We start from the raw sequence: 49,479 nt of genomic DNA, 5'->3' as shown, positions 1-49,479 counted from the left end.
TTTTCGTTTAACAGAAACAAAGGAGCTCGAGTTTAGTTTCAAACTAAATCCAGTCAATTCTACGTATCAATCTAATTATTTGCCATTGTTGACTATCAATTCAAACTCCCAGTCGGTGGTTGTCAATGATGAACAGATTTTGCATTTAATCAGTCAATGGCATGCGGAGAATATTTTCTCGGTCAATCAGCTTTCGCTCTTTAATTATGATGTCAACTTGGTATTGGCGCATTTAAAAGAATTAGGCTTTACGGTTTCACCAAGCTTGATCGACAATACCCAAACATTGGCTGTCGATATGGAGACGGACTTTGCTGTTGCAGCAGAAGTTCTCGATCAAATTTTCATTATTACAATGGAGAATCAGCAATATGATTTTATCACAGAAAACAAAGGCGAAATTCTTGTTTTACTTGATAAAAATCAACGATTGACGATTCATTTGTATACAGAGTCCACTTTACTAACGATTGATTCAGATCAATGGAAGCGATCCTTATTAGATTTCTTCACAAGCTATCCATTTTTGGTTCCGCTTGTCGTGGAAGGTGAGGAATAAATGTTCTAAATTCATTAAAAGTGCTAGAATGGTTTTTATAACTATTCAGCACTTTTTTTTTGGAAGGAGCAGTATGATGAAAAACAAAGCACTAGGTTTTTATGAAGGACGATCTTTAGATGAGTCAAATGTATTTATTGAAAAGGAAATTCCGATACCCAATTGCCAAGCAAATGATTTATTGGTGGAAGTACAGGCAGTTTCGGTCAATCCAATCGATACAAAAAGACGGCAAATGACTGCTTTAAGTGAAGCGTTCCAGATCCAAGGGTATGACGCCGTTGGGATCGTTAAAGAAATCGGCTCAGCAGTTAATGGCTTTGCCGTTGGTGATCGGGTGTTTTATGCTGGAACCACACAACGACCTGGTGCGAATCAAAGGTTCCAAACAGTTGATTCTCGGATCGCAGCAAAGGCACCAGCCGGCTTTTCTGATGGCGATCTTGCAGCTATGCCATTAACGAGTATTACAGCGTGGGAATTGCTTTTTGAAAAATTTGGGTACGTGCCTGAAGAAAACGCGAATGAAGGATCGATTTTATTGGTCAATGCCAGCGGTGGTGTTGGCTCAATTGCGGCGCAACTAGCAAAATGGGCAGGATTGACAGTCTATGGCACTGCGAGTCCTAAGAACAATCAGTGGCTTAAAAACAATCAAGTGGATCAAGTACTTAATCATCGCTTGCCGTTGGCTGAACAAATCACTGAGCCTTTTTCAGCCGTTGCAATTTTTTATGACGCCTCGGCCTATTTGCCACAATTAACGAAAGCAATCTTGCCGTTTGGCAAAGTCGGAATGATCGTGAATACGAAAGAAGCGCTAGATTTAAATCCATTTAAAAACCTCGGCATCGATTTTTATTGGGAGTATATGTTCGCAAAAACAGATGCTCAGTTGATGATTGAAACACAAGGGAGCATTTTGCAACGGGTCGCCTCGTTACTCGCTGACAAAAAGATCCATACGACTGCGGTCCAAACGTTTGATGGAGGAATTACCATCGAGACCTTAAAGCTCGCTACAAAAGCGGTTGAGCAAGGAACGAAAGGAAAGACAGTGATCACTGGAGGCGTCCGCTAGATGGAAGAAGAGGAAGCGATGCTGTTTTGGGATGAATTTGCCCAAGAATATGCACAGATTCAAAGAGAATCCCAATTGAAAATTGTCGAAGAGGTAGCAGCTTTTTTGGTGGAGCAGAAAGTGTTCCCGATATCGGCCTTCGTTGACTTTGCTGCGGGGACTGGCCGCTACATTTCAGCATTTTATCCTTATGTAGATGAGTATTACGCAATTGATTTTTCAAAAGAAATGTTAAAAATCATTGAAAAAACGACGGAAGATCCGATGAACAAGCTCCATCTGGTTCAGCAGAGCCAAAAAGACTTTTTATCTGCAGACCAGCACTGGCCCTGTATTTTTATGGCAATGAATCCAGCAGTCAGAGACAAAGAAGCATTGCTTCAGTTTCAAAAAAAGGCCCATCAATTGATTATTCTAAGAATGATCGCAGAAGAAGAAAACGTGTTTCAGCCTTATGAAAAAAATCTTTCAGCGAAGAATGACCTGAACTTAAACACTTGGTACAAGAAGTGGTTTTCAGAAGAAGCGATCGATTGGCAGAGTCGGCAATTCGAGTATATTTTGAAGGAAGAGATCGATCAAGAAATATTTCATCTTTATTTTGAGGAGGAGTATTCATTGGAACAACGGCAACAAATGGTTCAACATGTCTTTGGTGAGGCATTGACTGTCGAAAGCCAAACGAAAATCACTTTTGAGCTTCTCTTAGCCTAAGTAAAATCACACAATGGGTATCAAAAAAACGAGATTCTGACATAAGATCAAGAAACAGGTACAAAAGCTAGGCTTCTTTTGGCTGCTGACTGGAAACATCTTATGCTGGAATCTCGTTTTACAGTGAATTTGCTACAATAGAAGGTATACGATGCTGCCTAATAACAGTAAAAAAATGATGTTGACGATAAAAAACAGCTTTTGAAACGTTCTCGCTTCTTTTGGTCTGGCTTGTTTCAATAATTTGTACCCAATCAAATTCGCCAAAGAAGCAATCAATGTACCCAAACCACCAACATTGACGCCCAAAAGAACGGCTGTTTCTAAATCGGTGAAAGGAGCAATCAAAATTGCTGCTGGAACGTTAGATATTCCTTGGGAGAGTAAAATACTACCTAAAAAAGCGCGATGCGTTTCTTGAAAATATGGTCGAATGTGATCGGTGACCAGAGATAGGTCTTGAATATTCCCGACGATCAAGAAGAAACAGAGAAAGGTAAGTAGTAACCGATAATCAACTTTTGCAAATAATCGTTTATTGCTAAACCAAACCACGGCTGCGACGACAAGCACGGCAATTGAAATAGGGAGAACACTAAAAATACCAAGAATCATAAGAATAAATAATCCTGAATTAAGCAGCGCTGGCTTTTTTTCAAAGGGTTCTTCTTGCAGGGCGATTTCCAATGGAGTCTTTGGGATGAGCTGGATCGAAACAAGGAGTAATAGTAATGAAAGTCCCACAAAGGTGCCAGTAGTCCACATGAATTGTGGCAGCGAAATCTGATAGTAAGAAAATAAAAATAGATTTTGCGGATTTCCAAATGGAAACAGGCTGCTTCCTAAATTGGCTGCTACGATCAAATAGACAGCGCCTAATAAGACACTGGTGTGCTGTTGTTCTTTCCTCGTTAAGAGTAAATAGATGGGCAATAAAGTTAAGATAGCCACGTCATTTGTTAAAAACATCGAACTGAAGAAGCTTAGCAAGACGATTGCGCGGATCAAGTCACGCAGATTGCGACTTTTTTCCACTAATTTTTGTCCAAATGCTCGTAAAAGACCAGCTTCTTCTAACCCATTGATTACTAACATTAATCCAAACAGTGATAAAATCACTTTAAAGTCAATAAACGACCAACGGAAGGTGCCGAAAAAACATGCAATAAGTGCTAGTAGCAGGGAAATCGAAAATAATCGATCCGTTCGAAAAAATGCTAACATTCGTTTTCCCATAGTTCACCACCTTTCTTCTCAAGAATTTTACCATTCCTATGCTTTAGGAACAATAAATAACGCTTTTTCCATCGAACTCAAAGTCATTCAGGCAATTTTTATAGTTGACAAACGACTCATTAATTGGGAAATTAGTATGTGAAAGGTGAAGGAGGTTCAAGAATGAATGTGATGCAGCTGCTTGAAAAAAATCAGCAGGTACATTTTCAAATTTTGGCTGTTTTTTTTCAGAATGGCTCAGAAGTCTCTTATAAAAAACTTGCAAAAACGTTATCCATTTCCGCGCCCACTTTGCAAAAAGAACTTCAAAATCTTCATCAAAATTTAGCTGCTTTCCATGAAGACGCAGCTTTGATCTATTCAGAAAATGATCAAGTGCAATTGGTATTGCCTCTTGATTTTTCCCTGAAGCAATTTTTTTATGCGTATCTTTCAGAAGCAATCGATTTTCAGATATTGTCGTATTTGTTTTTTCATCGAGATGAGTCAACGACGAAAATGATGTTAGAACTGATGTTGAGTGAAGCTTCATTGTTTCGTCGATTCAAAGCGATCAATCAGTTATTGAAAGAATTCGACATCCAATTAAAAAATAAAAAATTGATTGGGGATGAAAAACAGATTCGCTTTTTCTATTATCAGTTTTTTTCACAAAGTTATCCCAATGAAGAATTGATCGCTCGCTTGAATGCACCAGCCATCAACAATTTGATTCGAGTCATTGAAAAACAGTTGCAGACAACGTTTAGTCAAGCAGAGCGTTGGAAAGTCGGGCTTTGGTTAGGCATTATGGAAGCCCGTTTTGATTATCGCGGCTCGCAACAGCATGAAGCCTCGTATCCATTGTTGAAGTCATTGGAAAATGAAGCGATGTTCCAGCTTTTGCGGAATATATTAGGGCGCTATCTCAGTCGTTTTGCCGTATCCTGGAGCGATTATGAAACGGTATATTTCTATTTATTTTTATTAGCTGAAGGCTTGATTCGCCCTTCACTGGATGACTCCTTGCAAAAATCACTTTTCTTCCAAGAGATCGATGCGTTAAATGGGGAGCTGCTGCAGGCCATTGGTGATAGTGAAAGAAAGACTACAGAAACTTCTACGGAATTACGCGTCTTCTTGACGAGTGTGACGATCCAAGCGTTGTATATTCATGGCGGCATTATTGCCTTTGCTGAATTTCAGCCGCAAAGTGTTGCGAATGAGAGCTTGATCGAAGTGGCACAGCAAGCAATCGAACAGTTGGAGAAAAACGTAAACCAGTCCTTTTCTCTTGAGAAAAAGCAGCATTTGACCAATGAATTGCTTTTGATCCGTCAATGGATTCAAGTAAAACAGGAAAAAGCATTTACGGTAGGGATTTTACTGACTCAATCACGATTACGCAGTGGCTTTTTACGGCGCTTTTTGATCAAAGAATTGGCTGGCTATCCGAATATTCACTTCGATGGGACGAAGGAGAAGGACTATGATCTATTGATCGTTGATCATTCTGAGATCTCGGAAGGCTATCGTTATAAAAAACGATTGATTTTAACAGGTGGTGCAACCCCATTTGAAGAAGAGCGGCTTCATCAAATCGTGGATGAAATACGAAATGAGAACCTTGAAAGCGAGTTGGAAAAGATATGAGAATAGTGATTATTGGAGGCTCTCATGCAGGAATTGCTGCTGCCCGTCATTTAAAAAAAGTTGACCCAAAAGTCGATGTGATAATTATAGAAAAATCAAGCGTTCTTGGTTATGTTGCCAGCAGTTTGAATTTAGTACTGGAAGGTTACATTCAGCGTTTGGAAGATTCCAAAACGGCAACAGCCAGTGAACTTCTTTCAGAAGGAATCAATGTGATGCTAAACAGTGAAGTCACAAAAATCTTTCCGCAAGAACAAACGGTTCATTTTGTCACATCAACGGAATCTTATCAGCAAGAAGATGAAGTGAGTTATGATGGCTTGATTTTGGCGATGGGATCGAGTACTTTCCGTTCGGAGTTTGCCTCAGATGTCGAAGCACATATAACGACCTACAAAACCATTGGTCAATCAAAGCAAGCATTAGAAAAAATCGAGAATGCCCAAACCGTTGCGATCGTCGGTGCTGGTCTGATCGGGTTTGAATTAGCGGAATCTTTAAGCGGACAACAAAAAGCCGTTCATTTGATCGATCGCATGGATACGCTGTTGTTCCGTTATTTTGATCATGAAATTGCCAAAATTTTGATGGAACGTTTTCCCAAAAATTTGCAGATCTATCTTAACAGCAATGTCGCTCATACGATCAAAAATGAGAAAGGCGATTATCAAGGAATTGAGCTGTCAAATGGAACGAAAATTCAAGCTGACGTGGTCGTTTATGCTGTTAATCCACGTCCAAATGTTGCGCTAGTAGAAGATTTTCTGAAACTAAATCTGGATGGCACGGTATCGACAAATGAGTATTTGCAAACGTCTGACCCAGCGATTTATGCAATTGGGGATCTTGTTTCGATCCCATTTAATCATTCGGATAGCTCCTTGTATATTCCTTTAGTAACAAATGCTTACCGCACCGGGATTGTTGCTGCCACCAATTTATTGGCAAATGAACGGGGAACAACGAAAATTCCTTTTCCAAAAATGCAACGGACCGTCGTCAGTAAATTGTTTGGCTATTTCGTCAGCAGTTCAGGTATTAATGAGACCGAGGCACCGTATTACGGCTTTGAAGTAGATTCAGTGACGCAAACATTTCATTCTCGGACATTTTTCGCGACAGATGAGGATTTTGAAGTAACGTTAAAACTGATTTTTGATCAGCAAACGAAAGTGATCATGGGGGGACAAATCATTACGAGTGATCGTGGAAGTTTGGAGATCATCAATACGATCTCAACCTTGATCAATAGCAAGACGACCTTGCACCAATTAGCAACAATGGATTACTTTTTCAATCCAACCATCTCATTTCCACTGCACTTTTTGAATCAATTGGCCCTTGATGGCTTGTTAAAGTAAAATAGTAAGTCTTGATAAACCTGCGATGATCGTAGGTTTATTTTTGTGAATTGACGTTAATCGGGAGAAAATAGCGATTGCGCCCATGAAAGGTATCGCGTATTAAAACCAGGTGGGGTTCTGCTGAGCTTTGATGCCGACTGGTATCGCTATCTTTTTGATGAAGAAACCAGTAAAAAATATGACGACGCTCGTTTTATGACTGAACGATTTTTGGTAATTGATTGTTATCGGTAGACGAATGTTCCTTGTATGGACACGTTAGCTCATCAGTACCCTTTATCTGAAAAGTTACCCCCAGCTTGGGCTGAGCATGTGTTAACTACACAGGGGTTTCAACAGATTGAAACGATTGAACGTGTAAATGATTTGTTATTGAATGAAACTCAGAAGTTGAATCTAGCCTTCTCAAGTATTTATTTGATTAAAGCGATTAAACAGACTTCATTGATAAAAAAGACGTGCTCGCAGTCTTTTATAAGAGAAAAATATCACATAATCCCTTGCCTTCGCAGATTCGTTTTCACTGAAATTGTGTTGGTAAAGGGATTTTTTTTAAAAAAATCTTGTGATTTTAAGTGAAATACGGTACCCTATTAAAGAGAGTGAGAATCATTCTCAATAAGGAAGGGGCGGGGCATGTTGAAAAAAATCGGATTACTGCTGATCTTGATTTTTCTTGTGGGCTGTTCCTTACTCGTAGGAACTCATGAATTATCATTAAGTGGTTTACAGCAGGGTGATCCGAATCATTGGCTTGTTTTGGTAAAAGTTAGGCTCCCGCGGACGATCAGTTTGATCATTGCAGGTGGAATCATTAGTTTATGTGGGAAAATCATGCAACATATGATGCAAAATAAATTTGTGGCATCAGAGTCGATCGGGTTATCTGATAGTGCTCGCTTAGGAATTTTGCTAGTCATGCTTTTTCTGCCAAATGCTTCAAACTTGATTCGGACAACCGCAGCATTTGTGTTTGCTTATGCAGGTGTTTTGTTCTTTTTATTTTTAAGCCAATTTCTACCAAAGAAAGATCCAATGATGCTCCCTTTGACCGGGGTGATGTTCGGTAATATCATCGGTGCCATTAGCAGCTTCTTGGCCTATCGCTTACAATTGGTTCAAAATGTCTCTTCTTGGCTTCAAGGAAACTTCGCTACTATTATGGCTGGCCAGTATGAACTTTTGTATTTGACGATTCCAGTATTCGGTCTGTTGTATTTCCTAGCTTATGAGATCACGATTGCTGGTTTAGGAGAAAGTGCCGCCAAGAGTCTGGGGATCAATTATCTGTATTTACGCTTTGCTGTGTTCGCTCTGGTGGCGTTTGCCAGTAGTGTCGTTTTATTGACCGTTGGACAAATTCCTTTTCTGGGGATCGTTATCCCAAATATGATCGGCATGGTCTTTGGGGATCATTTGAAGAATAATCTACTGTTGATCAGCTTTGCTGGAAGTGCATTTTTACTTTTATGTGATGTATTGGCACGCATCGTGATTGCTCCGTATGAGATGCCCGTAAGTGTGGTTGCCGGTGTACTAGGTGGTTGCTGCTTCTTGATTTTGCTGCTGGGGAGGAAGTTTCAATGAAGAAAAAACTCTTTCTTTTGTTCTTTCTGATCCTTTGTGCCGCTACTGCCTATCTGACCTATAACACCTATGGTAATTGGTCATTTGCTTTTGCATTGCGGGGCCGTCGGATCTTCGCCTTTGCTCTGGTGGCGATCGCAATTTCCTTTAGTACGATCACCTTACAGACTGTTACGAGCAATCGCTATTTAACACCAGGAATCTTAGGCTTGGATCAACTATATGTCCTGGTTCAGACCCTGTGTTTCTTTTTTATCGGCGGGATCCAGATGCTAAGCCAAGAAACAGCAGCGATGTTTTTATTCTCTGTCAGTCTGACTGCCATTCTAGGAAGTTTATTGATCGGTTTTTTCTATCAAAAAGCCGTCAACGGATTGTTTTTGTTGTTGATGGCTGGAATGGTATGCGGCACGATGTTCAGTAGTCTGAGCACGTTTTTGCAAGTCTTGATGGACCCGAATGAATATGATTTACTGCAAGGACGCTTATTCGCTAGCTTTGGCAATATCAATACGCAACATCTCTTAATTGCTGCTGTGATCATTTTGATCGGTAGTAGCTGCCTGATTCTGTTGATTCCAGAATTGAATCTATTACATTTAGGAAGCGGGCAAGCCAAAAGTCTAGGCGTTCCTGTTCAATGGCTTCATAGAGGTATTTTATTTTTGATTGCGCTTCTGACAGGTACCGCTACGGCACTCGTAGGTCCAGCTGTTTTTCTCGGCTTTGTAGTGGCAACGATCACCTATCAGCTTTTTCCCACCTATCGCCATGGGTGGTTGTTTGCTGGTGGCAGCCTGATTGGTTTTCTCCTGTTAGTAGGAGGGCAGTTCTTAGTGGAACAAGTGTTTCAATGGCAAACGACCATTGGTACGGTGATTCAATTATTGGGTGGCGTCTTCTTTATAAGCAAATTGCTGCTGGAAAGGAAAAAATCATGATCGAAACAAAAAACGTATCCAAAAATTATGCGAAAACACAGGTGTTGACCGAGTGTTCTTTAGCATTACCTGAGCAGAAAATGATTGCCTTTATCGGGCCAAATGGTGCGGGAAAAAGCACCTTACTCTCCTTGGTCAGTCGGATGCTGGACCAGAGAACTGGTGATATTTATTTAGATGGAACTGAGATTCGCCAGTGGAAATCCAAAGAGCTAGCCAAAAAAATGGCTTTTTTGCAACAAAGCAATCGCTATGCAGTCAATCTGACTGTAAGAGAACTGGTGGCATTTGGTCGCTATCCGTATAACCGCGGGCGACAATCGGCAGCGGATGATAGGATCATTGATGATTCTTTAGCTAAGCTATCCCTTACCGAATACGCCGATCAATCGATTCATGAGCTTTCTGGTGGTCAGCTACAACGAGTTTACTTGGCGATGATCTTGGCTCAAGATACAGATTATCTGCTGTTGGACGAACCGTTAAACAATCTAGATTTGAAGCACGCCAACCAGCTGATGAAGCTATTGACCACCTTGGTGGAAGACTATCAGAAAACCGTTGTGATCGTTTTGCACGACATTAATTTTGCCGCTCGCTACGCCGATCACATCGTTGCCATGAAAGACGGTCAGATTTTTAAAGCGGCCGACACTGAGGCTGTGATCCAGGAGCAAGTGTTGGCATCATTATATGAGATTCCAATCAAACTGGTACAAGTGGATGGTCGGCAATTTTGCTATACCTTCCAATAAAATGTATTTCTAAGGAGGAAAAAAATGAAAAAAATTGTAGTAAGCTTTATGAGTATTTTCGTATTAGCGGGGTTGACCGCATGCGGATCAAATAATACTGGTACAATCGAATCGACAGGGACACAGCAAAGCCAAACTGCTCAGAGTGAACAGACACCGACAGAGGTTGAAATCACTGATAGCAATGGAACCGTTACTGTTCCTTATGCACCAGAAAAAGTGGTGGTTTTTGACAATAGTGCCTTAGACACGATGGATGCGCTTGGTGTCGGAGACCGAATCGTTGCTGCTGCGACCAGCAATTTACCAGATTATTTATCAGCGTATGCAGATGTTGAATCAGCAGGGGGAATCAAAGAGCCTGATTTAGAAAAAATCAATCAACTGCAGCCAGACCTAATCATTATTTCTGGTCGACAACGTGATTTCCAAGAGGAATTGTCTGCAATCGCGCCAACCGTTTTCTTAAGTGTTGACAATAGTGATACTTGGGCATCGATCGAAGCCAACATTAGGACCATTGGTCAAATTTTTGGTAAGGAAGAGGAAGCGCAAGAACAACTAGCATCGTTACAAGGTCAGATTGATACCTTGAAGGAGCAAGCGCAAAATGCTGACGAGAAAGCCTTGGTTGTTATGGTAAATGAAGGCAATCTTTCTGCTTTTGGTCCAGGTTCTCGTTACAGTATCTTGTATGACACGTTTGGTTTCCCAGCAGTAGATGAGGAATTAGAGGCGTCGACACATGGACAAAGTATTTCTTATGAGTACTTGCTTGAAAAAAATCCTGATGTCATTTTCGTGATCGATCGGACAAAAGCGATCGGTGGCAATGAAAGCGAAAGTGAATTTGTTGCAAATGAAATTGTTCAAGAAACAAATGCAGGGCAAAACGATCAAGTGATTGAATTGGATGCTGCGGTTTGGTATTTAGCTGGTTCCGGATTGGAGTCGATCCAATTGATGATGGATGATGTCAAGCCAGCCGTTGAATAAATAGGTGAAAAAAATTAAGTAATAAGGGACACGCTTATCAGTTTACTGAGAAAGCGTGTCTTTTTATTCGAACTGTTTCTAGGACCTGCGACTGATTTTTGACAAGTTATCCAGCTTTACTTTACCTGTCGTAGTAATTGATTTATAATTAGTACGACAGATGAAGTAATTTAGGAGGCGATTGCGTGATCTCGAGTGACGGAATTCGCGGCTATAACGACGCAATCATTTTATCCATTCTTTCGAAAGAAGACTCTTATGGATATGAAATATCCAAGCGTATTCGTGAAGGAACAGATGCTTTATATGTGATCAAAGAAACGACGTTGTATTCCGCTTTTACTCGGTTAGAAAAACAAGGATTGATCCGTTCGTATCCCGGAGAAGTGACACATGGCAAAAAGCGGACCTATTACCAGATAACTGCAGACGGAAAAGCAAGCCTTTCGGAGAAACTATTGGAGTGGCAGCAGACAAAGATCGTCGTTGACCAGTTCTTACAAGGAGGAGACAAATGAAAACCATTCATGACTATCTAGACAGCTTATTTTTATCAGTACCCATCACACCGGAAACCAAAAAGGCGAAAGAAGACCTCTTAGCGATTATGGAAGACCACTACTTAGAACTGATTCACCAAGGGAAAAGCGAGCATGAAGCCATCGGTGCAGTAATCAGTGAGTTTGGTTCCGTAGATGAGCTGTTGCAAGAGTTAAATGTTTCAAAAGAAGAAGCGCCAATTGATGATTGGTCCGATGCCATCACAGAAGACGATGCGTTTGATTATTGGGGAACTGTGCGACACTTTGCTTTCTCGTTATCTATAGGAATCGGTTTTTGTATCGCATCCCTAGCAGCCTTGATGCTCTTTGTTAGTATATATGCTGAGACCTTTGGAATAATGGTGATGTTTCTTTTTATCGCCATCGGGGTCGGTTTTATTATCTCTAGCAGTTTGCACTTTTCCGGTGCTCGTAAACAGTTAGATGATCGACCAATCAAAAGAGATGCCAAACGAGAAGCCGCTCAGCAACTCGCAAATTATGAAAAAAGTTTTCGTATTGGTCTTGTTTTAGGAATTGGTTCCTGTATTTTATCAATTGCGCCTGTACTTTTAAGTGAAGTGTTTTATTATTCTGTTGAGTTTGGGATTTCCTTGTTTTTCTTGACGGTTGCAGCAGGTGTGTTCTTTATTATTTATGTAAGTATTATCCGTACAGGCTTTGCGAAGCTGGCAACTGAGACGTATTTTATTCGCGACGAAGACCATCCTGGGGATCGAGCAACACGTCATAAATATGGCGAATCCGCTGGTAGAGTTACCTTTTTTCGAACAGTCTACTGGCCAGTGATTTTGGTCGTTTACATGCTTTGGTCCTTCATGTTTCATGCATGGGCTTACTCTTGGGTCATTTTTGTTATTGGTGGTGTCTTAGAGGACTACTTTATCGGACATACGAAAGCTAAAAAATAGAAGACACTTCAATCGAGAGTGCTTTCTTTACTTTTAAAAAAAGGAAGATTATAATACGCCTTGTAACTGAACCAATCAAAAAAGAACAGCGAGAAATATGGTTCTCTCAATGCTTTTTTAAAGTTCAGAATACAAGAAAAGAGGCAATGAATATGTTAGAAATTCATTATCTGAAAAATGGCAGCAAAGAAATAGCAACAGTCGAATCTCCGGAGCGCTTTCTCGCAAGTCAATACTTGGAAGTTCCACCTTTTCAAGACCATTACCCAGTCGAAGAAGTTTTTTTAGACGGTAAGCGGATTACATTGAGGGATCGAACGATCAGTGGATTGTTCAACTATTTAAATACTAAATAAAAAATTGCCTTTTTCTATGGCTCACTTTACTTGGTGAGGAATCATAGGAAGAGGCAATCTTTTTTATTTAATTGAGAATGAGAGGTGTAATTGAGAATCTAACAAGTAGGGAATTGAAATGGAAACGATTAGTCAAACTTACAACTATACTCTATTTGTATTGGATAGGAAATAAATATGCTCATTTCTGAGGAGGATAACATTTTTTTTGACTATTTCTGAATAAACTATTGCTTTTTATAGTTAGATATACTAATAATTAATAGAGATTATTCTCAAATAATTATTCTAATTGGAGGAAATGATATGTCATTAATTGGAAAAGAGATTGGTTCATTCGAAGCGAAAGCTTACCACAATGGAAAATTTATCGATGTTTCATCAGAAGATTTTAAAGGAAAATGGAACGTTGTTTGTTTTTACCCTGCAGATTTCTCATTTGTTTGTCCGACAGAGCTTGAAGATTTGCAAGATCAATATGCATCATTAAAAGAATTAGGCGCAGAAGTTTATTCTGTATCAACAGATACTCATTACACTCATAAAGCATGGCATGATCATTCTGATGCCATCAATAAAATCGAATATATCATGATTGCAGATCCTTCTCATGTGATCTCAGAGATCTTTGATGTACTAGATGAAGCTTCTGGGTTGTCTCAACGTGGAACATTCATCATCGATCCAGATGGCGTAGTCCAAACAGTTGAGATCAATGCGGACGGTATCGGTCGTGATGCTAGTGGCTTGATCGATAAAATCCGTGCTGCACAATATGTCCGTACTCATCCAGGTGAAGTATGTCCTGCAAAATGGAAAGAAGGCGAAGAAACTTTAACGCCAAGCTTAGACCTTGTAGGCAAGATTTAGGAGGCTCTCATGGCATTAGATAAGGCAATCAAAGACCAACTGACGCAGTATCTCGCGATGCTAGAATCAGAGGTTGTTTTTGCGGCAACTTTAGGTGAGGATGATTCTTCCACAAAAGTACGTGAATTCTTAGAAGAAATCGCAGAAATGTCGCCAAAAATCACTATCCAAGCTGTAGCAAGTGAACGGACACCAAGCTTTTCGATCAATCGTCCCGGTGAAGAAAGCGGCATCGCTTTTGCTGGTTTACCGTTAGGACATGAGTTCACTTCGTTTATTTTAGCGTTGCTTCAAGTAAGCGGTCGTCCGCCGAAAATTGACGAAGCACTTCAAAAGCGCATCAAAGCGATCGATAAACCATTACATTTTGAAACCTATGTCAGTTTGACCTGCCATAACTGTCCTGATGTTGTTCAAGCGTTAAATATCATGGCAGTGCTAAATCCTTCCATCAGTCACACCATGATCGAAGGTGGGATGTTCAAAGAAGAAATTGACAAGAAAAAAATTATGGCTGTGCCAACCGTCTTTTTAGACGGTGAAGAATTTGCAAGCGGCCGTCAAACGATCGAACAGTTGTTGGAAAAAGCAGCTGGTCCGACGAGTAAAGATGACTTTGCTGAAAAAGAGCTTTTCGATGTGTTAGTTGTCGGTGGCGGACCTGCAGGCGGAAGCGCAGCGATTTATGCGGCGCGTAAAGGCATCAATACTGGGATGGTCGTCGAAACAATGGGTGGACAAGTAATGGAAACCCTGGGGATCGAAAACATGATCGGTACTCCTTATACCGAAGGACCAAAATTAATGCGTCAGGTAGAAGAGCACATCAACGAATACAATGTAGACGTGATGAAAGGGCAGCGTGCGAAAGATATTCGTCGCAATGATGTCATCGAAGTTGAATTAGAAAATGGTGCAGTATTAAAAACCAAAACGGCCATTTTAGCAACTGGCGCTCGCTGGCGTAACATCAATGTTCCAGGAGAAAAAGAATTCAAAAATAAAGGTGTTGCCTATTGTCCCCATTGTGACGGCCCGTTATTTGCTGGGAAAGAGGTTGCTGTCATTGGCGGCGGAAACTCTGGGATCGAAGCAGCGATCGATTTAGCTGGCATGGCAAAACACGTCTATGTTCTTGAATTTTTACCGGAACTAAAAGCGGACCTTGTGCTACAAAACCGTTTGAACACGTTAGAAAATGTGACTGTTATTACGAATGCGGCAACGAAGGAAATTGCTGGATCCGATCATGTCGAACAATTGACCTACGTTGATCGCGAAACGAATGGTGAATTCACATTAGCTGTTGAGGGTGTCTTCATCTTGATTGGCTTGATGCCGAATACCGAATGGTTAAAAGATCGCATCGTTTTAAACGAACGCAATGAGATCGTCGTAGACAAACACGGCGCAACCAATATTGAAGGGGTCTTTGCAGCAGGGGATTGTACCGATAGTGTATACAAACAGATCATCACTTCAATGGGTTCAGGTGCGACTGCAGCATTAGGTGCCTTTGATCACCTGATTCGCTCGTAAGCGCCTTGCATCATTTAAAATCAAAAAACGTCTCAGGGGCTTCTAGGAGCTGCTGAGCGTTTTTTCTTTTTGTAAGGGCAGTTTGGGTGCAGTTGACAGAAGGACAGCTTCTATATTACAATGAAAAAAACTCGTTCAAAAAAGAAAGAGGTATATTGATGAGTGTCGTAGGTATCTAATCAGCCAATTAAAACAAATAAGCAAAAACAGACTGTTTATTTGTTGTGCCTGTAGATACCGATAAAGATCGTTATTGATGAATCAGGTGATGGGAGACTATCGCTTTTTTTGTACACTTTTTTGGACGGGGATCTGATCGGAATCCTCAGGCACAAGAAAGGATAACTCATGAAGATACCTCAAGCAACTGAATTTGAACAAATTAAAGAACAAGTAAGTAAAAAAATAATCAGCGATTACGGCAAAGCGCGTTTTGCGAATGAAAAACCAGCAGCTACGATCCACTCTGCACAAAAACGAGTGACAGAGACCACTGAAGCGATGGCGCTATTAGCCGCTGGTCGTCAAGTGCCTTTTATGGGGCTGCAGCATGTCTTACACCATACGGAGAAAATTGAAAAAGGATTTGTTTTAGAACCACAGGAGCTTATCGAATATGGAGACTTTTTACGGTCTTTTCGAATCATCCGTCAATTGTTCGAAAAGAATCAATCGATTGCCCCAAGATTACATCAATATGCACAAGGGTTAGAAGACTTTTCTGAAATCGCCGAAATGATTTTCCAAAAGATTCGCAATGGTCAGGTTGATAGTAATGCCAGCCGAGAATTGCGGAAAATTCGCGGTACGATCGAAAAATATGAAGCTGATCTGAAAAAAGTTTTTGCAAAGTTTTTTAAGGAAAGTCGCTATTTACAAGAAAATCGTGTCATCAAAAAGAACGACCGATATACGTTACCTGTGCGTGCTGAATTTCAACAGCAATTTAACGGAACGATCATCGAACGTTCCAATAAACGAGCGACTGTCTTTATTGAACCGGAGGCAGCTGCCCGTTTAAATGATCGATTGATCTTGGCACAAGCAGAAGAAACAGCCGCTCAATACCAAGTGTTGTCAGAGTTGACAGGGGCGATCGCCGAACAAATGAACGCCGTGTTTGCCTGTCTTGACATTTTAGTTGTGCTGGATATTATTTTTGCTCGGGGAAAATATTGTCGAGAAATCAATGGGCAGCCGATAACTATGACTGAGAAAGAAGTTTTGCTTCTTGATCAAGTCCGCCATCCTTTGCTGGGGCGTGATGCGGTTCCTCTTTCTTTAAAACTTGGCGAAGAAAACCGCTGCATGGTCATCACTGGACCCAATGCTGGAGGCAAGACCGTCGTCTTAAAAACCGTTGGACTTGTTTGCGCCATGGCTCATTATGGCTTATTTCCAGCACACAATGGCAAAAGCACTGTTCCGTTTTTAAAAAGTCTTTGGATGGATATTGGCGATCAACAAAGTCTGGAAAATTCTTTAAGTACCTTCTCTGGACACATGTCGAACATTGCTCAGATTATGAAGAATGCTACCCGACACAGTATTGTTTTATTGGACGAAATCGGCAGCGGCACTGAGCCCAATGAAGGGGCTGCTTTGGCGATCGCCATCATGGAATCCATCTATCGCTCAGGAGCCTTAATGATCGCAACAACGCATTATGGTGAAATCAAGCAGTTTGCCGTCGATCATCAAGATTTCGAAACAGCGGCAATGGCTTTTGATGCCAAAACCTTGACACCAAAATATCGCTTGCTGACGAATGCAGTCGGTGATAGTAATGCGTTTTGGATTGCCGAGAAGATGGCGATCCCCGCTGACGTAGTCCAGACGGCCAAGGAATATTTAAAGCATAAAACCTATTCTTTTGAGAAGCAGCCTTTTGAAAAGGGGAAGAAACAACCCCCTCAACAAGAAGCCAAGATAGATCTTATTTTTCAAAAAGGAGACTTGGTCTTTTCAACAGAACATAACCAGCGCGGACTTTTTTATGAGTATTTGGAACAAGGACAAGCGAAAATTTCAATAGAGAAACAATTTTTTGTTGTTGCCGCACGTCGCTTGCAACTCCTCACAAAGCGAGAGGTGCTCTATCCCGCAGGTTATGATCTTGATCAGCTATTCGTTGAGTTTGCGCAGCGCAAGTTTACTCGAGATATTGAACGGGGATCTAAAAAAGCGCAGAAGCAGTTACGAAAAGCAGCGCAAGAACGGCAAACCAATCGACCAGTGGATTGATAAATCAAGAAAACTTTCAATCGATAGACCAAAATCAAGCAAGCAGTCCTTTTTCAGCACCTAGAAAAAGGACTGCTTTTTTTAAAATGATCGTTTTTTTAATAACGTCCTTTATCGATGCCGTTCCTTTGTTTGGATGATTATTTTGGTTGTTTTTTCTTTATAGAGCAGAAAATATTCGAAATATCTAAATTCTTTAAGAAAAGTTAAAGAAAAATAAAAATAACAGAGAATTGGTTGTATCTTTATTCGAGGAAGGGTACCATTCATATTGGATTGAAAAATAACATATAACCTTGTTAGGTGAGGCTCCTATACAAACACAAGCTATTGCGCAGAAACGTCGAAAGACGCCAATGTGTAAAACAGGAATTGTCGGATTAAGGCTTTTCATAAAATAGCTAAGAGAGCAAATGACTTTCTTTACGTTGTATAGTGCTAAAACTCGGACGATGAGATTGCTGCTAAAGTCTGACGTCCTAAGAGAAGTGAGACTTTTTTGCTTTTCTTTCTGATGGATGACGAAGCTCATAGAGCAAAATAACTGGTACCGTCTGAACACCTACTCCAAGGCAAGAGGAGTGGAAGCAATGATAGAAAAAAAGAAGATCGATTGGCTGCTGATCATAGCTTATTTGCTATTGAGCCTTATCGGTCTTTTAATGATTTATAGTGCAAGTTCATACCGTTTATTAACGAGAGATCAACCACCAGCATCGCTATTTATCCGTCAATTGGTCTTTTTGTTACTTAGCTGGGTTCTTTTATTCATTATTCAGCGGACGCGAAGAGAGATTTTGCTTAGCAAATACTTAGCGATCGGTCTGCTAGCATTTGGGATCTTTACCTTGCTCTTAGCTCGTTTGCCCTTTTTCGGTGTCTCTGTTAATGGGGCACAACGATGGGTCTCGATCGCAGGGATTCAATTTCAACCATCAGAGATTGTGAATGTAGGGATGGTCTTGTACCTTGCTCATTACTTTCAAACTGCAAAAACCACCTTGCAGGAAATGAAACGTCCGCTTTTCGTTTTGTTTTTGTGCTGTGTGTTGATCCTGATTCAACCGAAAGTAGCCGGTGTGATGATTTTACTCTTTTTAGCATTTGTCATGATAACTACGGTACAAGTTCCCGTGAAGCTGACGGCTCTTTTATTTGGTGGCTTAGTGATCAGTCTATTCCTGGTTGCCCTGTTGATCATGTTTTTAGGTGACAATGATTTATTGCCCCACATGTTTATGCACGTATATAACCGAATTCGCTTAGTAGGCGATCCATTCTCCGACCCTTACAATCAGGGGTTCCAAATGATCCATTCTTACTATGCTTTATTTAATGGAGGGCTTACTGGTCTCGGTTTAGGAAACAGTATTACGAAAAAAGGCTTTTTACCAGTTGCGGAAACCGATTTTATTTTTTCCGTTTTAGTAGAAGAGCTTGGCTTGCTTTTCGGGATTTTTGTTATTGGCTTATTATTCGTAATCATTTTACGTTTATTTATTCGTTCCGCAGCTATTGAAAACCCTCAGATTGGGTTGATATTGCTAGGAACAAGTACATTACTTTTGTTGCAAACAAGTATCAATATAGCCAGTATTTTAGGGTTGATGCCGATGACGGGGGTACCGTTGCCATTTATCAGCTATGGTGGCTCCAGTTACTTTATTCTTTCATTTGCCTTTAGTATGTGCCTGAAATTAGAGCGAGAGGAGGGCAAACGAAATGAAGTTCCTCAAACGACATGATGCAAACTATGCCTTGCTGCTACCCGTTTTTCTACTTTTTTTGCTAAGCATTTGGGTCCAGCATCAAGCTTCTGTGATGGATGGCAATGATCCTTCTGGAATCGTTTTTCGACAGATCGTTTTTTGTGTTCTATCCGCCATCGCGCTCTTCGTTACAAGTTTGATCCCAACCAATTTGCTCTTACGCTTTTCGGGTCTTTTGTATGTATTGGCACTAGGTCTGATGGCTTCTCTTCATTGGTTCTACGATCAAACGATGTTTGAGCAGACGCATACCAAACGCTGGATCAGAATCGGCGACTTTACCATTCAGCCCTCAGAGTTTATGAAAGTGGCCTTTATGCTTTTTATGGTCTATCTCACCTTAGTATATGAAAAACGAAAAGCCGAACGGACCATTAAATCTGATTTGATCTACGTCACTAAGATCTTGCTTTATAGTATACCGACATTTCTATTGATGTTTATGCAACGGGACTTTGGTACGAGTTTAGTGTTTATTGTGATGTTAGGGGCTTTATTTATTATCTCGGGTGTTCATTGGAAAATTTTGACCGTAGTGATCGGTTTGATCGCAGCCCTCGGCGCTATTTTATTGCTGCTCGTGTTTACGGAATGGGGCAATCGTGTCTTGTTTCGACTTCATTTCTCGCAGTATCAATTAGACCGAGTGCGAGCTTGGGCAGATCCCCTAGCGTACCAAGACTCTATCGCGTTCCAACAAGTTCGCAGTATGTGGGCGATTGGCTCAGGAGGCTTATTGGGAGCGCCTGACACCCATACGACAGTGTACGTGCCGGTTCGTGAATCAGATATGATTTTTACAGTTATTGGTGAAACCTATGGCTTTTTAGGAAGTACCTTAGTGATCTTCTTGTATTTTTATCTCATCTATCAAATCATCTTCGCCGCGTTAAAAACGAATAACAAGGCGTCGGTCTATATCGCCATCACGTACGTTTTTGGCTTAGTCTTTCAGATCTTTGAAAATATCGGAGCGGCGATTGGGTTGTTGCCATTAACGGGAATTCCTTTGCCATTCTTAAGCCAAGGAGGAACCTCGTTGATTGCGATCAGTATTGCGATGGGAATTATTTTCGGGTTAGAAAAATTCCCGACTAAAGCGAAGAAACGATCGTACGCATTAAAAGAAAGTAGGGGATTAACATGAGCAAGACAGCAAAACAAGGGTTGATAGGTGGACTGCTTTGTAGCTGTTTCGCATGGTTGTTTTTCCTTGTAGCATTAGAGCCGCAGTGGTTCCAAACGCTTGATACCCTGTTTTCCCACGTGCCTCAATGGCGGACGGCTACAGTAGAAGCGATTTTTGTTCCGCTTGCTAGCACGGCAACGATCGTCCCCATAGCAGCTATTCATTTTCTATTGGCAGCAATTTTGTTTCTTCGGAAGAAACGGATCGAGAGTTTTTGGTTGATGGGAAATATGATCATAATCAGTGGTGTTGGCCAAGTGATCAAGAAATTCGTTGATCGCCCAAGACCGGAGTTTGCTGACAGTATGGAACGGGCGTCCGCCAGTTTTCCAAGTGGCCATACACTATTAGCGACCACGCTAATTATTTCTCTCCTCTTTTTCTTCGCACAAACAGCGCCTGGCCAAAGAGGCAAACGTCCTATTAGCCAAAAACTAGCTATGTTGTTGGGATTGGTTTATTTACTGCTTATTATGATGAGCCGCTTGCTATTTGGGGTTCACTATCTTAGTGACTTGTTAGCGAGTATCTTGTTGGCAAGTGGAATCAGTTTTATCACATCTGCTTTTGTATTTTCGTTCAAAAAAAGTGTGCGTAGGGGGAAGTAAAATGAGTACAGCGAAAAAACTGATAATTGTCTTCTTAGTACTGTTGATGGGCATCGTATCCGCCGGAACCGCCTATGCTATTAGGGTGTATTTTCAAGTAGAGGATGTCGTGGAGTCTATCCATCGACCGATCGAAGGGCGAGAAGAGGCGGAGGTTATCGAAAACGCCGAGCCCTTAAGTCTTCTCTTGTTAGGGATCGCCAATGACTCTCGTCGCAAAACGGATTACCGGGCAAACACGATCATGGTAGCGACGTTGAATCCTGCTACACGCAAAACGACCCTCACAAGTATTCCCCGAGATGCTTATGTGGAGATCGTTGGGCAAGGCTATCAGGATAAGATCAATCATGCCCATTCATTCGGTGGCGCAAAAATGATGATCGAAACTGTCGAACAATACTTGGATATACCGATTCATCATTATTTCTCCTTAAACATGGATGGGATGGCAGATCTTGTCGATGCGATTGGTGGAATCACGGTTGAAAATGAGTTTGCTTTTACGGCAGAAAAAATCGATTATCCAGAGGGAACGCTCGAATTAGATGGCTGGGAGGCACTTCAATATACTCGTATGCGCAAAGATGACCCCGAAGGTGACTATGGACGCCAACGTCGTCAGCGAGAAGTGACAGAGATTTTGGCGAATGAATTAGTTTCTCTATCAAGCGTGATGCGGATTCAGGATCTGTTAACGATTATTGGGGAAAATGGTGAAACAGATTTAACGTTTTCTCAGATGAGTCAACTATTCACCCAATATCAATCGGCACTCGTTACTGTCGAATCTTACCAAATGGCGGGTACTGGGTTCACTGGCGATGGCTTTAGAGGTGAATACGGTATCTCTTATCAAGAAGTGTCGCCTGAAGAACAACAAGCGACGAGTCAGCGTTTAAAAAGCGAATTAATGCTTGATTAAGTAAGCCTTGGGTTTAATTAGTAATAACACCACTTCCTCTTTGTTCCTCTAGTAAATCGTGATTAGAGTTGACAGCTGCTTTTCCTCAGGATACTCTTTAGTCAAGCAAAGCAATTCGGCTTGAAGGGTAGCAAGAGCCTGTTCGGAGAAGGACTGTTAACTCTTTATTTGTTGCTATATCGTTTGGTTAAAAGTTACAAGGGGGGAAAAGAATGACTGTCATCTTTAAAGATCAATTACCAGCGGATTCAAATCAGATTCTCGCTTTATATAAATGTGTTGGCTGGGTCGCCTATACGAAAGAGCCAGAGCGACTATTAAACGGCCTAGCTCAGTCACAGGTGATCACTGCCTATGTTGAAGAGCAGCTAGTCGGACTTATTCGATGTATAACCGATGGACAAACTATTCTTTATATTCAGGATCTGTTAGTAGCGCCAGCGTTCCAACGTCAAAAAATTGGTCAGCGATTGCTCAAAAAAATGCTGGCGAGATATCCATCGATTCGACAAAAGGTTTTGATCACGGACAACACAGAGAAAACGCGCCGATTTTATGAGTCTTGCGGCTTTTCCTCTGTAGAAACGCAGCAAATTGCAGCATTTATTTATTTACCTAAAAACGAGTAAATAGCCAGAAACCCGATCGCTAGTTGAAAATGGTCAATTTATTAACGGTTTTATGTTTGATGAAGGAGTGGGAGAAATGAAGCTGCGATTTGCGTTATTTGTGTTAAGTTTAGTGATTGGTGTTGGCGCATGTGGAGGAAGCATGCTGGCGTTTATGAGTATTGAGCCATTAAGGAAAGGACAGTCATTTGCTGGGTTGGAATCGTCCATGCTCCAAGGAACGCCATTTACAACATTTTTGATTCCCGGGGTGTTTTTGCTAATTGTGTTAGGACTGGGCAATTTATTGGCAGCTATCCGATTGTGGCGCAACCAAGGGTATCATGGCGAATTGCTTTTAGGCATCTGTTTAGTTATCTGGATCATTGTTCAAGTGATTTTATTAAGGGGCGGGAATGTTTTGCATCTGATTTTCTTAGTGTTAGGTTTACTCCAGCTCGGTGTGGCAGCTTACTGTATCAAACACTTGCAACTCTCGGTTCCTTTTTCTGCTCATCAAAATTGATTTTGCAGAAGGGTTTTATGGGGGAAATAATTAAATTACTCAAAAGTTTCCTATGAAAAACGTGGATTTTTGAAAAAATATTCGCAAAAGGATCATTCGCTTAAAAAATTATGATAAACTGAAAGAAGTGAACGTATTTTCTAGAATCAGGAGGATCAATTATTGGAGTTTCTTAAAAAATCAAAAATTTTTGCAGGTCTGGTGATCGTCTGCCTTTTAGGGATCGCCGTCTGGATCTATTCAAATATACTGTTTGTTTTTCGACCATTAGAAGCAATCTTTTCTAGTGTCTTTTTACCTGTACTGATATCCATTTTTATTTTTTATATCTTTTTGCCTTTCTTTAATTGGGTAAAAAGAAGGACGAAAAAGAAAAGCATTGCGCTGTATGCGACACTGTTGTTGATCGTTTTTGCAGCCTATTTGATCATTCAGGTGATTGGACCCGCATTAGCCTATGAGATGGGACGCTTTATCAATCAAATACCCGTTATCATCAATTTGGTGATCGATAACATCGATCATTCCTATTTGGAGGAACTTTTCGGTCCTTTCATTGATTCGATCGATATTTCGCAAGCAAGCAATTTCGCTTTGCAGTTTATTACAGGGGCAACGAATAGTCTGACGAGTTTGATCTCCATCGTTTCTCACTCAGCGATCGTTTTGTTTACGATCCCACTGCTCTTAGTCTATATGTTTAAAGACGGTGAGAAAGTGCCAGACTTTTTAGCAAACAAAACACCGAAAAAGTATCAAGGTTTGATGCGTCAATTATGCAGTGATTTCCACCAAGCAGCGTCTGCTTATATTGGCGGGAAATTGCTTGTATGTTCGTACGTTGCCGTTTCCAGTTATTTGATTTTTTCTTTGCTAGGTTTGCAGAATGCGTTGCTTTTAGGCCTGATTTGTGGTGTCTTGGATATCATCCCATACTTCGGACCATTTATCGGAGCGGCACCCGCATTTCTATTTGCTTTAAGTTTAGATATCCGGACTGCCATTTTATTGGTAGTGGGCATCACGATCATTCAATTGGGTGAATCGTATCTAGTTTCACCTCTAGTAATGAATAAAGTGTTGCATATCCATCCGATTATTGCGGTGTTCTTATTATTGATCGCAGGCAACTTGCTGGGATTTGTTGGTATGATCGTTGCACTTCCAGTGTATTCGATCATAATGGCGATGTCTGGCACGCTACTCCGTTTTTTCCAGGAACGCAAACTAGAACGTTCTGTGATCGATAAGGAGTCATTGTAACAATAAAACTTGCTGTTGAAGAAATCTTCAACAGCAAGTTTTTTGTTTTAGATGACACATAGCACGGTACAAAGACTCATGCTATACTGATTGAAACGAAAACGACGATAGGAGTGAGGAAATGAAGGTTTTGTGGAATGATCAGATCGTTGATCGAGAGGTAGTGAGAATTGATATCGAAGACCGTGGCTATCAGTATGGTGATGGGATCTATGAAGTTATCCGAATATATAATGGCCACTGTTTTATGTTAGCGGAGCATATGGCTCGATTGGAAAGCAGTGCACAAAAAATTAAGCTAACGTTACCCTATTCGATTCCCCAATTGACTGAAAATCTAAAGTTACTCATTAAGACTGAAGGAATCACAGAAGGAGAAATCTATCTTCAGATCACCCGAGGAATCGCTTCTCCGAGAAATCACGAGTTTCCACCAGCTGGATCGGTCAAAGGGGTGGTGACGGCAAATGTGATCCCCTTTGAACGACCAGATGAAATGCAGCAAGCTGGGCTTTCGGCAACCGTTCTTCCTGATGAACGCTGGTTGCATTGTGATATCAAATCATTGAGTTTGTTAGGGAATCTTTTGGCGCTGGATCAAGCGATCGAAGCTGGCTTCGATGATGCGATACTGCAACGAGATGGCTTTTTTACAGAAGCATCTGCATCCAATCTCTGGTTTGTCATTGATGGGATCGTCTATACTCATCCGGATGGGCGTTTGGTGTTACCGGGAATCACGAAATTGAAGGTCCTTCAGTTGTGTCGCCAATTAGAAATTCCCTATCGAGAAGAACCCGTCCCGATTGAGGCACTACGCAACACGCAAGAGTGTTTCTTGACCAACTCAGTTTGGGAAATCGTTCCGATCGTTGCCATTGATGGGAAACCCGTTGGCACTGGCGTATTGGGTTCAATCACGAAACAATTGCAAGCAGCGTATATCGCTGCCACAAAGAATAAAAGCGATTCATTGTGATTATGCAATAGAAACCACCTAAAAAAGCTTTGGCAACACCCAGTATTTTTAAGGCTGGGTGGGACCAAAGCTTTTTCTTGCGTTGAAAATTATTTCCTACCATTCACTAGGGTTCCACAACTTCCCGTCAAGTTCTCCTTGTTTCAATTCGATGCGGGTTTCTTGCTGCTGCAACAACTGTCCCAGCTCTTGCAAAAATGCTTTTTCATGGTAATCAGTGGTTTCTTGAATGGATTGTTCTATCAGCGGTGTTAGCCAATCATGCCCCATCAAAGCACCTCCAATTCAGCTAAAGCATCTTCTAATTCGTTCAATGTTTCATGGTTTTCCTGCAACAGGGATAGCAAAGGAGAAAGCTGCGGTTTTTTAGAAACCAAATGTGCCAGTTTCTCAGCAAACCATTGTTGCTTTTGGTCAAACGTAAAGGGAGCGGGCATCGATAATAATTGCTGATAGGCAATGACAAAGGCACGCTTTTCTTTTTCCGTTTTATACATCAGTTGGTCAAGGACAACGATGGGTAACACGGTCATTTGGTGTTTTTTTGCCATCAGTACGAGTGGATGCAAAATTTCGTTAAAGGTCGTATTTTCTCGACCGCCTAACTGAAATTCTTTGGCAGCAATACCAGTAGAAACGGCGAAACTGATTTCTTTTCCCACCAAAGCAGGCGCACAATTTTCCCAAACCGTATCGATCCAAGCTTTCATTTTTGCTGGAACACTGTACCAATATAAGGGGAATTGTAAAACCAAACGGTCACAGTTTTGCAGCAGCGCCTGTTCATCGGCAAGAGAAAAGTCAGAAAAATCATCAAGAAAGTGTATGGTGACATTAGGAAGTTTGGCACTTTCACTGAAAAAACGTTGGGAAAGAGAGTTGTGGAAATCTGGGTGGCTAGCCACCACTAAGGTTTTTATCATGAGATTGATCATCCTTTCCTACTACATGTACCATATTTTACCAGAAAGGGAAACTAGTCTGCTTTGCTTTTCGTAGTGTTGGTCCTCTTTTAGTTTGATTTAAGGTACCTCGTCTATATTCATTGATAAGGAAGTGTCAGTAACGACTTACACGTGAAGGAAATGGGGGAATAGAGGATGGAATCAAATGATCCCTTGATCAAAGGTCTAGCAAATGTAGTAATGTTCGCCGCCAATACAATGGAATATGTCGAAAATAAACTTGCCAGTTGCCGACAACGAATATCTGGAAAGCAACCCTCAAAAGAAAGTGACTATGGCAATGGGCAAGAGTTTACAGAATTGACTGCGCAAAAATGATAGATAGAGAGAAAATAGAAGAAGTGGCTCACCTTTTACCTGGTGAGTCACTTTTTTGCTGTCAAGTTCTTCATCATCAGTTGGTACTTTTCTTGATGGAAGGTATAATGAGTAAATGAAGCATAGTGGAGAGGAGAAGAATAAAGAAACAGTAGAGAGGAGAAGCAGGTGATGAACCATTTATACAAACGAATCCAATACAAAATCCCTGAGCTAAACCGAGTAGAACGAACCGTCCTTAACTATTGTTTGAGGGCGCCTGAGAAAGTTTCGGAAATGACGGCCGATGAGTTAGCTTCTCAAACCTATACTAGTCAAGCAACGATCAGTCGAATGGCGAAAAAGCTTGGCTTTACGGGTTTTCAAGAATTCAAATTTTCATTGAAAAGTTATCAAAGCCTTGAAAGAAACGAGTCTGCTACCCAAGCCTCTCTTGGCTTATCCCCACTGATCAAGCAAATGATTGACCAGCTGACGACATCCCTATCAATGATTGAAGAAGCTGACTTTCAGCGTGCCGTGGAAATGCTGCAGCAAGCACAACGAATCGAATTTTTCGCTTTAGGGCAAAGTGCGCCGGTCGCATTATCTGCAAGTCGAAAATTGCGCTTTTTAGGTAAAACAGTGGGTGCATCAACGGATTGGGATGAATTGACAACCATCGCGAACCAACTATCAAAAAATGATTTAGCTCTTTTTATTAGTCATAGTGGAGAAACGATCGGGATGCTAAATTATGCTACTCGTTTGAAACAAAGAGGCGTGCCGATTTTAGCCTGTATTGGTCAACCAAAAAGCACGTTAGAAAAGCTTGCCACCTTCTCTTTTCCTGTTGAAATGACAGCGGTTTATCATCATGAAGTCGATTTGAGCCCTCGGATCTCCTTAGCGGCGTTACTGGATATTTTAATTATTCAATACGCCAATCAAATCGAAGCAGGACTTGATCCTGAATGACCATTCCATTTTGTGAATGGTCATTCTTCTTTGGGGAACTGTATTGTAAGCCTTCTTGATATCGTTTACATTTTAAGAGATAAAAGTGTTAGGAGGAAATGATATGCAAAAAGGAAAGAAAGCAAGCTGGATGGAAATTTTTCAAGGACTTGGGAAAACATTTATGTTGCCAGTCGCTTTACTCGCATTCATGGGTTTATTTTTAGGGATTGGTAGTTCATTTTCATCTTCTTCAACGATCGACGTTTTCCCATTTTTAGGTGCCCCTTGGCTCCAAGTGGTTTTTCGTTTCATGTCAACGATCGGTGGGTTTGCCTTTAGTTACTTACCCGTCATGTTTGCGATGGCGATTCCTTTAGGTCTAGCAAGAAAAGAGAAGGGAGTTGCGGCATTCTCAGGCTTTGTGGGCTATGTCGTGATGCATTTATCCATCAATTTTTATTTACAAGAAACGAATCAATTAGCTGCTGCAGATCAACTACGAGAAGCAGGGCAAGAGATCGTTTTTGGCATTCAAACATTATCAATGGGTGTTCTAGGAGGTATTATCGCAGGATTGATCGTTTATAAATTGCATATGCGCTTCTACCATTTTCAATTGCCAGATAGTTTTGCATTCTTTTCAGGAGCACGTTTTGTTCCAATCATCACCTCGCTTACTTTAGCTGTGGTCGGGGTGATCATTCCGATGATTTGGCCGTTGTTTGCTATGATCATCACAGGAATCGGACATTTGATCCAACAAGCTGGTCCTTTCGGTCCGTTCTTATTTGGTTCAGGTGAGCGCTTGTTACTGCCATTTGGATTACACCATATTTTGGTTTCCATGATTCGCTTTACCGAAGCAGGAGGAAGTCAGCTGATCGATGGTCAGCAAGTCTTTGGGGCGTTGAATATTTTTTATGCGGAATTACAAAACGGCTTGAGCATCTCACCTAGTGCAACTGCGTTCTTGTCTCAAGGGAAGATGCCAACCTTTATGTTTGGCTTACCGGCAGCAGCATTAGCTATGTACCACACGGCAAAACCTGAGAATCGTTCAAAAATAAAAGGCTTATTGATTTCAGGCGTCATTGCAACTTTTGTGACAGGAATTACTGAACCAATCGAATTTTTATTCTTATTCATCAGCCCTTTATTATGGATTTTTCATGTCATCATGACAGGTGCTGGATTTATGGTAATGAGTCTATTAGGTGTCACGATTGGAAATACCGATGGGGGCGTGCTTGATTTTCTTATCTTTGGCGTGATGCAAGGCGCATATACAAAATGGTGGCTCGTTCTGATCGTAGGAGCTTGTTGGTTTGCCCTTTATTACTTTGTTTTTAAAACAGTAATCCTTCGCAAGAACTTGAAGACACCTGGCAGAGAAGAGAACAGTGATCAAACGAATGAGTTGGAAGAGGAAATGACCTATTCTGGAAAGAGTGGCTATGATGCCCATGGTATTTTGGCAGCTTTAGGGGGAGCAAGCAATATTGATTCTTTAGACAATTGCATTACACGGCTACGCCTCGTTCTAAACGATGGTACATTGGTTGATGATGAACGGCTGAAAAAACTAGGTGCGCTTGGGGTCGTTCACTTAGATGATACTAACGTGCAAGTAATCATTGGAACGAAAGTAACAACAGTCAGAAATCAACTTGATGCGATTCTTTAGCAAAATTGTCAAGTAGTAGGAGTGAAGAAAATGTTTTTTGATGAACCAATCAATCGTAAAGGAACCCAGTGTACTCAATGGGATTATGTTGAAGACCGTTTTGGTGAAAAAAACTTGTTGCCATTTACGATTTCCGATACGGATTTCAAGGTGCCAGCTGCAGTTGAAGCGGCACTTATCAAGCGGATGCAGCACCCGGTTTTTGGGTATACACGTTGGAATCATAATGAATTCAAGCAAGCGGTCTGCAAATGGTATTCTGAACGTTTTAACAGCATGATCAAAAGCGATTGGCTGGTCTACAGTCCTTCCGTTATGTATAGCGTTAAACAGCTCGTCACCCTACTCAGTGAACCAGGAGATGGGATCATTGTTCAGACGCCAGCGTATGATGCGTTTTATAAAATGATCAAAGAGAACAAAAGAAAAATCGTACCTAATGCACTCATCTATGATGCTAAGTCGTATCGCATTGATTTCGAAGAGCTAACAAGATTGATGGCACAGCCTGAAAATAAAGTTCTTCTCCTCTGTAGTCCTCATAACCCAACTGGGAGAGTCTGGCAAAAGGATGAGTTGCAACGAATCATCGAATTGGCGAAAACCCATGATGTATTTATCATCTCTGATGAGATCCATATGGACATTGTAAGAAAAGGACAAAGGCATCAACCGATCATTGATTTGTTGCAAGAAAATGTAGCCCTTGTTACTTCGGGAAGTAAAACATTTAATTTCCCAGGGTTGATTTATTCTTATGGAATCATTCCTGATCCCAAGTTGCGTGAGCGCTTCTTAACTCAGTTAAAAGAAGCCGATGGGTTGAGCTCCACCAGTATTTTTGGCATGACCGCAACGATTGCTGCCTACGATAATGAAAGTAAGTGGGTGGATCAGCTCAATGACTATCTTGATGGTAACATTGCTTATGTGATCGCTTATTTACAGGAACATCACCCAGAACTCGTGGTCACGAAAAGCGAAGCCACGTATCTTATGTGGATTGATTGTACAGCACTGGGTTTAACGATGGCGGAATTGCAGCAACGAATGATTCGAAAGGGGAAAGTCGCGATTATGTCAGGAGAGATCTATGGGAAAGAGGGGAGAAATTTTTTGCGCCTAAACATTGGCTGTTCGCGAGAAAAACTCATTGATGGCTTGAAGCGATTCACATTGAGTTTGACATAAAAAAGAACCCACTGAGCGATCAGAAAGATCCTGTATTCTTTCTGATCGCCAGTGGTTTTTTAGTCTTTCGTCGTGCGGGGAGTCATTGCAGTAGTAACGGGGATTGGTTCAACGACATGGAAATAACCTTCTTTGTCTTGAATGATCAGCATATCTTGCTGACTCTTGCTCTTGATGATCTCACCTTTAACAATTTCGTTGGTGACAGTCCGATAAATGCTTGTAGTCATGTTCATTCCTCCCAACGGTTTTTACCAATTGATCTTCAATAGGGGGACTAGTACAAATCAATTGCTTGATTTGTACCAGCAAGGAAAAAGAAAACGAATTGGTATCTTTAGTATAGGAGAGCAATGTTTAGATTGCTGCAATTCCATGTAAAGTTTTTGTTAATCCTTTTATTTTCAGCGATTGACTAATCGGCTAAAGAAAAACGCAAGGCCATTTTATTACTGCCAGACTCCACCATTTTTCCTAGTAACGTTGTTGCATTTTTTAAATACAGTTCGGCCATCTCAGCGTTGGCTTCTTCAAGCAGACGAGTAGGCTGCTTGTCAACGGAAGCTTTACGATCAGTTTCTTGTTGGATGCGGCGACAAGCCGCCATCGTTTCCATTTCAAAACGGTTGGCAAGATCACTATAGCGATCGTAGTCGCTGTCTCCAATCAACGCCAAGGTGCGTCCTAACCAATAGCTATTTGATGGATCGTAGGTCTTTGTCGTATCACAATAGCCAAGTGGGGTCTTAGTGATAGCTGCATAAAAGGGCACAACGCCATTGAAGGTATTGGGGCCAAAGGCAAGCCAATGAATGCCAGCGATTGCTGCGGGCACGTGGTTGCGGATCTGTAAAATATGGACTTGCTGGTTGCGATTGAGAGCAATCGATCGGAATTGTGTTTTTTGTGTCTCGCTCCCTGTACCGTAAGGGTCAAAAGGCGTATTTTGGAAGTGGGAGCTCAATGCCCATTTTACATCTTCCACGGATAGCTTTTGTTTTGGGTAGCATACAAACGGGAGCTCTTGATCGATCGGTTCAGCGGCTGTTCCGCTAAAGTGTTTTTGAATGTACCATGCCCGCGGGTTATTGTAACGGGTATCTTTTTCTGAGGAGCTGCCAAAAATATGGCGTAGATTAATGCCTTCAAAATCAGGATTTAATTGATAGTCTTCAATCAACTGTTCGAGATCCTGCGAACACAACGTCATTTCTGAGGCGAAATCGAAGTGATCAATGTTTAAGCGATTTGGTGCCACAACATAGGCATCATCTGGTATGCGAACAGCTGCCCAGTGATGTCCACCGATGGTTTCCATATACCAGATTTCCTCGGCATCAGAAAAAGCGATCCCGTTGGCTTCATAGGTCCCATAGGTTTCTAAGAGTTCCCCTAAGCGTAAAACACCTTCTTTAGCGGAATGGATGTAAGGCAGTACGATGCTGACGAAATCAGCTTCCCCGATACCATCTTCCACATATGGATCAATAGCCAAAACGCGTGAATTGGTTGTGATCGTTTCTGTTGCAGTCATGGCGATATTTTCTTCATTGATTCCTGAAGCTGCCCAAACTCCTTGCGATTCATCTGCTTCAGGGGTTGAAGTATAGCGTAATGATTTTGCTGGCAAACTGATTCGACAGTCGCTTAAAACGGCGTAAAATTCATTTCCTTGCTGTTCTGGAGTGATGACGACGAATTTTTGCGGTTCCGAACCGCTTCCAGAATCTTCATTGCGGGCAATCATGGTCGAGCCGTCGATCGATGCTTTTTTTCCTACTAGTAAAGTGGTACAGGACGCTTTTTTTCTATCCATCTTTCCAACACTCCTTCATTTCTTCTTACGAATGATTGAAGCTAGTATACCCATAGTCCCATGGTTTTACAATGCTTTCTATAGAGAGGAACAAAAAAATTTCGCCTTTTTTATTAATTTTTAGTAGAATAAGGTGTTGTAAAAAAAATCAAAGGAGCCATTATTATGAAGAAAACAGTTGTTTTTAGTTATATTTTTTTACTAAGTCTGGTTTTTGCCGGCTGTGCCAAACCATCGATGGATGCGGGAAACTCCTCCAGTGAATCTTCGTCAGTCCAACAAAACGCCGAAGAGCGCACTGCCCAAATCAGCTTCAATAATAAAAGTGAAGAGCAAGACCAGGAGATCGAAACCAAAACGGTCACTTTTAAAGAAGGGGTTTCTTTGATGACTATCATGAAAGAGAACTTTGACTTGGAAGAAAATCAAGGGATGATCACCAGCATTGACGGTTTAGCGCAAGATGAAAAAGCTGGCTATTATTGGACATATACGATCAATGATGAAATGATTACAACTGGGGCAGATGATACCTTTTTAGGAAACAACGATAAAGTGGTTTTCACCTATGAAAAATTCGAATAAACCACTTGCATTTGCTGGAAAAGAAATTGCTTATTTAGGGCTGCTTGTGGCAGCGGCCGTCGTCGGCAGGTCACTTTTTCAACCCTTACCCAATGTTCAACCAATGACGGTGATCTTTTTATTAGTAACCATCCATTTAGGTCTTAGTCGTGGATTGATCGTTTGTCTGCTCTCGATGCTGATTACCAATTTTTACATGGGAATGGGAATATGGACGATTGCTCAATTAGTTAGCTATGCAATCATTATTTTGGGGATGTATCTGTTGTCAAAAAGCAAGCTGTTTATGAAACGGTTGCTTTTACAAGTCAGCTACAGTGTATTTGCAGGGTTTGCTTATGGCTTTGTGATATCTTGGATCAGTGTCAAACTTTATGGGTTTCCTAGCTTTTGGGCTTATTATTTTCAAGGATTGAGCTTTGATGCCCTCCACGCAATAGGCAATGGCATTTTTTATCTGTTACTAGCACCGATTTTTCTGCGGCTTTTCCAACACTACTATCCAAAGAACAACAGCGAAGGGCACTAAGCGCTTCGCTTTTTTTGTTGAGTTAGCTAGTGTCGGGCAAAACGTCCATGACTAGAGGAAAAGTCTTTGACGATCAAATGAGGTGAAAGGGGTTATGTGAGGAAACAAGCAGGCATATTGTTGTGCAAAAGCGGTTTCTGCAGGTATCCTTAAGGTATCTAAGGAAGGATGTGGCTTTTGATGAAATGGATCGTGAAAAAAGATGATTTAGAAAGCTACCGTGCGAAGTTCCATGGAAAACTGGCTGGTTATGCCGAGGAAGCCAAAATGATTGCCCTGCCAACACCAAAGTATTTTATCGTGGTGGTTGACGAAGAAAAAATCCACTTGATTCAGTTAGATCTGCAATTTCATGAAAAAGGGATGCAGACAATTATGATCCACGAGATCACAAAATTACAACTAGGCGGTGTGGTAAATAAAAAAGTCCAGATTCAGACACCTTCGACCACTGTCAAACTAATGATCAAACCGTTGGCGATCGGTATCAAAGAGGAGCAAAAAGCCTTGATTGATCGGTTTACCAGAATGTCGCGATAAACATCGGAGGAACATGCGGGAAAAATCAGCTGGATTTTTTCAAAAAAAAAGCAAGGGCAGTTGCCTGCACTTGCTTTTCGTGAGTCCTGTTATTCTGGTGTACCGACGATTTTAATAAACTCATCGATATTCTTGATTTTCATATGCTTGATCACTAACTGTTCCCGCTTGTTCCATTTTCCTTCGACTTCTAATTGGTATTTATTTAAAGGAAGGCGTAAGACATAACTGGCTAAGTAGCGATCCTTAATAATGCAATTCACGATTTTGTGGTCTTCTAAAAGTTGGATACCTGTTAGCATCATTGGCGTTTCTTGAAAAACACGGCTATTGACTAACAATCCAGTGTGGGTTTCGTTCATGGGATCTTCCTTTCTGATAAACCTGGGATAAATCATCTTTCTGTCTGTTATGTTACCTGATTTGCATCAGAAAGGCAATTCCTATAAAAAATCCTCGTTATTATGTGTCACGTAAAAAGAAAGGAGGCAAAAGGAGTGGTTGGGTATAACCGTTTCTCAAAAGAGTTTCAAAAGGCTTCGAAAGAACTCCGTGAAGGGAAGAAGTCCAAAAATGCCAATAAAGGGCTGCGAACACGACAAAAAATCGCTGCTGAAAAAGAACAAAAAGCACAAAATGCTTTTTCGACTGGTTTTTTGATCGGTTCCTTCAGAGAAATATTCCGCAAGAAATAAGCAAGTTCCGCTGCCAAAGCGGGACTTGCTTTTTGTTTAGAATAAATAATTGAAGAAGACACCGTTGAGAAAGGAAAAGCTCAGATAAAATAGAAAAAGTGTCACGATGTCCAGGGGTAGGCCTTTCAGAATTGGCGGAATTGCGGCAATTTGATTTCGTGTATGAACCCCTGACAAAGCACAGGAAAAGAGAAAATACATGCCTACAGCAACAAATAAATTGGTTAAATAATCGGTATAGGGAAATTGGGTCACAGTGGCGATCGTCAGCAAAATGACACTGACTAGGGTCGTCTTTTTTAGATCATTCGTCAAGAAACGTTTTTTTGCTGGAACGATCAGTAAGCATAAACTGGCAGTAATCAAGGCGATGATGGCAGCACTTACCAAATTGGTGACCACTTGATTGCCATAGACAAAGCGATTTTGAAGCAAAAGATAAAAACTTAAACCGCTCAACAAGTATGCGACTGCAATGACCCCTGACAGGAAAACCACCCGTGTCGTCACGTTCGGTTTTTTTTCTTTGACGGTCGGCGCCAAATTTTGACAGGCGTAATTTGTGAGTAGAATGACTAGGAAGACCACTAGTCGATTGGCGATCATCATATGAGAACGCTCCTTTCTTGCGTTTTAGCTCATGATTTTAAGGTTGAACGGGGTCTTTTTTCCTTCCCCTAAAATGCGAAGGCGTAAGAAGCGATCGATGAGTGGAGTAAAACAATTCATGATCAAGATGGCATAGCTCATGCCTTCGTTTGTGAAACCAAAGAAACGGAAGAGGACAACGAGAAGCCCCACGCCTAAGGCAAAAAGATTTTCTCCTGCTTTTGTTCCTGGAGTCGAAGAATAATCAGTCGCCATATAGATCGCACCCAACATGGCACCACCGCTGATGATATGCCCAATCACCGTTTGCCAACTGCCAGTAAAAAGTCCTTCTGGACCAAGGATAAAAGCAAAGAGCCCGATCGTTGCAAAAATAATCAGTGGGATACGAGGGGAGATGATTTTCTTGTAAACCAGAAAAATTCCACCCAGTAGTAAAAGCAAGGCACTGGTTTCACCGATTCGTCCCCCAGTAAATCCTAAAAAAGCATCTAACAGATCAGAACCGCTTAAGGTGTCCCCGGCCTTCATGACAGCTAACGGCGTAGCACCGGAAACGACATCGTTCGCCGTAGCTTGCGAAACCACATCAGGAGCAATGCTGCCAAAAGGTGGATCTGGCCAACTGATCAAAAACATCTGGTTATAAAACAAGCCAATCAACAAGGCGCGACCGCCAAGGGCTGGATTTAAAAAGTTATAGCCGATACCCCCAAAAAATTCTTTGACGATGATCACGGCAAACGCCACCCCGATCACTGGGAAATACCAAGGTGCGGTCGGTGGAAGATTCATCGTTAAAAGCAATGCCGTCACAACGATGCTTAGATCGAAACGAAATGGCCGTTTGATGAGGTAGGACCAAATTCCGTCGGCGGCAAACGCCGTGGCTAACGCAATGAAAAACAACCCATATACCTTGAGCCCGAAAAGGTAGCCCGAGAATAAAACTGCTGGTAGTAAGGCTAGTACTACACAGCCCATGATTTTGACTGTTTCGTCATTGCTGCGAATATGGGGGCTTGGGGGTGTTTCTTGGTTTTTTCGTTGCTGAAAGAGGCGCTCGCTATCGGAATCCTTGTAGTAATCAGGCACTTTCCTTCGCCTCCTTCTGCAGCTGTGCAACCTTGCCTTTTGCGGCAGTGATGTTGGCAGCTAAGGAACGTTTGGCTGGACAGACAAAGGTGCAAGCACCACAATTGATACACGCTTCTGCCAGCAATTCTTCACATTTTTGATAATCGCCTGCTCGATAGAATTGATCGATCTCCATCGGCATCAGGCGCATCGGACAAGCTTCGACACATTTATTGCAGCGAATGCAGGGGTTTTCGGCATATAGCCAATCGGTTTCTTCATTAAAAACAACGATCCCGTTGCTGCCTTTGGTGACCGGAACCTTTAATGTTTTGACGGATTTCCCCATCATGGGGCCGCCAAGAATCAGCTTGCTGGGCGCACCTTGAAAGCCGCCAGCAAAATCGATCAACTCTCCTGCGAGTGTTCCTAAAGGATTTTTGACGATGCGTGGATGTTGAACATCACCAGTCACGGTTGTATAGCGTTCAATCAGCGGTTTGTCATAACAGACCGCTTCAGCGATGGCAAAGCTGGTGGCAACATTGATCAATACGATCCCAATATCGGCAGTCAAGCCGCCTAAAGGTACCTTCTGATCGGTCAATAACTCTACTAACTGCTTTTCACCACCGGTTGGATAAACAGTTGGGACAGTAACGACTTCTATCGTGTCATCCTCTGCACTTGCGGCTTGCATCGCTGAAATGGCTAGCGGTTTATCATCCTCGATGCCAATGATAATTTTTGGATCAGCTAACAATTTTTGTGCAATTTTTGCCCCTTGGATGATTTTTTGGGCTTCTTTTTGCATTAAGAAGGCATCACTGCGCAAAAAGGGCTCACATTCAGATCCGTTTAAGATCAAGGTATGGATTTTTTTATTTTCATCAATACTGAATTTGACATGGGTGGGAAACGTTGCACCGCCTTTGCCGGCGATACCGCCTTGACGGATTTTTTTGAGGATCGTTTCGTTAGCAGCAGATTGCCAGTTGAATGGGGTGGACAAAAAATCATTATCGAAGGCATAATCGTTTTCAATGATGATGGTTTTTCCTTCTTCATTGTTTTGATTTGGCCAATCGACAATATCGACGATTTTGCCCGAAACAGATGCATGGACTTTCGCAGATACAAAGGCATCTGCTTCAGCGATCACTTGTCCTTGCTTGACGTACTCACCAACGGAAACCGTCGGTTCGACAGGGGCACCAATATGTTGTGCCAAAGGGATAAAGACCATCGTGGGTGAAAAGGTAAGGATTTCATCTTGTTCGATCATTAATTTTTCTTTTAACATTTGTAACGGGGGACTTAGTGAAATTCCACCAGTAAATGTTCTCATAGCCAACACTCCTTTTTTCTCCTAACTTTATTCTAGCATGCCATCCGCATTCTCAAAACCATAAACGCTTACATTTCACAAGAAAAACTTATTTCGGTTGACATATGATTGTTTGTTCATATATAATCAGGGTATAAACATGATTGATCGTTCATATGTTCGATGGAATAGAGGAGGTTTTGATGATGGCTGAACATACTTGTCAACACGAGCACACAAAAACAAAGGGACATACGCATACCCATGATCATGGGACGTTTCCTCGTAAGGTTTACTTCGCGGGGGTAATCTTCTTTATAGTGGCGCTGTTTATTTCGAATCAATGGGTAAAAGACGGGGTTTATTTTGCTGCAGTTTTATTAGCGGGCTACCACATTTCGTGGGAAGGGATCGAGGATACCGTAAAAAGCACAAGAATCAATCGGCGCTTTACGCCAAATGTACATCTATTGATGTTATTAGCAGCGATAGGGTCAATGATCATAGGCAATTTTAATGAGGCAGCCTTACTGATTTTGATTTTTGCTGGTGCTCACTTTTTAGAAGAATACGCGGAAGGGCAAAGCCGACGAGAAATCACCAATCTTCTCAAATTGAATCCAACGGAAGCACGTTTGATGGGCCCAGATGGGAAAGCCAAAAAAATTGCTGCTTCAGAGATAAAAAAAGGGGATATTTTACAAGTTTTGCCTGGTGATCAGTTAGCAACAGATGGGGTGATTCTTTCTGGCACGAGTGCCATCAACGAAGCTTCCATCAATGGCGAGAGTATACCGCGAGAAAAAACAGCGGGAGACGAAGTTTATGGCAGTACCATCAATGGCAATGGAACATTTTTGATGGAAGTCACAAAAGACAGCTCGGAAACGGTCTTTGCCAAAATTCTTTCAGTCGTTGAAGCGGCACAGTCGAATCAGTCACCAACAGAAACACGAATCAAAAAAATCGAACCAATCTATGTAACCATTGTTTTCATTGCAGTCCCTTTGTTCATCTTAACAGCACCGTTTCTACTTGGTTGGGATTGGTATACCAGTTTTTATCGCGGGATCGTGATGATGATTGCAGCGTCTCCTTGTGCGTTAGCGGCAAGTGCGGTACCTGCTAGTTTATCTGCGATTTCAAATCTAGCAAAAAAAGGGATTCTTTTTAAAGGCAGCAACTACTTAACGAATTTTGCTCAGATCAAAGCGGTGGCATTTGACAAAACGGGCACGTTGACCGTCGGAAAACCAACGGTCACGGATGTCATTTTCGCAGAAGCCATCGATCAAGCAGAGGCCGCTTCCATCATCGTTTCGCTGGAAAAACAAGCCAATCATCCATTGGCAGATGCGATCGTTACTTATTTTGAGAAGAACAATAAAGGGCAGCAAAACGAACAGCTGACGGTTACGAATGAGATTGGTTCCGGTTTAGTAGCCGTCTCAGGAACAAAAACCTATCGATTAGGAAAAAGAACCGAAAACTCCCAGTTAACAGGTTCGTTGGAGCAACAGTACCGTCACCTGGAAGCGCAAGGAAAAACGATGGTCATTTTTTCCATCAATGAAGAGGTTGTCGCAATCATCGCTTTAATGGATGAGCCGAACGAACAGGCAGCTTCTGTGATTCGTTATTTAAAAAATGAAGGGATCCATACCGTTATGATCACCGGAGATAGTGCGTCTGCTGGGGAAGCCATCGGAAAGCGGCTAAACGTTGATCAAGTGGCGGCTAATGTGTTACCTGAGAACAAAGCGGAAGCGGTTCGAGCACTCCAAGAAGCCTACGGACAAACCGCCATGGTGGGGGATGGCATCAATGATGCGCCCGCACTTGTTCAGGCAGACATCGGTTTTGCGATGGGGGAAGGGTCAGATGTTGCTATCGAAGTGGGGGACGCCGTGATCATGAAAAATGATCTTTCACGCTTCGCGTATGCCTATCGCTTAGCGAAGAAAATGGATCGAATCATTTGGCAAAATATTTTCTTCTCCATGTTTATCGTCGCATTACTAGTCGGGTTGAATCTATTTGGAAAAATGAATATTGGACTGGGGGTATTTGCCCATGAAGGAAGTACGTTGATTGTATTGTTTAACGGGTTGCGCCTTTTGCGCAAACTGCCAGATGCATAAAAAAAAGCGGCTATCGAAGGATAGCTGCTTTTTTAATGACTGAATTGTGTCGAAGTTGGAAAATCAAAGGCATCGATTTTTTGCAATCGATTTTCGATCCTTCTTAAAATCCCTTCAGAGGAATCCAACGGTTTGATTGCATGATAAGCAGTCAGTAACAGGTCTTTTTCTTTAGCGGGACGGTTTTCGATGCGGTAGATATTTGCTAATCGTTCCACGTATTCATAATGACTATAGTCTGTTTTGTTGATCAAGAAATGCAAAAGATCTTTTGCTTTTGCGTAGTCTTCTTGAAGATAGAAACTGATTGCTTCACGATACAATTTGATATCAAGTTCTTCGATCTGGTCAGGGGTTGCTTTAAGCGCACGCCACTCATTGATCGAGATTTTTCGTACGACTTTGCCAGTTGCATCGGTCAAAAAAATTACCGGTACATCGTTCGGATGTTTTGCTGCTTGCTTGATTTTCTTCATGTCGCACCTCCCGCGTGTCAATGGACTGACTGTTTGATATCTCCTATTTTAAAAGGAATAGCGGGAAAAGTCTACATGTAGATGTTAGATTCGTAGGAAATTTTAAAACATTCTCATTTATTAGGCTCTTTTTCGTTGAAAATGGTTGACCGCATCGGAGGCACCCATGAAAATCAAGATCCCACCAAAAATTTGGAAGAATAACAACCAAGTGGCGAAGGGATTCAATACTAGGATGATCCCTGCAGCAATGATCAATAGACTGATGATCAAGCTAGTGATATAAGGTAAACCAATGCGTTTTTGGTTAAAGCTTGCCATCAATCGGGTGCAACCGCTGATGGTGATTATGATTCCTAAGAAAAATGGCACGATGGCAAGTAATCCTTTGGCAAAAACTAAAATCGCAGCTGCCGCAATCAACAGTAAGATACCAGAGACGGATTGCACATTGCGATAGCCCTTTTGTTTTTCTTTGTAGCTCGTATACAAGCTAATGATCCCTAAACATGCAATATACCCGGCAACAAGATAAACGATCGTGTTGAAGACAGATCGTGGTGCAATCAAGATGATGAAGCCAAAGACGATATATACGACGGCACGAAGTAAATCATAGCGTTGTAATTTATCAAAAAATGCATTCATGATAATTCCTCCTTTTTTTCCTATTGTACCGAATTCTTGTTAAAATAGATATCAAAAAACCTACGAAATAGGCTAAGCCTTTTGTATCAGATGGTTTTTTGGTAAAATAAGGAAAAGAAAACAGAACGGAGAGTATTATGAGTGGGTTAACGCTAGTGATGTGTGCCTTTACGATCGTTTTATACCTTTATTTATTCGTGGTACGGAAAGACATTCAATTTCTTGCTGTGGAGCGCAAACTAAGCAAGGTCGCCATTACGATTTTTTCAGTAATGATTATCCTATCTATGGTGATGATGGAAGAGGCACTTGATAATCGGGTGCGAGGGATCGTTTCGGGTTTGGTCTTTTTGAGCTTTGTTTTAGATAGCCGCGGCTTAGCACTTGATCGAATCATTGTCCATCCAATGAGTATCAAAGGGGTACTATACCAAGAGATCGATCGAGTCGTTTTATTTCAAGAAAAGGAAGGGCAGCCCATCAAGATGAACTATTTTCGAAGAGGGATGAGAGGCCCATTGATGAAATTCAAGCAGCCATTAGCAGAATTGGTTGTTTTCTTGTCAGAACACTTGAATGAAGGGACACCGATCGATATTTTAGTCGATCATGATCAAGGAACAAAGGACTAAAAGACCCTCGATTACTGCCAGTTTAAGGCGTAATCAAGGGTCTTTTTTTAGGTTGAAAATTGATTAATGGAACACGCGGAAGCGCTCATCGTCACTTAGAAATTCTTTTTCGTTCGGTTCGCTTTCTTTTGAACCAAAGACTAGTTGCGCCCGTAGTTGCCAATTTTCAGGAATTGACCATTCAGCTGCAACAGCATCATCGATGACAGGGTTGTAATGCTGTAAGTTGGCACCTAATCCAGCTTCTTCTAAAGCGGTCCAAGCGTTCGCTTGAGCGATCCCATTCGATTGTTCTGCCCAAACGGGAAAGTTCTCTGCATATAGAGCAAATTGCTCTTGCAAATTTTTCACGGTATCCGTGTGAATAAAGAATAGAACGGTTCCGTAACCCGCTTTAAAACCAGCAAGTTTTTGTTTTGTCGTTTCAAACGCTTCGGGTGGTGTCAATGGTTCTATCGCAGCCTCTGTTAATGTCCACAATTTTTCGTGGGCTTCGCCAAATAAAATCACGGCTCTTGGTGATTGTGCGTTAAACGCAGTTGGACTATTTTTCACTGCTTCTTTCACAATGTCTTCGATTTCAGTGTCGGAAAGAGCCACATTTTTACCTAGCCCATAGATTGAGCGGCGCTGTTTGATTGTATCAAGAAATTTTGTCATCGTATTCCCACCTTTTCTATTGTCATAGAGTGAAGTATACATTCTTACTTAATGTTAGTAAAAGAAAATGCTTGGGACGTCAAAAAGTCAGGCAAACGCACCTGACTTTTTCTTATTGGGCATCGATAGCAATGAATTTAACGGTCACGTATTCTTCAGGGCCATATTTGCCGTTTTCACGACCAAAACCGGAATGCTTGACGCCGCCGAAGGGAGCCGCCGGATTTGAGATCGCAATGTCATTGACCCCAACCATCCCATATTGGAGGTTTTGGGCTACATTCGAGATCGTTTGCAAATTCGTTGAAAAGAAGTAGGAAGCTAGTCCAAATTCCGTATCATTTGCCGCAGCGATGACTGCTTGTCGATCCGTAAATGAGATCAATGGAATCACAGGTCCAAAGGTTTCTTCATAGTAGATAGCCATCTCAGAAGTAATCCCATCGATGACCGTTGGTGCGAAGAAGTTGCCTTTTTCGTATTCACCTTCAGTAAGCTTCTTACCACCGAGTAAAACTTTAGCTCCTTTATTTACCGCATCTTCCAACTGCTCGATGACTTTTTCAACGCCTGCTTGGTTGATCAAAGGACCAACAGTAGGGTTTTCCAGACCATTGCCGACCGTTACGGTTTCCATTTTCGCTAGTAATGTTTTGGTAAAGGCGTCTTTGACGGACTCTTCGACAAAAATTCGATTGGGGGATGTACAGACCTGACCGTTGTTGCGGAATTTTGCTGCAATTAATTTTTCAGCAGCTAAATCTAAATCAGCATCAGCAAAAACAAGAAACGGGGCATGACCACCTAACTCCAATGAAACTTTTTTCAGAGTTGGTGCTGCTTGTTCATATAATTTCATCCCAACTTTCGTGGAGCCGGTAAAGGTGATTTTTTTGACTTGTTCATTTTCGGTCAATTCTTTCCCAATCTCAGAAGAATCACCTAAGACGATATTGACGACCCCGTCTGGAAGTCCTGCTTGTTGAAAAAGCTCGCCTAAAGCTAATGCGGATAGTGGGGTTTCTTTTGATGGTTTCATAACAAGGGTACAGCCAACGGCCATAGCAGGTGCAATTTTTCTTGCAATCATGTTAGAAGGAAAGTTCCAAGGTGTGATCGCGCCAACAACCCCGATCGCTTCTTTGCGTACCAGCCAATGATTGTGTTCAGGGGCTGGAATCACTTCGCCATAGACCCGTTGCGCTTCAGCTGCATTCCAACGGAAATTGTCAACGTTGGATTGGATTTCTGCCTCCGCTTCTTTTAATGGTTTTCCTTGTTCCATACTCATGATTTTTGCTAAACGATCGCTTTCTTCCTCCATCAAATCAGCAATGACGTTCATCAAATCGGCACGTTCTCGAGGGGAGCGTTTTGACCATTCGGGAAAAGCAATCGCTGCGGCATCGATTGCTTGCTTGGTTTCCTCGATCCCTCCTTGACTGACTTTTACGAGTTCTTCATTAGTGGCAGGATTGGTAACCGAAACCGACTCTTTTGTTCCTTCAAGCCATTTTCCGTTAATCAATAACTTTGTTGGTACTTGTGGTAACTGTTGGTTCATCTTGGCACTTCCTTTCAATAATGGGTTCTTATTTAACCCTAGCACGGATCAGAAAGGATGACAATTCATATGCAAGTCTCTTGATTCTCCAAATTTTTGTAAAGAACCAAAGGGGAAATGTCCTGCTCCTATCATTTTATGGTAGAATAGAAAAATAAGAATGTTTGTTCGATTCTTGGAAAATATAGTAAAATATTCAAGGAGTGAGGGACGCGTGCAACAAGTAAAAGAGCTTTTAAAAACAGTAGGATTTGTCGTGATCTTCACTTTATTCCTCTTGTTATTAAGACAGTATGTCTTTACTCCTGTGATCGTAAAAGGAGATTCGATGGACCCCACATTACATGATGGTGAGCGGGTGATTGCTTTGAAAAATACCGAGATCGAACGTTTCGATATCATAACGTTTGAAGCACCGGATGAAGCAGGCAAAAACTATATCAAACGCGTGATCGGTTTACCTGGCGATCAGGTTTCCTATCAAAACGATACCCTTTATATCAATGGACAAGCATATGATGAACCCTACTTGGATGAATTCAAAGCAGCTGTCACAGATGGCTTTCCATTGACCAGTGATTTTGATATGGGGTTATTTGGTGTTGAAGTCATTCCTGAAGGTCAAATTTTAGTGTTAGGGGATAACCGCCGAATTTCCAAGGATAGTCGTCAATTAGGTCTGATCGATGAAGCAACGATTTTGGGTGATGTAAAATTTGTATTCTGGCCAATTGCCGATTTTGGTATGCTAGGCAAAGAGTGAAATTCTGCGACCGTTTTTTTGTTTTTAAGGAGATTCTATTAAAAACAAAGACGCATTTGAAGAAGCGTGTCGCTGATTTTTAGTGTTTTTTTTAAAAGACGATGGAGAGAAGGAGTCCTTTCATGAGTTTACGATTTATCCTTGGCGATGGCCGTTGTCGTCATGATCAAGCAGTGATAGAAAATGCAAAAAGTTGGTTAGAAAAAGACCATAAAGAAGTATTTTTTCTGGTACCTAACTACAACAAATTTGAACGAGAGCGCGAGATCCTTCAATTACTGAAAGAGGATCGCGTAGAAGATTTTGCTTCTATTCGCGCGCAAGTGTATAGTTTTCACCGTTTGGCTTGGTTTTATCTGCAGCAAACCGGCTTGCTTTCTCAAAATGCCATCACTGAAAATGGTGCCTCCATGATCATGCGTAAGCTGCTTTTGGAACTAGAAGAAGAACTCGTCTTATACCGTGGTGAGATCAACAAAGCGGGTTTTATCCAGCAATTGTTGGCGTTCTATCAAGAAATGCATACAAGTCGATTGGGGATCGAAGATTTATTGGCAGGTGGTGCTGCACCAAGCGCAACCCAAGACGAGGAGAAAAAATACAGTGAATTAGCGAAAATATTTCAACGATTTGAACAAGAACTTCTGGAGCGTGCATTACAAGTCGAACAACCGATCACCTTGTTGACACGCTTTCTTGAAGGTTCCTTGATGGATGATTCTCCAGTGGAGCAAGCAATGCCTAACGCGGTGTCAATGAACAAAGCACCAGATCTTTCCCATGCCTTATTTATTATCAGTGGGTTTTCCGCTTTTTCAACACAGGAACAGCAGCTGATTCAAGTGTTGATGAAAAAAAGTCATGTCATTATTGATCTTTTTCTGGATCGTGGGTATCCACAAGAGCTACCTTCACCGTTAAATTTGTTTTATGAAGCAGGGCGAACCTATTATCAATTGATCAGTTTTGCCCGAGAAAATCAAGTGCCGATTTATTTGGATCAGAAACTTTCGGTCAACCAAGAGGTAGACAAGGAAGCGAAGGGATCGATGCAACAGGCGTATAATGAAATTGAAACATTTTGGCGGCATACTCAGTCACAAGTCAACTATCAGCAACAGTCCTCTGTGAAGGACTTTCTGGCAATTTGGAAAGTTGGGAATCCAGAAGAAGAGATCCGTCAGATTGCAGCGTCGATCCGTGGGATGATGAGCGATAAGAAACGGTACCCAGCATTACGATACCGAGAGATCCAATTATTGATCGCCGAACCAGAAATCTATCATCAATATATCCCTAAAATTTTTACTGAGTTTGAGATTCCTTTTTATATCGATGAAGAGCAGATGATGGCGCAACATCCATTGGTTGAGTTTTTGAATGCTTTTTTTGCTTGTCAATCCTATGGCTTTCGCTTAAATGATATTTTACGGTTGCTTAGAACGGAACTTTACTTACCGGCAGCCTATCGCTCCGAAGCAGATTGGCTCGTTGGGCGTGACCAGTTTCGTAAGTTGGTGGATATTACCGAGAACAAAGCGTTGGCTCATGATTTCCAAGGAGCGAGTTGGACGAGAAACGAAGATTGGGAACTGATCGAGTATTTACAATCGGAAGAAGAGCAGACGGATAAAGTGGATTTGACAGCGTATACCAACCAGTTGCGCAGGGCCTTTAAACAAGATGTTGCTGATACTCTAGACTGGCTGACGGCTGCTAGAACGAACCGCGATGCGGTCGAACTGCTGTATCGCTTTTTACTGAATGCCGGTGTTGAAGAACAACTGCGGCATTGGCGAGATCAAGCGATCCAGCAAGGGAAGTTGGATCAAGCCCGTAATCATGAACAAGCATGGCAAGCCTTGATGGATTTGCTGGATGAATATGCTGCGATCTATGGGGAAGAGTCCTTTGATTTTGCGCTCTTTGAGGATGTCTTATTGACTGGCTTAGAAAATGTCACATTCGGGAAGATCCCAACAGCGATCGACCAAGTCAACATCAATCGCCTTGATCTGGCACGTCCAAAGCAAGCAAAGATCACATTTGCACCGGGATTGAATGAAACGGCGTTGCCAAGAAAAATAGAGAACAAAACGTTGTTGACGAATGAAGAACGTCAGCATTTCAATCAGTTGTTCAATGGTGAAAAATACCTTAGAGATACAGTGGTGGAAGGCAGTGTCAAGGAGCCATTTGCCTTTTATTCTGTCTTGCTTTCAGCAACGGAACACTTATCACTGTCCTATGCCGTTAATTTTGATACCCAGCAAAACATCAAAATGTCGCCTTATTTAGATCGCGTGGTCAAACGTTTGGATGTCCCACTGCAAGAGCGAGGGATTTTGACGCTAGTCAGCGATCCAAGAAACTATGTCGGCAGTTACCGTGGCCTGATCTATCAAATCAATAACCTCAGTCAGCAAGCGCAAAAAAACAAAGAGAATTTGCCTAGGGTTTGGGAGCAGCTGAAACAAGCACTGCTGCGTTCGGAATGGACAGATTTAGCTGCCCAAGTATTTGAAAGCCAAACTCATCAAAATATTCCGATTCCTTTGTCTCAAGCACAAGCTGCGGCACTATATGGACCGTCGATCTACAGTTCCATTTCTCAGATGGAGACGTTCTATCAGTGTGAATACAAGTATTTCGTCAGCTACGGATTACGGTTAAAAGAACGGGAAGTTTATGGCTTAAATCCAGCAATGACCGGTGAGTTTTTCCATGATGCGTTGGACCGCTTTGTCAAAGTCCTGATTGCTGAAAATATTTCCTTGACCCAGTTAACTGCTGACCAACGCGTGCAATTTGTGGAAGTCGTTTTGCAGGAAATTTTTGGCGAAAGCCGTTATCGCTTACTGACGAGCTCTGCTCGGATGAATTTTATTCGGTATCAATTAGGCAAGACGATTCAGCGAGTAGCGTGGGCATTAGCGAAACAAGGACAAAAAATGCATTTTAGTCCTGAAAAGACGGAGGTGCTATTCGGTCAGATTGCTGGCTCAAATGGAATCAATGGGATCGAATTGCCATTAAGTTCTGGCGGGAAACTGCATGTGCGGGGGAAGATCGATCGTGTCGATACGGCGAAAACGGAAGAAGAACAATGGCTTTCTGTTGTTGACTATAAATCTAGCAGCCGAGATTTTGACCTTTCTGAAGCATACTACGGACTTGCGATGCAGTTGATCACCTATCTCGATGTCGCATTGACGGATGCTGTCCAACTGGTTGGTTCGCCAAATGTGCGACCAGCGGGGGCTTATTATCTGCATGTGCATAATCCGCTTTTGGACGGACAAGAAGCCAGTGAAGAAGAACGTTTAAAACGTTTCAAGTATGACGGGTTGTTTATTGACGAACCGGCTGTTTTCCCGTTGCTAGATGAGGATGTTGAAGCCAGCAAAAATTCACCGATATTTCCTGTTCGAAAAGACAAAAACGGCAATTATCAAAAAACAACGCAGGCGAAAAACAAGTTTTATACAGAAGAAGAGCTTGAACTGTTAAGAAAACACAATCGTAAAAACATGCAGCAAAGCGGTGAGAAGCTGTTAAGCGGTGAAATCGCCTTAAACCCGTCTTATAAAATAAAAGACAAAAAACGGGCGTGTGAATTTTGTCCGTTTCGCAGCATCTGTGACTTTGATGTATTGTTGAAAGAAAATGAGTACCACCGTTTAGAAAACTTATCTAAAGATGAGATTATCCATCGCTTAAGGGAGGAAGAAGATGAGTAAGATCCCTTTAAAACCGCAAAATGAAACCTTTACGGATACCCAATGGCAAGCCATTTTTGATAAAGGGGATAATATCCTCGTTTCCGCTTCAGCGGGTTCAGGCAAAACCACCGTTTTGGTTCGGCGAGTGATCGAAAAGCTAAAAGCAGGAACGACGATCGATTCTTTACTGATCGTAACCTTTACCGAAGCAGCTGCTCGAGAAATGAAAGAACGGATTCAAGTGGCATTGCAACAGGCCATCAATCAAGAAAGTGACGAGCAAAAGCGCCAGCACTTCGTTCGTCAGCTGCAGCTGTTGCCGACAGCTAACATTTCTACCTTGCATGCGTTTTGTTTAACTGTGATTCGGCGTTTTTATTATTTGATCGATTTAGATCCCAATTTCCGCATGATGACCGATGAAACCGAAATTTTATTGATGAAAGAAGAAATCTGGACACAGCTGAGAGATCAACAATATGAAGCCAATGATGAAGCCTTCTTTCGTTTGACGGAAAATTTTTCAAGTGATCGTTCTGATGAAGGCGTCGGGGATCTGATCCTGTCTCTTTATGACTTTGCCCGAGCCAATCCAGATCCAGTCAACTGGTTAGCTCATCTAAGTGATCACTATATCGGCAAAGAAACCTTTGCTGAAAATACCCTGTACCAATCGCAAATCAAACCGAGTTTGCAAGAAAATTTGAAAACAGCGGCGCATTTGCTGCAGGCGGCGCAAGACTATGCCCGTTCTGATGAAGCGATGGAAAAAGCGGCACAGTTGATCGATACCGAATTGGGCATGGTGGAAACCTTAAAGGCTCTGCTGGATGCAGACGATGTCGATGGCTTCTATGAGCAGATCCAAACATTGCGTTTTGGTCGTTACCCAGCTTTTCGCAAACCAGAACAAAAGGAATTGTCCCAAGAAATCAAGCCCTTACGCGATGATGCGAAAAAATTGGTCGAGCAATTGAAAGCCACCTTCCCGTATCCACCAGCTGAAATGATGGAGCTGCTTCATCGATCAGCACCTGTCGTTGAAAAAATGGCAGCGATGACCGAAGCATTTATGAAAGCATTTCAAGAAAGAAAGCTTTCAAAAGGCCGTTTAGACTTTAATGATTTGGAACATTTCACCTTGCAGATTTTACAAGGAGATGGCAGTGGAAGTGAGGCGTCGACCTATTATCGTGATCGCTTTGAAGAAGTTTTAGTCGATGAATACCAAGACGTCAATCGGCTGCAAGAGGCAATTTTATATTGGGTCAGACAAGTCGATCATAACCCTGGCAATATGTTTATGGTGGGGGATGTGAAGCAGTCGATCTATTCGTTTCGATTAGCAGATCCGACGCTATTTATCGAAAAATACTTGGCATT

49 protein-coding genes and 1 riboswitch (2 of these 50 cut by a window edge) are annotated in these 49,479 nt (G+C 41.7%); of the genes, 36 read left to right on the top strand and 13 right to left on the bottom strand.

Annotated features, from left to right (window positions below):
- The 3 genes from IGI96_RS17125 to IGI96_RS17115 all read left to right on the top strand — a co-directional run.
- A protein-coding gene (locus IGI96_RS17125; RefSeq protein ID WP_142964972.1) for a hypothetical protein crosses the window boundary here: on the top strand, nucleotides 1–559 show its 3' portion. It extends 503 nt beyond the left edge of the window; the window shows 559 of its 1,062 coding nt (coding positions 504–1,062); the start codon falls outside the window, past its left edge; the stop codon is at nucleotides 557–559.
- Between the two features lie 73 nt (nucleotides 560–632).
- Nucleotides 633–1,640, top strand: a complete 1,008-nt coding sequence (locus tag IGI96_RS17120; protein ID WP_438785390.1) for a zinc-binding alcohol dehydrogenase family protein — start codon at nucleotides 633–635, stop codon at nucleotides 1,638–1,640.
- Complete coding sequence (locus IGI96_RS17115) at nucleotides 1,641–2,354, top strand: methyltransferase domain-containing protein (RefSeq protein ID WP_270288485.1); 714 nt, start codon at nucleotides 1,641–1,643, stop codon at nucleotides 2,352–2,354. It begins immediately after the preceding gene.
- Nucleotides 2,355–2,486: 132 nt separating this feature from the next.
- Here IGI96_RS17115 and IGI96_RS17110 read toward each other — a convergent pair whose 3' ends face one another.
- The gene (locus IGI96_RS17110; RefSeq protein WP_270288484.1) at nucleotides 2,487–3,590 is read right to left on the bottom strand and encodes an SLC13 family permease; all 1,104 of its coding nucleotides are present in this window, start codon (nucleotides 3,588–3,590) and stop codon (nucleotides 2,487–2,489) included.
- Between the two features lie 162 nt (nucleotides 3,591–3,752).
- Between IGI96_RS17110 and IGI96_RS17105 the strand changes: the two genes are divergently transcribed.
- From IGI96_RS17105 to dat, 20 genes are all read left to right on the top strand, one after another.
- Entirely contained in the window at nucleotides 3,753–5,222 is a 1,470-nt protein-coding gene (locus tag IGI96_RS17105) for a helix-turn-helix domain-containing protein (RefSeq protein ID WP_010748448.1), read from the top strand.
- Nucleotides 5,219–6,583, top strand: coding sequence for an FAD-dependent oxidoreductase (locus tag IGI96_RS17100; RefSeq protein ID WP_005226235.1), 1,365 nt, complete (start codon nucleotides 5,219–5,221; stop codon nucleotides 6,581–6,583). Before IGI96_RS17105 ends, IGI96_RS17100 begins: the two co-directional genes overlap by 4 nt.
- 639 nt (nucleotides 6,584–7,222) lie before the next feature.
- The gene (locus tag IGI96_RS17095; protein ID WP_270288482.1) at nucleotides 7,223–8,173 is read left to right on the top strand and encodes an ABC transporter permease; all 951 of its coding nucleotides are present in this window, start codon (nucleotides 7,223–7,225) and stop codon (nucleotides 8,171–8,173) included.
- A complete protein-coding gene (locus tag IGI96_RS17090) occupies nucleotides 8,170–9,114 on the top strand; it encodes an iron chelate uptake ABC transporter family permease subunit (RefSeq protein ID WP_005236195.1) in 945 nt (314 codons plus the stop codon). Before IGI96_RS17095 ends, IGI96_RS17090 begins: the two co-directional genes overlap by 4 nt.
- Nucleotides 9,111–9,869 (top strand): iron ABC transporter ATP-binding protein, encoded by a 759-nt coding sequence (locus IGI96_RS17085; RefSeq protein WP_005226231.1) that lies wholly within the window; start codon nucleotides 9,111–9,113, stop codon nucleotides 9,867–9,869. Before IGI96_RS17090 ends, IGI96_RS17085 begins: the two co-directional genes overlap by 4 nt.
- 24 nt (nucleotides 9,870–9,893) lie before the next feature.
- Nucleotides 9,894–10,865 (top strand): siderophore ABC transporter substrate-binding protein, encoded by a 972-nt coding sequence (locus IGI96_RS17080; RefSeq protein WP_142973049.1) that lies wholly within the window; start codon nucleotides 9,894–9,896, stop codon nucleotides 10,863–10,865.
- Nucleotides 10,866–11,050: 185 nt separating this feature from the next.
- Nucleotides 11,051–11,383: a PadR family transcriptional regulator gene (locus IGI96_RS17075; RefSeq protein WP_016612097.1), complete on the top strand. Its 333-nt coding sequence runs from the start codon at nucleotides 11,051–11,053 to the stop codon at nucleotides 11,381–11,383.
- A complete protein-coding gene (locus IGI96_RS17070) occupies nucleotides 11,380–12,339 on the top strand; it encodes a permease prefix domain 1-containing protein (RefSeq protein ID WP_270288481.1) in 960 nt (319 codons plus the stop codon). Before IGI96_RS17075 ends, IGI96_RS17070 begins: the two co-directional genes overlap by 4 nt.
- A gap of 152 nt (nucleotides 12,340–12,491) precedes the next feature.
- On the top strand, nucleotides 12,492–12,695 hold the full coding sequence (locus tag IGI96_RS17065) for a hypothetical protein (protein ID WP_010748444.1): 204 nt from the start codon (nucleotides 12,492–12,494) through the stop codon (nucleotides 12,693–12,695).
- Nucleotides 12,696–13,001: 306 nt separating this feature from the next.
- Nucleotides 13,002–13,565, top strand: coding sequence for an alkyl hydroperoxide reductase subunit C (ahpC, locus tag IGI96_RS17060; RefSeq protein ID WP_005226227.1), 564 nt, complete (start codon nucleotides 13,002–13,004; stop codon nucleotides 13,563–13,565).
- A 9-nt stretch (nucleotides 13,566–13,574) separates the two neighbouring features.
- Nucleotides 13,575–15,104: an alkyl hydroperoxide reductase subunit F gene (gene ahpF / locus IGI96_RS17055; RefSeq protein WP_015509798.1), complete on the top strand. Its 1,530-nt coding sequence runs from the start codon at nucleotides 13,575–13,577 to the stop codon at nucleotides 15,102–15,104.
- A gap of 348 nt (nucleotides 15,105–15,452) precedes the next feature.
- Nucleotides 15,453–17,348: an endonuclease MutS2 gene (locus IGI96_RS17050; RefSeq protein ID WP_270288480.1), complete on the top strand. Its 1,896-nt coding sequence runs from the start codon at nucleotides 15,453–15,455 to the stop codon at nucleotides 17,346–17,348.
- 288 nt (nucleotides 17,349–17,636) lie between these two features.
- Nucleotides 17,637–17,812, top strand: a riboswitch (M-box (ykoK) riboswitch).
- A gap of 126 nt (nucleotides 17,813–17,938) precedes the next feature.
- Entirely contained in the window at nucleotides 17,939–19,093 is a 1,155-nt protein-coding gene (locus tag IGI96_RS17045; RefSeq protein ID WP_074933644.1) for an FtsW/RodA/SpoVE family cell cycle protein, read from the top strand.
- A complete protein-coding gene (locus tag IGI96_RS17040; protein ID WP_005226223.1) occupies nucleotides 19,071–20,264 on the top strand; it encodes an FtsW/RodA/SpoVE family cell cycle protein in 1,194 nt (397 codons plus the stop codon). The genes IGI96_RS17045 and IGI96_RS17040 overlap by 23 nt, the downstream gene beginning before the upstream one ends.
- Nucleotides 20,261–20,914, top strand: a complete 654-nt coding sequence (locus IGI96_RS17035; protein WP_270288479.1) for a phosphatase PAP2 family protein — start codon at nucleotides 20,261–20,263, stop codon at nucleotides 20,912–20,914. The genes IGI96_RS17040 and IGI96_RS17035 overlap by 4 nt, the downstream gene beginning before the upstream one ends.
- A gap of 1 nt (nucleotide 20,915) precedes the next feature.
- A complete protein-coding gene (locus IGI96_RS17030; RefSeq protein ID WP_010748438.1) occupies nucleotides 20,916–21,839 on the top strand; it encodes an LCP family glycopolymer transferase in 924 nt (307 codons plus the stop codon).
- Between the two features lie 212 nt (nucleotides 21,840–22,051).
- Nucleotides 22,052–22,468, top strand: a complete 417-nt coding sequence (locus tag IGI96_RS17025) for a GNAT family N-acetyltransferase (protein ID WP_074933650.1) — start codon at nucleotides 22,052–22,054, stop codon at nucleotides 22,466–22,468.
- A gap of 76 nt (nucleotides 22,469–22,544) precedes the next feature.
- Nucleotides 22,545–22,973 (top strand): hypothetical protein, encoded by a 429-nt coding sequence (locus IGI96_RS17020; protein ID WP_015509791.1) that lies wholly within the window; start codon nucleotides 22,545–22,547, stop codon nucleotides 22,971–22,973.
- Nucleotides 22,974–23,135: 162 nt separating this feature from the next.
- Nucleotides 23,136–24,236: an AI-2E family transporter gene (locus IGI96_RS17015; RefSeq protein WP_010748435.1), complete on the top strand. Its 1,101-nt coding sequence runs from the start codon at nucleotides 23,136–23,138 to the stop codon at nucleotides 24,234–24,236.
- A gap of 121 nt (nucleotides 24,237–24,357) precedes the next feature.
- Entirely contained in the window at nucleotides 24,358–25,215 is an 858-nt protein-coding gene (gene dat, locus IGI96_RS17010) for a D-amino-acid transaminase (protein WP_074933658.1), read from the top strand.
- A 96-nt stretch (nucleotides 25,216–25,311) separates the two neighbouring features.
- On the opposite strand, the gene IGI96_RS17005 is transcribed toward dat, so the two are convergent.
- The gene (locus IGI96_RS17005) at nucleotides 25,312–25,485 is read right to left on the bottom strand and encodes a hypothetical protein (RefSeq protein ID WP_005226215.1); all 174 of its coding nucleotides are present in this window, start codon (nucleotides 25,483–25,485) and stop codon (nucleotides 25,312–25,314) included.
- Nucleotides 25,485–26,150: an NAD(P)H-dependent oxidoreductase gene (locus IGI96_RS17000; protein WP_115232367.1), complete on the bottom strand. Its 666-nt coding sequence runs from the start codon at nucleotides 26,148–26,150 to the stop codon at nucleotides 25,485–25,487. Before IGI96_RS17000 ends, IGI96_RS17005 begins: the two co-directional genes overlap by 1 nt.
- A 165-nt stretch (nucleotides 26,151–26,315) precedes the next feature.
- Between IGI96_RS17000 and IGI96_RS16995 the strand changes: the two genes are divergently transcribed.
- The 4 genes from IGI96_RS16995 to IGI96_RS16980 all read left to right on the top strand — a co-directional run bounded on the left by IGI96_RS16995 (nucleotide 26,316) and on the right by IGI96_RS16980 (nucleotide 30,312).
- Nucleotides 26,316–26,498 carry a hypothetical protein gene (locus IGI96_RS16995; protein WP_087627554.1) on the top strand — a complete coding sequence of 61 codons (183 nt, stop codon included), beginning with the start codon at nucleotides 26,316–26,318 and terminating at the stop codon, nucleotides 26,496–26,498.
- A 171-nt stretch (nucleotides 26,499–26,669) separates the two neighbouring features.
- Complete coding sequence (locus IGI96_RS16990; protein WP_270288478.1) at nucleotides 26,670–27,455, top strand: MurR/RpiR family transcriptional regulator; 786 nt, start codon at nucleotides 26,670–26,672, stop codon at nucleotides 27,453–27,455.
- 103 nt (nucleotides 27,456–27,558) lie between these two features.
- Nucleotides 27,559–29,121 carry a maltose/glucose-specific PTS transporter subunit IIBC gene (gene malX / locus IGI96_RS16985; RefSeq protein ID WP_016609246.1) on the top strand — a complete coding sequence of 521 codons (1,563 nt, stop codon included), beginning with the start codon at nucleotides 27,559–27,561 and terminating at the stop codon, nucleotides 29,119–29,121.
- A gap of 30 nt (nucleotides 29,122–29,151) precedes the next feature.
- The gene (locus IGI96_RS16980; protein ID WP_074933665.1) at nucleotides 29,152–30,312 is read left to right on the top strand and encodes a MalY/PatB family protein; all 1,161 of its coding nucleotides are present in this window, start codon (nucleotides 29,152–29,154) and stop codon (nucleotides 30,310–30,312) included.
- A gap of 59 nt (nucleotides 30,313–30,371) precedes the next feature.
- On the opposite strand, the gene IGI96_RS16975 is transcribed toward IGI96_RS16980, so the two are convergent.
- Entirely contained in the window at nucleotides 30,372–30,542 is a 171-nt protein-coding gene (locus IGI96_RS16975) for a hypothetical protein (RefSeq protein WP_010748430.1), read from the bottom strand.
- Between the two features lie 185 nt (nucleotides 30,543–30,727).
- Nucleotides 30,728–32,128 (bottom strand): C69 family dipeptidase, encoded by a 1,401-nt coding sequence (locus tag IGI96_RS16970; RefSeq protein WP_060791996.1) that lies wholly within the window; start codon nucleotides 32,126–32,128, stop codon nucleotides 30,728–30,730.
- Between the two features lie 165 nt (nucleotides 32,129–32,293).
- On the opposite strand from IGI96_RS16970, the gene IGI96_RS16965 reads away from it, so the two are divergent.
- The 3 genes from IGI96_RS16965 to IGI96_RS16955 all read left to right on the top strand — a co-directional run bounded on the left by IGI96_RS16965 (nucleotide 32,294) and on the right by IGI96_RS16955 (nucleotide 33,782).
- Nucleotides 32,294–32,713: a DUF4430 domain-containing protein gene (locus tag IGI96_RS16965; RefSeq protein WP_005226209.1), complete on the top strand. Its 420-nt coding sequence runs from the start codon at nucleotides 32,294–32,296 to the stop codon at nucleotides 32,711–32,713.
- The gene (locus IGI96_RS16960; RefSeq protein ID WP_015509784.1) at nucleotides 32,697–33,242 is read left to right on the top strand and encodes a metal ABC transporter permease; all 546 of its coding nucleotides are present in this window, start codon (nucleotides 32,697–32,699) and stop codon (nucleotides 33,240–33,242) included. Before IGI96_RS16965 ends, IGI96_RS16960 begins: the two co-directional genes overlap by 17 nt.
- A 168-nt stretch (nucleotides 33,243–33,410) precedes the next feature.
- Nucleotides 33,411–33,782 carry a hypothetical protein gene (locus tag IGI96_RS16955; RefSeq protein ID WP_005226207.1) on the top strand — a complete coding sequence of 124 codons (372 nt, stop codon included), beginning with the start codon at nucleotides 33,411–33,413 and terminating at the stop codon, nucleotides 33,780–33,782.
- Between the two features lie 89 nt (nucleotides 33,783–33,871).
- On the opposite strand, the gene IGI96_RS16950 is transcribed toward IGI96_RS16955, so the two are convergent.
- Nucleotides 33,872–34,144: a hypothetical protein gene (locus IGI96_RS16950; protein ID WP_005226206.1), complete on the bottom strand. Its 273-nt coding sequence runs from the start codon at nucleotides 34,142–34,144 to the stop codon at nucleotides 33,872–33,874.
- Between the two features lie 135 nt (nucleotides 34,145–34,279).
- Between IGI96_RS16950 and IGI96_RS16945 the strand changes: the two genes are divergently transcribed.
- A complete protein-coding gene (locus IGI96_RS16945) occupies nucleotides 34,280–34,477 on the top strand; it encodes a hypothetical protein (protein WP_015509783.1) in 198 nt (65 codons plus the stop codon).
- 36 nt (nucleotides 34,478–34,513) lie between these two features.
- Here the strand turns inward: IGI96_RS16945 and IGI96_RS16940 are convergent, their stop codons facing one another.
- Genes IGI96_RS16940 through rsxC form a run of 3 tightly spaced genes read right to left on the bottom strand, consistent with a single transcriptional unit; the run spans nucleotide 34,514 to nucleotide 37,511 of the window.
- Nucleotides 34,514–35,086, bottom strand: coding sequence for a hypothetical protein (locus IGI96_RS16940; RefSeq protein ID WP_270288316.1), 573 nt, complete (start codon nucleotides 35,084–35,086; stop codon nucleotides 34,514–34,516).
- A gap of 24 nt (nucleotides 35,087–35,110) precedes the next feature.
- Nucleotides 35,111–36,181, bottom strand: coding sequence for an RnfABCDGE type electron transport complex subunit D (locus IGI96_RS16935; RefSeq protein ID WP_015509781.1), 1,071 nt, complete (start codon nucleotides 36,179–36,181; stop codon nucleotides 35,111–35,113).
- Entirely contained in the window at nucleotides 36,174–37,511 is a 1,338-nt protein-coding gene (gene rsxC / locus IGI96_RS16930) for an electron transport complex subunit RsxC (RefSeq protein ID WP_270288314.1), read from the bottom strand. The genes IGI96_RS16935 and rsxC overlap by 8 nt, the downstream gene beginning before the upstream one ends.
- Before the next feature lie 185 nt (nucleotides 37,512–37,696).
- Here rsxC and IGI96_RS16925 point away from each other — a divergent pair, with 185 nt between their 5' ends.
- A complete protein-coding gene (locus IGI96_RS16925) occupies nucleotides 37,697–39,631 on the top strand; it encodes a heavy metal translocating P-type ATPase (protein ID WP_375838827.1) in 1,935 nt (644 codons plus the stop codon).
- A 32-nt stretch (nucleotides 39,632–39,663) separates the two neighbouring features.
- Here the strand turns inward: IGI96_RS16925 and IGI96_RS16920 are convergent, their stop codons facing one another.
- Together IGI96_RS16920 and IGI96_RS16915 are read right to left on the bottom strand one after the other, a co-directional pair.
- Entirely contained in the window at nucleotides 39,664–40,107 is a 444-nt protein-coding gene (locus IGI96_RS16920; RefSeq protein ID WP_016609260.1) for a hypothetical protein, read from the bottom strand.
- A gap of 120 nt (nucleotides 40,108–40,227) precedes the next feature.
- Nucleotides 40,228–40,755 (bottom strand): HdeD family acid-resistance protein, encoded by a 528-nt coding sequence (locus IGI96_RS16915; RefSeq protein ID WP_438785389.1) that lies wholly within the window; start codon nucleotides 40,753–40,755, stop codon nucleotides 40,228–40,230.
- A 137-nt stretch (nucleotides 40,756–40,892) separates the two neighbouring features.
- Between IGI96_RS16915 and IGI96_RS16910 the strand changes: the two genes are divergently transcribed.
- Nucleotides 40,893–41,387, top strand: a complete 495-nt coding sequence (locus IGI96_RS16910) for a hypothetical protein (RefSeq protein WP_005226198.1) — start codon at nucleotides 40,893–40,895, stop codon at nucleotides 41,385–41,387.
- A gap of 63 nt (nucleotides 41,388–41,450) precedes the next feature.
- Here the strand turns inward: IGI96_RS16910 and IGI96_RS16905 are convergent, their stop codons facing one another.
- On the bottom strand, nucleotides 41,451–42,047 hold the full coding sequence (locus tag IGI96_RS16905) for a nitroreductase family protein (protein ID WP_438785388.1): 597 nt from the start codon (nucleotides 42,045–42,047) through the stop codon (nucleotides 41,451–41,453).
- Between the two features lie 112 nt (nucleotides 42,048–42,159).
- Nucleotides 42,160–43,611: an NAD-dependent succinate-semialdehyde dehydrogenase gene (locus IGI96_RS16900; protein ID WP_015509777.1), complete on the bottom strand. Its 1,452-nt coding sequence runs from the start codon at nucleotides 43,609–43,611 to the stop codon at nucleotides 42,160–42,162.
- Nucleotides 43,612–43,825: 214 nt separating this feature from the next.
- Here IGI96_RS16900 and lepB point away from each other — a divergent pair, with 214 nt between their 5' ends.
- The 3 genes from lepB to addA form a co-directional block, all read left to right on the top strand.
- Complete coding sequence (gene lepB, locus IGI96_RS16895) at nucleotides 43,826–44,374, top strand: signal peptidase I (RefSeq protein WP_005226195.1); 549 nt, start codon at nucleotides 43,826–43,828, stop codon at nucleotides 44,372–44,374.
- Nucleotides 44,375–44,496: 122 nt separating this feature from the next.
- Entirely contained in the window at nucleotides 44,497–48,114 is a 3,618-nt protein-coding gene (locus IGI96_RS16890; protein ID WP_270288311.1) for a PD-(D/E)XK nuclease family protein, read from the top strand.
- Nucleotides 48,107–49,479 carry the beginning of a helicase-exonuclease AddAB subunit AddA gene (gene addA, locus IGI96_RS16885; protein WP_270288309.1) on the top strand. 2,305 nt of this gene lie beyond the right edge of the window, so 1,373 of the gene's 3,678 nt are visible here — the first part of the coding sequence; it begins with the start codon at nucleotides 48,107–48,109; its stop codon lies beyond the right edge, outside the window. Before IGI96_RS16890 ends, addA begins: the two co-directional genes overlap by 8 nt.

It is taken from the genome of Enterococcus sp. DIV0421 (assembly GCF_051713745.1).
GTDB classification, from domain to species: Bacteria; Bacillota; Bacilli; order Lactobacillales; family Enterococcaceae; genus Enterococcus_D; species Enterococcus_D casseliflavus.
This window is presented reverse-complemented; position numbering and strand designations above follow the sequence as displayed.

Excerpts from the sequence above, each read along its gene's own strand:
- IGI96_RS17120 (WP_438785390.1), top strand. The coding sequence starts at position 633 with ATGATGAAAAACAAAGCACTAGGTTTTTATGAAGGACGATCTTTAGAT.
- IGI96_RS17115 (WP_270288485.1), top strand. The coding sequence starts at position 1,641 with ATGGAAGAAGAGGAAGCGATGCTGTTTTGGGATGAATTTGCCCAAGAA.
- IGI96_RS17110 (WP_270288484.1), bottom strand. The coding sequence starts at position 3,590 with ATGGGAAAACGAATGTTAGCATTTTTTCGAACGGATCGATTATTTTCG.
- IGI96_RS17105 (WP_010748448.1), top strand. The coding sequence starts at position 3,753 with ATGAATGTGATGCAGCTGCTTGAAAAAAATCAGCAGGTACATTTTCAA.
- IGI96_RS17100 (WP_005226235.1), top strand. The coding sequence starts at position 5,219 with ATGAGAATAGTGATTATTGGAGGCTCTCATGCAGGAATTGCTGCTGCC.
- IGI96_RS17095 (WP_270288482.1), top strand. The coding sequence starts at position 7,223 with ATGTTGAAAAAAATCGGATTACTGCTGATCTTGATTTTTCTTGTGGGC.
- IGI96_RS17090 (WP_005236195.1), top strand. The coding sequence starts at position 8,170 with ATGAAGAAAAAACTCTTTCTTTTGTTCTTTCTGATCCTTTGTGCCGCT.
- IGI96_RS17085 (WP_005226231.1), top strand. The coding sequence starts at position 9,111 with ATGATCGAAACAAAAAACGTATCCAAAAATTATGCGAAAACACAGGTG.
- IGI96_RS17080 (WP_142973049.1), top strand. The coding sequence starts at position 9,894 with ATGAAAAAAATTGTAGTAAGCTTTATGAGTATTTTCGTATTAGCGGGG.
- IGI96_RS17070 (WP_270288481.1), top strand. The coding sequence starts at position 11,380 with ATGAAAACCATTCATGACTATCTAGACAGCTTATTTTTATCAGTACCC.
- IGI96_RS17065 (WP_010748444.1), top strand. The coding sequence starts at position 12,492 with ATGTTAGAAATTCATTATCTGAAAAATGGCAGCAAAGAAATAGCAACA.
- ahpC (WP_005226227.1), top strand. The coding sequence starts at position 13,002 with ATGTCATTAATTGGAAAAGAGATTGGTTCATTCGAAGCGAAAGCTTAC.
- ahpF (WP_015509798.1), top strand. The coding sequence starts at position 13,575 with ATGGCATTAGATAAGGCAATCAAAGACCAACTGACGCAGTATCTCGCG.
- IGI96_RS17050 (WP_270288480.1), top strand. The coding sequence starts at position 15,453 with ATGAAGATACCTCAAGCAACTGAATTTGAACAAATTAAAGAACAAGTA.
- IGI96_RS17045 (WP_074933644.1), top strand. The coding sequence starts at position 17,939 with ATGATAGAAAAAAAGAAGATCGATTGGCTGCTGATCATAGCTTATTTG.
- IGI96_RS17040 (WP_005226223.1), top strand. The coding sequence starts at position 19,071 with ATGAAGTTCCTCAAACGACATGATGCAAACTATGCCTTGCTGCTACCC.
- IGI96_RS17035 (WP_270288479.1), top strand. The coding sequence starts at position 20,261 with ATGAGCAAGACAGCAAAACAAGGGTTGATAGGTGGACTGCTTTGTAGC.
- IGI96_RS17030 (WP_010748438.1), top strand. The coding sequence starts at position 20,916 with ATGAGTACAGCGAAAAAACTGATAATTGTCTTCTTAGTACTGTTGATG.
- IGI96_RS17025 (WP_074933650.1), top strand. The coding sequence starts at position 22,052 with ATGACTGTCATCTTTAAAGATCAATTACCAGCGGATTCAAATCAGATT.
- IGI96_RS17020 (WP_015509791.1), top strand. The coding sequence starts at position 22,545 with ATGAAGCTGCGATTTGCGTTATTTGTGTTAAGTTTAGTGATTGGTGTT.
- dat (WP_074933658.1), top strand. The coding sequence starts at position 24,358 with ATGAAGGTTTTGTGGAATGATCAGATCGTTGATCGAGAGGTAGTGAGA.
- IGI96_RS17005 (WP_005226215.1), bottom strand. The coding sequence starts at position 25,485 with ATGGGGCATGATTGGCTAACACCGCTGATAGAACAATCCATTCAAGAA.
- IGI96_RS17000 (WP_115232367.1), bottom strand. The coding sequence starts at position 26,150 with ATGATCAATCTCATGATAAAAACCTTAGTGGTGGCTAGCCACCCAGAT.
- IGI96_RS16995 (WP_087627554.1), top strand. The coding sequence starts at position 26,316 with ATGGAATCAAATGATCCCTTGATCAAAGGTCTAGCAAATGTAGTAATG.
- IGI96_RS16990 (WP_270288478.1), top strand. The coding sequence starts at position 26,670 with ATGAACCATTTATACAAACGAATCCAATACAAAATCCCTGAGCTAAAC.
- malX (WP_016609246.1), top strand. The coding sequence starts at position 27,559 with ATGCAAAAAGGAAAGAAAGCAAGCTGGATGGAAATTTTTCAAGGACTT.
- IGI96_RS16980 (WP_074933665.1), top strand. The coding sequence starts at position 29,152 with ATGTTTTTTGATGAACCAATCAATCGTAAAGGAACCCAGTGTACTCAA.
- IGI96_RS16975 (WP_010748430.1), bottom strand. The coding sequence starts at position 30,542 with ATGACTACAAGCATTTATCGGACTGTCACCAACGAAATTGTTAAAGGT.
- IGI96_RS16970 (WP_060791996.1), bottom strand. The coding sequence starts at position 32,128 with ATGGATAGAAAAAAAGCGTCCTGTACCACTTTACTAGTAGGAAAAAAA.
- IGI96_RS16965 (WP_005226209.1), top strand. The coding sequence starts at position 32,294 with ATGAAGAAAACAGTTGTTTTTAGTTATATTTTTTTACTAAGTCTGGTT.
- IGI96_RS16960 (WP_015509784.1), top strand. The coding sequence starts at position 32,697 with ATGAAAAATTCGAATAAACCACTTGCATTTGCTGGAAAAGAAATTGCT.
- IGI96_RS16955 (WP_005226207.1), top strand. The coding sequence starts at position 33,411 with ATGTGGCTTTTGATGAAATGGATCGTGAAAAAAGATGATTTAGAAAGC.
- IGI96_RS16950 (WP_005226206.1), bottom strand. The coding sequence starts at position 34,144 with ATGAACGAAACCCACACTGGATTGTTAGTCAATAGCCGTGTTTTTCAA.
- IGI96_RS16940 (WP_270288316.1), bottom strand. The coding sequence starts at position 35,086 with ATGATGATCGCCAATCGACTAGTGGTCTTCCTAGTCATTCTACTCACA.
- rsxC (WP_270288314.1), bottom strand. The coding sequence starts at position 37,511 with ATGAGAACATTTACTGGTGGAATTTCACTAAGTCCCCCGTTACAAATG.
- IGI96_RS16925 (WP_375838827.1), top strand. The coding sequence starts at position 37,697 with ATGGCTGAACATACTTGTCAACACGAGCACACAAAAACAAAGGGACAT.
- IGI96_RS16920 (WP_016609260.1), bottom strand. The coding sequence starts at position 40,107 with ATGAAGAAAATCAAGCAAGCAGCAAAACATCCGAACGATGTACCGGTA.
- IGI96_RS16915 (WP_438785389.1), bottom strand. The coding sequence starts at position 40,755 with ATGAATGCATTTTTTGATAAATTACAACGCTATGATTTACTTCGTGCC.
- IGI96_RS16910 (WP_005226198.1), top strand. The coding sequence starts at position 40,893 with ATGAGTGGGTTAACGCTAGTGATGTGTGCCTTTACGATCGTTTTATAC.
- IGI96_RS16905 (WP_438785388.1), bottom strand. The coding sequence starts at position 42,047 with ATGACAAAATTTCTTGATACAATCAAACAGCGCCGCTCAATCTATGGG.
- IGI96_RS16900 (WP_015509777.1), bottom strand. The coding sequence starts at position 43,611 with ATGAACCAACAGTTACCACAAGTACCAACAAAGTTATTGATTAACGGA.
- IGI96_RS16890 (WP_270288311.1), top strand. The coding sequence starts at position 44,497 with ATGAGTTTACGATTTATCCTTGGCGATGGCCGTTGTCGTCATGATCAA.